51 protein-coding genes (1 of these 51 running past the window's edge) are annotated in these 57,491 nt (G+C 74.0%); 29 read left to right on the top strand and 22 right to left on the bottom strand.

The window, feature by feature from the left end; translation table 11 throughout:
- From GCL84_RS01870 to GCL84_RS01850, 5 genes are all read left to right on the top strand, one after another.
- Positions 1 to 1,484: the 3' portion of a TIGR03773 family transporter-associated surface protein gene (locus GCL84_RS01870; protein ID WP_156753561.1), read on the top strand. Its footprint begins 691 nt before the window's first position; the window shows 1,484 of its 2,175 coding nt (coding positions 692-2,175); its start codon lies beyond the left edge, outside the window; it ends in the stop codon at positions 1,482 to 1,484.
- Positions 1,485 to 1,520: 36 nt separating this feature from the next.
- Positions 1,521 to 2,978: a choice-of-anchor M domain-containing protein gene (locus GCL84_RS01865; RefSeq protein ID WP_156753560.1), complete on the top strand. Its 1,458-nt coding sequence runs from the start codon at positions 1,521 to 1,523 to the stop codon at positions 2,976 to 2,978.
- Between the two features lie 70 nt (positions 2,979 to 3,048).
- Complete coding sequence (locus tag GCL84_RS01860; RefSeq protein WP_156753559.1) at positions 3,049 to 4,047, top strand: WxL protein peptidoglycan domain-containing protein; 999 nt, start codon at positions 3,049 to 3,051, stop codon at positions 4,045 to 4,047.
- 131 nt (positions 4,048 to 4,178) lie between these two features.
- Positions 4,179 to 6,620: a molybdopterin oxidoreductase family protein gene (locus tag GCL84_RS01855; RefSeq protein WP_156753558.1), complete on the top strand. Its 2,442-nt coding sequence runs from the start codon at positions 4,179 to 4,181 to the stop codon at positions 6,618 to 6,620.
- Complete coding sequence (locus tag GCL84_RS01850) at positions 6,617 to 7,093, top strand: hypothetical protein (protein WP_156753557.1); 477 nt, start codon at positions 6,617 to 6,619, stop codon at positions 7,091 to 7,093. Before GCL84_RS01855 ends, GCL84_RS01850 begins: the two co-directional genes overlap by 4 nt.
- A 118-nt stretch (positions 7,094 to 7,211) precedes the next feature.
- Here the strand turns inward: GCL84_RS01850 and GCL84_RS01845 are convergent, their stop codons facing one another.
- From GCL84_RS01845 to GCL84_RS01835, 3 genes are all read right to left on the bottom strand, one after another.
- The gene (locus tag GCL84_RS01845) at positions 7,212 to 7,970 is read right to left on the bottom strand and encodes a DUF2382 domain-containing protein (protein WP_156753556.1); all 759 of its coding nucleotides are present in this window, start codon (positions 7,968 to 7,970) and stop codon (positions 7,212 to 7,214) included.
- A 257-nt stretch (positions 7,971 to 8,227) separates the two neighbouring features.
- Positions 8,228 to 9,010, bottom strand: coding sequence for a class I SAM-dependent methyltransferase (locus tag GCL84_RS01840; RefSeq protein ID WP_156753555.1), 783 nt, complete (start codon positions 9,008 to 9,010; stop codon positions 8,228 to 8,230).
- 68 nt (positions 9,011 to 9,078) lie between these two features.
- Entirely contained in the window at positions 9,079 to 9,738 is a 660-nt protein-coding gene (locus GCL84_RS01835) for a response regulator (RefSeq protein ID WP_156753554.1), read from the bottom strand.
- A gap of 149 nt (positions 9,739 to 9,887) precedes the next feature.
- Here GCL84_RS01835 and GCL84_RS01830 point away from each other — a divergent pair, with 149 nt between their 5' ends.
- Entirely contained in the window at positions 9,888 to 10,814 is a 927-nt protein-coding gene (locus GCL84_RS01830) for an ABC transporter ATP-binding protein (protein ID WP_156753553.1), read from the top strand.
- Positions 10,811 to 11,584, top strand: a complete 774-nt coding sequence (locus GCL84_RS01825; RefSeq protein WP_156753552.1) for an ABC transporter permease — start codon at positions 10,811 to 10,813, stop codon at positions 11,582 to 11,584. The genes GCL84_RS01830 and GCL84_RS01825 overlap by 4 nt, the downstream gene beginning before the upstream one ends.
- A 5-nt stretch (positions 11,585 to 11,589) precedes the next feature.
- Here the strand turns inward: GCL84_RS01825 and GCL84_RS01820 are convergent, their stop codons facing one another.
- On the bottom strand, positions 11,590 to 13,113 hold the full coding sequence (locus GCL84_RS01820; RefSeq protein WP_197522951.1) for a sensor histidine kinase: 1,524 nt from the start codon (positions 13,111 to 13,113) through the stop codon (positions 11,590 to 11,592).
- Between the two features lie 65 nt (positions 13,114 to 13,178).
- Positions 13,179 to 13,844, bottom strand: a complete 666-nt coding sequence (locus GCL84_RS01815) for a DNA alkylation repair protein (RefSeq protein ID WP_235925926.1) — start codon at positions 13,842 to 13,844, stop codon at positions 13,179 to 13,181.
- A gap of 83 nt (positions 13,845 to 13,927) precedes the next feature.
- Here GCL84_RS01815 and GCL84_RS01810 point away from each other — a divergent pair, with 83 nt between their 5' ends.
- Positions 13,928 to 14,356, top strand: coding sequence for a pyridoxamine 5'-phosphate oxidase family protein (locus tag GCL84_RS01810; protein WP_156753551.1), 429 nt, complete (start codon positions 13,928 to 13,930; stop codon positions 14,354 to 14,356).
- Between the two features lie 7 nt (positions 14,357 to 14,363).
- On the opposite strand, the gene GCL84_RS29730 is transcribed toward GCL84_RS01810, so the two are convergent.
- The 4 genes from GCL84_RS29730 to GCL84_RS01790 all read right to left on the bottom strand — a co-directional run bounded on the left by GCL84_RS29730 (position 14,364) and on the right by GCL84_RS01790 (position 18,983).
- Positions 14,364 to 15,239 carry an NUDIX hydrolase gene (locus GCL84_RS29730; protein ID WP_235925925.1) on the bottom strand — a complete coding sequence of 292 codons (876 nt, stop codon included), beginning with the start codon at positions 15,237 to 15,239 and terminating at the stop codon, positions 14,364 to 14,366.
- Between the two features lie 8 nt (positions 15,240 to 15,247).
- Positions 15,248 to 16,531, bottom strand: a complete 1,284-nt coding sequence (locus GCL84_RS01800; RefSeq protein WP_156753550.1) for an APC family permease — start codon at positions 16,529 to 16,531, stop codon at positions 15,248 to 15,250.
- A 91-nt stretch (positions 16,532 to 16,622) separates the two neighbouring features.
- Complete coding sequence (locus GCL84_RS01795; protein ID WP_156753549.1) at positions 16,623 to 17,228, bottom strand: sigma-70 family RNA polymerase sigma factor; 606 nt, start codon at positions 17,226 to 17,228, stop codon at positions 16,623 to 16,625.
- Positions 17,229 to 17,405: 177 nt separating this feature from the next.
- Positions 17,406 to 18,983 carry a serine/threonine-protein kinase gene (locus GCL84_RS01790; protein ID WP_156753548.1) on the bottom strand — a complete coding sequence of 526 codons (1,578 nt, stop codon included), beginning with the start codon at positions 18,981 to 18,983 and terminating at the stop codon, positions 17,406 to 17,408.
- Positions 18,984 to 19,065: 82 nt separating this feature from the next.
- Between GCL84_RS01790 and GCL84_RS01785 the strand changes: the two genes are divergently transcribed.
- Positions 19,066 to 19,983: a DMT family transporter gene (locus GCL84_RS01785; RefSeq protein WP_156753547.1), complete on the top strand. Its 918-nt coding sequence runs from the start codon at positions 19,066 to 19,068 to the stop codon at positions 19,981 to 19,983.
- An 81-nt stretch (positions 19,984 to 20,064) separates the two neighbouring features.
- Here the strand turns inward: GCL84_RS01785 and GCL84_RS01780 are convergent, their stop codons facing one another.
- The 10 genes from GCL84_RS01780 to GCL84_RS01735 form a co-directional block, all read right to left on the bottom strand.
- Complete coding sequence (locus GCL84_RS01780) at positions 20,065 to 21,120, bottom strand: hypothetical protein (protein ID WP_156753546.1); 1,056 nt, start codon at positions 21,118 to 21,120, stop codon at positions 20,065 to 20,067.
- 66 nt (positions 21,121 to 21,186) lie between these two features.
- On the bottom strand, positions 21,187 to 22,407 hold the full coding sequence (locus GCL84_RS01775; protein WP_235925924.1) for a PP2C family protein-serine/threonine phosphatase: 1,221 nt from the start codon (positions 22,405 to 22,407) through the stop codon (positions 21,187 to 21,189).
- A 77-nt stretch (positions 22,408 to 22,484) separates the two neighbouring features.
- A complete protein-coding gene (locus GCL84_RS01770; RefSeq protein ID WP_156753545.1) occupies positions 22,485 to 23,906 on the bottom strand; it encodes a WXG100 family type VII secretion target in 1,422 nt (473 codons plus the stop codon).
- Entirely contained in the window at positions 23,906 to 24,229 is a 324-nt protein-coding gene (locus GCL84_RS01765; protein ID WP_156753544.1) for a type VII secretion target, read from the bottom strand. Before GCL84_RS01765 ends, GCL84_RS01770 begins: the two co-directional genes overlap by 1 nt.
- Positions 24,226 to 24,630, bottom strand: coding sequence for a YbaB/EbfC family nucleoid-associated protein (locus tag GCL84_RS01760; RefSeq protein WP_156753543.1), 405 nt, complete (start codon positions 24,628 to 24,630; stop codon positions 24,226 to 24,228). The genes GCL84_RS01765 and GCL84_RS01760 overlap by 4 nt, the downstream gene beginning before the upstream one ends.
- Positions 24,620 to 25,348, bottom strand: a complete 729-nt coding sequence (locus GCL84_RS01755) for an ESX secretion-associated protein EspG (protein WP_156753542.1) — start codon at positions 25,346 to 25,348, stop codon at positions 24,620 to 24,622. Before GCL84_RS01755 ends, GCL84_RS01760 begins: the two co-directional genes overlap by 11 nt.
- Positions 25,345 to 25,689, bottom strand: coding sequence for a hypothetical protein (locus GCL84_RS01750; RefSeq protein WP_156753541.1), 345 nt, complete (start codon positions 25,687 to 25,689; stop codon positions 25,345 to 25,347). The genes GCL84_RS01755 and GCL84_RS01750 overlap by 4 nt, the downstream gene beginning before the upstream one ends.
- On the bottom strand, positions 25,676 to 26,803 hold the full coding sequence (locus tag GCL84_RS01745) for a hypothetical protein (RefSeq protein WP_235925923.1): 1,128 nt from the start codon (positions 26,801 to 26,803) through the stop codon (positions 25,676 to 25,678). Before GCL84_RS01745 ends, GCL84_RS01750 begins: the two co-directional genes overlap by 14 nt.
- An 80-nt stretch (positions 26,804 to 26,883) precedes the next feature.
- Positions 26,884 to 29,109, bottom strand: a complete 2,226-nt coding sequence (locus GCL84_RS01740) for a helix-turn-helix domain-containing protein (protein WP_156753539.1) — start codon at positions 29,107 to 29,109, stop codon at positions 26,884 to 26,886.
- A gap of 10 nt (positions 29,110 to 29,119) precedes the next feature.
- Entirely contained in the window at positions 29,120 to 30,223 is a 1,104-nt protein-coding gene (locus tag GCL84_RS01735; protein ID WP_156753538.1) for a LacI family DNA-binding transcriptional regulator, read from the bottom strand.
- 169 nt (positions 30,224 to 30,392) lie between these two features.
- Between GCL84_RS01735 and GCL84_RS01730 the strand changes: the two genes are divergently transcribed.
- The 17 genes from GCL84_RS01730 (at position 30,393) to GCL84_RS01650 (ending at position 48,870) form a co-directional block, all read left to right on the top strand.
- Complete coding sequence (locus GCL84_RS01730; RefSeq protein WP_156753537.1) at positions 30,393 to 31,904, top strand: sugar ABC transporter ATP-binding protein; 1,512 nt, start codon at positions 30,393 to 30,395, stop codon at positions 31,902 to 31,904.
- Complete coding sequence (locus GCL84_RS01725) at positions 31,901 to 32,917, top strand: ABC transporter permease (protein ID WP_156753536.1); 1,017 nt, start codon at positions 31,901 to 31,903, stop codon at positions 32,915 to 32,917. Before GCL84_RS01730 ends, GCL84_RS01725 begins: the two co-directional genes overlap by 4 nt.
- Positions 32,907 to 33,899, top strand: a complete 993-nt coding sequence (locus GCL84_RS01720) for an ABC transporter permease (protein WP_156753535.1) — start codon at positions 32,907 to 32,909, stop codon at positions 33,897 to 33,899. The genes GCL84_RS01725 and GCL84_RS01720 overlap by 11 nt, the downstream gene beginning before the upstream one ends.
- 37 nt (positions 33,900 to 33,936) lie before the next feature.
- The gene (gene rhaS / locus GCL84_RS01715) at positions 33,937 to 35,013 is read left to right on the top strand and encodes a rhamnose ABC transporter substrate-binding protein (RefSeq protein WP_156753534.1); all 1,077 of its coding nucleotides are present in this window, start codon (positions 33,937 to 33,939) and stop codon (positions 35,011 to 35,013) included.
- 28 nt (positions 35,014 to 35,041) lie between these two features.
- Complete coding sequence (locus GCL84_RS01710; RefSeq protein WP_156753533.1) at positions 35,042 to 35,389, top strand: L-rhamnose mutarotase; 348 nt, start codon at positions 35,042 to 35,044, stop codon at positions 35,387 to 35,389.
- A gap of 13 nt (positions 35,390 to 35,402) precedes the next feature.
- On the top strand, positions 35,403 to 36,560 hold the full coding sequence (gene rhaI / locus GCL84_RS01705) for an L-rhamnose isomerase (RefSeq protein ID WP_197522957.1): 1,158 nt from the start codon (positions 35,403 to 35,405) through the stop codon (positions 36,558 to 36,560).
- A 14-nt stretch (positions 36,561 to 36,574) separates the two neighbouring features.
- The gene (locus tag GCL84_RS01700) at positions 36,575 to 38,614 is read left to right on the top strand and encodes a bifunctional aldolase/short-chain dehydrogenase (protein ID WP_156753531.1); all 2,040 of its coding nucleotides are present in this window, start codon (positions 36,575 to 36,577) and stop codon (positions 38,612 to 38,614) included.
- Between the two features lie 8 nt (positions 38,615 to 38,622).
- Positions 38,623 to 40,071, top strand: coding sequence for an L-fucose/L-arabinose isomerase family protein (locus tag GCL84_RS01695; protein WP_156753530.1), 1,449 nt, complete (start codon positions 38,623 to 38,625; stop codon positions 40,069 to 40,071).
- Positions 40,068 to 41,525, top strand: a complete 1,458-nt coding sequence (locus tag GCL84_RS01690; protein WP_156753529.1) for a rhamnulokinase — start codon at positions 40,068 to 40,070, stop codon at positions 41,523 to 41,525. The genes GCL84_RS01695 and GCL84_RS01690 overlap by 4 nt, the downstream gene beginning before the upstream one ends.
- Entirely contained in the window at positions 41,522 to 42,259 is a 738-nt protein-coding gene (locus GCL84_RS01685) for a (Fe-S)-binding protein (RefSeq protein WP_197522950.1), read from the top strand. The genes GCL84_RS01690 and GCL84_RS01685 overlap by 4 nt, the downstream gene beginning before the upstream one ends.
- Positions 42,260 to 42,276: 17 nt before the next feature.
- Entirely contained in the window at positions 42,277 to 43,695 is a 1,419-nt protein-coding gene (locus GCL84_RS01680; RefSeq protein ID WP_156753593.1) for a lactate utilization protein B, read from the top strand.
- Entirely contained in the window at positions 43,692 to 44,288 is a 597-nt protein-coding gene (locus GCL84_RS01675; RefSeq protein ID WP_156753528.1) for a LutC/YkgG family protein, read from the top strand. The genes GCL84_RS01680 and GCL84_RS01675 overlap by 4 nt, the downstream gene beginning before the upstream one ends.
- Positions 44,289 to 44,364: 76 nt before the next feature.
- A complete protein-coding gene (locus GCL84_RS01670) occupies positions 44,365 to 45,348 on the top strand; it encodes a Gfo/Idh/MocA family protein (protein ID WP_156753527.1) in 984 nt (327 codons plus the stop codon).
- Positions 45,345 to 46,259 (top strand): Gfo/Idh/MocA family protein, encoded by a 915-nt coding sequence (locus GCL84_RS01665; RefSeq protein WP_156753526.1) that lies wholly within the window; start codon positions 45,345 to 45,347, stop codon positions 46,257 to 46,259. The genes GCL84_RS01670 and GCL84_RS01665 overlap by 4 nt, the downstream gene beginning before the upstream one ends.
- 8 nt (positions 46,260 to 46,267) lie before the next feature.
- Entirely contained in the window at positions 46,268 to 46,831 is a 564-nt protein-coding gene (locus GCL84_RS01660) for an NADPH-dependent FMN reductase (protein ID WP_156753525.1), read from the top strand.
- Positions 46,832 to 46,923: 92 nt separating this feature from the next.
- Positions 46,924 to 47,619, top strand: a complete 696-nt coding sequence (locus GCL84_RS01655) for a class I SAM-dependent methyltransferase (RefSeq protein ID WP_156753524.1) — start codon at positions 46,924 to 46,926, stop codon at positions 47,617 to 47,619.
- Positions 47,620 to 47,670: 51 nt separating this feature from the next.
- Positions 47,671 to 48,870, top strand: a complete 1,200-nt coding sequence (locus GCL84_RS01650; RefSeq protein WP_197522949.1) for a cytochrome P450 — start codon at positions 47,671 to 47,673, stop codon at positions 48,868 to 48,870.
- On the opposite strand, the gene GCL84_RS01645 is transcribed toward GCL84_RS01650, so the two are convergent.
- Complete coding sequence (locus GCL84_RS01645; RefSeq protein WP_156753523.1) at positions 48,860 to 49,387, bottom strand: GNAT family N-acetyltransferase; 528 nt, start codon at positions 49,385 to 49,387, stop codon at positions 48,860 to 48,862. The genes GCL84_RS01650 and GCL84_RS01645 overlap by 11 nt on opposite strands.
- Positions 49,387 to 50,166 carry a GntR family transcriptional regulator gene (locus tag GCL84_RS01640; protein WP_156753522.1) on the bottom strand — a complete coding sequence of 260 codons (780 nt, stop codon included), beginning with the start codon at positions 50,164 to 50,166 and terminating at the stop codon, positions 49,387 to 49,389. Before GCL84_RS01640 ends, GCL84_RS01645 begins: the two co-directional genes overlap by 1 nt.
- A 122-nt stretch (positions 50,167 to 50,288) precedes the next feature.
- On the opposite strand from GCL84_RS01640, the gene GCL84_RS01635 reads away from it, so the two are divergent.
- Positions 50,289 to 51,089, top strand: coding sequence for a Scr1 family TA system antitoxin-like transcriptional regulator (locus GCL84_RS01635; protein WP_156753521.1), 801 nt, complete (start codon positions 50,289 to 50,291; stop codon positions 51,087 to 51,089).
- Here the strand turns inward: GCL84_RS01635 and GCL84_RS01630 are convergent, their stop codons facing one another.
- Positions 51,090 to 52,325, bottom strand: coding sequence for a phthiocerol/phthiodiolone dimycocerosyl transferase family protein (locus GCL84_RS01630; protein WP_156753520.1), 1,236 nt, complete (start codon positions 52,323 to 52,325; stop codon positions 51,090 to 51,092).
- A gap of 235 nt (positions 52,326 to 52,560) precedes the next feature.
- Between GCL84_RS01630 and GCL84_RS01625 the strand changes: the two genes are divergently transcribed.
- Both GCL84_RS01625 and GCL84_RS01620 read left to right on the top strand, forming a co-directional pair.
- Positions 52,561 to 53,757, top strand: a complete 1,197-nt coding sequence (locus tag GCL84_RS01625; RefSeq protein ID WP_156753519.1) for a cytochrome P450 — start codon at positions 52,561 to 52,563, stop codon at positions 53,755 to 53,757.
- Positions 53,758 to 53,786: 29 nt separating this feature from the next.
- On the top strand, positions 53,787 to 57,491 hold a 3,705-nt coding region (locus GCL84_RS01620; RefSeq protein ID WP_156753518.1), incomplete at its 3' end, for an AMP-binding protein.

Genomic DNA, 57,491 nt, shown 5'->3' with positions numbered 1-57,491 from the left:
CGACAACGCTGTCCATCAGTGACACCGGGGCGCTGACCAGCACCGTCAGCGGCGGGCCGGAGCACCTCGACGGGGGAGCGCCGCGCGGCTGGGTGGAGTTCACCCGGCACAGCGCCGCGCGCGACGAGGTGGTCGGCCACGCGGCACTGGACGGCGGTTCCGCGACGCTGGCGCACCCGGTCGACGCGGAGGCGCTGGCCTTCACCGCGCGCTTCGTCCCGGCGGTCGGCGACCTGGTCGCGGCGTCGCGGTCCTCGGCGGTCGCCAACCCCGCCGCCCCGGCGGGTGTCGTGGTGACCGGGGTCCGCGACGGCTACGCGCCGGGCGAGCCCATCACCGCGACCGCCCTGGTCACCCCGGACCGGCCCGATCACACCGTCTCCTGGTGGACGCGCGTGGGCGGCGCCGACACCGCCCGGGGCGAGGGCCCGACCCTCTCCCTGGCCGCGACCAGCGAGCTGCACGGCGCCGCGCTGGGCTTCCACCTGCGCGATCCGCAGGGTGCGGTGGTGGCCTCCGCGCGACCGGTCACCCTGTCGATCACCGCGACCCAGCCGCCCACCACCCAGCCGACGCCATCACCGGTCCCGCCGGCCCCGGCCCCGTCGGCCCCGCCCGCACCGAATCCCACCGGCCCCACCGCCCCAGCCGCCGCGGCGCCGACCTGCGTGCCCACCGCGGTCACCCGGACGGTCGCGCCCGGCGAGGTCGAGGTCGTCACCGACGGCCACTTCGACTACGGCCCCGTGGTCGAGGGCGGCGCGCTCTCGGCCAGGGTCAAGGACGACCGGCAGGGCGCTCCCGCCTACCGCGACCCCGGCGGCTACGTCTTCCACCTCGACGACTCCGCCCGCGCGACCCCGCCCGCGGGCTCCGGGCTCGACTTCCTCGGTGGTGGTCCGGTGTGGACCGTGCCGCTCACGCAGCGCTCCGGCATCCCCTGGCTGGGGTGGAACACGCAGCACCCGTCCGTCCTGTCGGGAGTCAGCGGCGACATCACGATGACCCTGGAGAGCGTCGAGGGACCGGGGCGGCTCGCGGTCTACGGCCAGGACCCGTTCGGTGGCGTGGGCGAGCGGTACTTCGGGACCACCGAGGGGTTCCCCCGGTCGACCACGGTCCCCGTGGGCCAGTCCGGGGTGCACGTGCACGCCGTGTGGGCGTTCACCCAGCCCGGCAGCTACGCGGTGGCGTTCTCCTTCGGCGGCTCCGTCAACGGCCGCCAGACCAGCTCGACGAGCACGCTCGCCTTCCACGTCGGACCCGGGGACCCGCTCGCCGCCCGCCAGGGCCAAGAGATCACCGAGCAGGTCGGCCGCACCGCCGACGGCGGCGAGTGCGCCCTGCCCGCGGGGGGACTGGCCGCGACCGGGTTGGACGGCCCGGCCGTCGCGGGACTCGTGGTCGTCGCCGTCCTGCTGGTCCCGCTCGGCTTCCTGCTCACCAACCTGGCCGCCCTGTCGGCCGCCCGCCGTCGACGCTGACCGGCGTCAAGACCCCCAAGGAAAGGCAACACCGCTGTGACCGCGACCAAGATGAGATCCAAGGCCGCCCTGGCCACCCTGACCGCCCTCGGCCTGGCCCTCGGGCCGCTGGCAGGCGTCGCCACCGCGCAGGCGGCGGACCGGCAGGTCGTCTCCGAGGGCCACCTCGACCTGTTCTACGTCGACGTGCGGGACTCCGCCCACGTGCTCACCGCGCACACCGAGAGCGGCACCATCGCCCCCGCCGACCTGGTGGTGCAGGCCAAGCCGTCGGTGGCCGCCCGCACCGTCAGCGCGACCATCGCGACCCTGCCGGGCTGGAAGGCGCAGGGCGAGACCTACTACCTGCTGCCGCAGAACTCCCAGCCGGGCCAGGTCTTCGCGGGCTTCGGCCACAGCTCCACCGTGGCCGCGGGCACCTCGGTGACCTACAACCTCGACTCGGTGCAGGGGCCGGGCGCGTTCGCGCTCTGGCAGAACGGGGAGGAGGGCCCGGCCGTCTTCCTCGCCTCCGCCGACGGCGCGCCCAAGTCGTTCACCAGCGCGGCCGACCACGAGCACGCGAACTGGGGCTTCACCGAGCAGGGCGAGTACACGGTGACGGTCAGCGCCACCGCGACCCCGCCCGGGGCGGCCCCGGTGGCCATCCCGCCCGTGTCCTACTCGTTCCTCGTCGGCGAGGAGCTGCCGTCCGACCCGGGCACGCCCGCGACCGAGCTGTCGATCAGCGGCCTGTCGGGCCACTACCACGCGGGCGGCGTCGCGGCGCTGACCGCGGTGCAGACCCCGGAGACCGGTGAGGACCACTACCACTGGTTCACCCGCGCCGCGGGGCAGTCGGAGTGGGCGGTCGTCCCCGGCGCGCTGAGCGCCAAGTACGGGTTCGTGGTGCGCACCGCGGACAACGGCCGGGAGGTCAAGGCCGTCCTGTACGACCACGACCACGGCGTCATCGCCGAGTCCGCCCCGGCCGTCATCGCCGTCGACGACCACGGCAACGACCCGGTCAACGGCCCGACCATCAGCACGTCCCTGTCCGCGCAGGAGGGTGTGCTCGCGGTCAGCGTCGCCCCGGAGAACCGCGAGGTCGACCTGGGCGCGTTGCGGCTCAACGCCGCCGCTGACCGCTACACCGCGGCGGGCGCGCTCAAGCCGATCACGGTGACCGACACCCGCTCGGAGAACCCGGGCTGGACGGCCTCCGGCCGGGTGCGCGCGTTCACCACCGTCGACGGCCAGCAGATCGGCGGCAAGCACCTGGGCTGGATGCCCTCGGTGCTGTCCGCCTCGGCGAACCAGGCGGTCACGCCGGGTCCGCGGGTGGCCCCCGGCCTCACCGGCGGCAACGGCCTGTCGGCCTGGTCGCAGCTCGGCACGGCGCCCGCGGGCGCCGGTCGCGGCGCCGCCCAGCTCGGCGCGGACCTGGTGCTGGAGGCCCCGCTGGACACCGCCCCGGGCGCCTACCGGGCAATGGTCATCCTCACCGCCATCTGATCCAGGGCACCCAGGTGTGCGGGCCCGCCGTCGTGGCGGGCCCGCACCCGTCCCCGAGCTGGAGCACCCCTTGAGAACCCTGTCGGCCGCGTGCGCGGTGACCGCCGTCCTCGCACTCCTTCCCGCCACCCCCGCCGCCGCGCAACCGGCCCCCGAGCCCGACCGGCTGACCTGGTCGCTCGCCCCCTCGGGCGCCGACGGGCCGGACGGGCGCGCCCGGTTCGACTACGTCGTCGAACCCGGGATGCGCTACGACGACCACGTGGCCGTGCGCAACCTCGGCGAAGGTGAGCTGACGGTCGACCTCTACGCCGCGGACGCGGTCAACTCCGAGACCGGCGGCTTCGACCTGCTGGCCCGCGACGAGCGGTCCCCGTCCCTCGGCGCCTGGGTCGCGGTCGGCCTGCCCGAGGTCGTCGTCGCGCCGCGCTCCACGGTCGTCATCCCCTTCGCGCTCACCGTCCCGCCCGACGCCGAGCCCGGCGACCACGTCGGCGGGGTGGTCGCCGCCCTCACCACCGGCGACCAGGTGCGGGTCGAACGGCGGGTGGGCGCCCGCCTCTACGCCCGCGTCGCGGGTGTGGTGACCCCGAGCCTGCGCGTCGACCCGCCCTCGGCGTCCTACCGGGGCACCGCCAACCCGGCGGGGGCCGGCGAGGTCGATCTCACCTGGACGGTCGTCAACACCGGCAACATCCGCGTCGCCGTGCGCCCCTCGGCCCGCGTGCGCGGCCCCTTCGGCCTCGGCGAGGTCTCCTGGACCGGCGACGCTCTCCCCGAACTGCTCCCGGGCAACGCCGTCACGCTCACCCGCACCCTCACTGGCGTGTGGCCCCTGGGCCCGCTCACGGTCCAGGCCGGGGCCGAGCCCGTCGCGTCGGGTGACCAACCGCTGACGGGGTCGGTGGACGCGGCGCAGGGGGAGACCACGGTGTGGGCCGTGCCGTGGAGTGCGCTGGGCGCCGCGCTCCTGCTGGCGGGCATCCTGATCGCCCTGTGGCGCGTGCGCGTGGCGTTGTCGCGGCACAGGAAAGCGGCCGGAGCGGCAACCGCAGGGCAGAGCGTGTAGCAAACCTTTGCGGCGACCCGCACCAGACCCGGGTGGCGCGTGCCCAGGTGTGGCACTCGGGCTGATTGCCCGCTCGGCTGGTTTGTCCCGTGGGCGGCTGGGTATGGCGTGCCGGACACGGGAGGAGTCCGATGCCGAGCCGCGATGGGATCGCCGAGCCGTGGGGGACGAGGGCGCCGTACGGGCCGGGTGAGGTGTGGCCGGTGCGGGTGGACTCCCGGTTCGTGGACGGCGTCACCGCCGACGACGTGGACCGGTGGGTGCCCACGGCCTCGGTGCTGCACTCCAACGGGGACGGCATGGACCTCGCGGTCAAGGACGGGCGGGTGGTCGGCGTCCGGGGCCGGGCCGACGACCGGGTCAACCACGGCAGGCTGGACCCGAAGGACCTGTTCGGCTGGGACGCCACCTCCTCCCGCGACCGGCTGACGACCCCGCTGGTCCGCCGCGACGGCGAACTGGCGCCCGCGAGCTGGGAGGAGGCGATGTCCCTGGTCGTGGACCGCAGCAAGGAACTGCTGGACGAGCAGGGGCCCAGCGCGGTCGGCTTCTACACCAGCGGACAACTGTTCGCCGAGGAGTACTACACCCTGGCCGCGATCGCGCACGGCGCGATCGGCACCAGCCACCTCGACGGCAACACCCGGCTGTGCACGGCCACGGCGGCGGCCGCGCTCAAGGAGTCCTTCGGCTGCGACGGCCAGCCCGGCTCCTACGCCGACGTCGACCACGCCGACGTGATCGCCCTGTTCGGGCACAACGCCGCCGAGACGCAGGCCGTGCTCTGGAGCCGGGTGCTCGACCGGCTCGCGGGCCCGAACCCGCCGCGGCTGCTGTGCGTCGACCCCCGGAACACGCCGGTGGCCCGCGCCGCGACAGTCCACCTGGCACCGCTGCCGGGCACCAACGTGGCGCTGATGAACGCGATCCTGCACGAGGTGATCGCGAACGACCACCTCGACCACGACTACATCGACCGGTGCACGGTCGGGTTCGACGGGCTGGTCGAGCAGGTCCGCCAGTGGACACCCGAGCGGGCCGCGCAGGTCTGCGGAGTCGCCGCCGGGGACATCCGCGACGCCGCGGCACTCGTCGGCCGCGCGCGGCGCCTGATGTCCACCGTCCTGCAGGGCTTCTACCAGTCGAACCAGGCCACCGCCGCCGCCGTGCAGGTGAACAACCTGCACCTGGTGCGCGGGATGATCGGCAAGCCCGGCGCCGGGGTCCTGCAGATGAACGGGCAGCCCACCGCCCAGAACACCCGCGAGTGCGGCGCGGACGGCGACCTGACGGGGTTTCGCAACTGGGCCAACGACGCCCACGTCACCGAGCTGACCCGGCTGTGGAACATCGACGGCATCCCCCACTTCTCGCCGCCGACGCACCTGATGCAGATGCTGCGCTACGCCGAGAACGGCACCATGCGGATGCTGTGGGTCAGCGCGACCAACCCCGCGGTGTCGCTGCCCGAGCTGCGCCGCGTCCGGTCCATCCTGTCCCAGGAGCGGTTGTTCCTCGTCGTGCAGGACATCTACCGCACCGAGACCGCGGAGCTGGCCGACGTGGTGCTGCCCGCCGCCGCCTGGGGCGAGAAGACGGGCACGTTCACCAACACCGACCGCACGGTCCACTACTCCGGCAAGGCCGTGGACCCACCCGGCCAGGCCCGCCCCGATCTCGACATCCTCCTGGACTACGCCCGGCGGATGGACTTCCGCGACCGCGACGGCGCCCCGTTCCCGCCCTGGCACGACCCGGAGTCGGCGTTCCAGGCGTGGCAGCGGGCCAGCGCGGGCAGGCCCTGCGACCAGACCGGGCTGTCCTACGCCCTGCTGGCCGAGCGGGGCGGCGTGCAGTGGCCGTGCACCGAGGCGTCCCCGGACGGCACCGAACGCCTCTACGCCGACGGCGCCTTCCACGCCCACCCGGACGACTGCGAGAGCTACGGCCGCGACCTGGTCACCGGCGCCCCGGTGGAACCCTCGGCCTACCGGGCGATGAACCCCGAGGGCAAGGCGATGATCAAGGCGGCCGAGTTCGTCCCACCGCACGAGGCCCCCGACGAGGAGTTCCCCTTCGCGCTCATCACCGGGCGCACCCTCTACCACTTCCACACCCGCACGAAGACCGGTCGCAGCAAGCACCTGCGAGCCGCGGCGCGCGAGGTCTGGCTGGAGGTCTCGACCGCGGACGCCGAGGCCAACGGCATCGCCGAGGGCGACCTGGTGGAGGTCAGAACGCCCCGGGCGGCGGTGCGCGCCCACGTCCGGGTCTGCGACATCCGGCCGGGCGTGCTGTTCCTGCCCTTCCACTACGGGTACTGGGACGCCGACCCCGAACGCGCGCGCGACCGGGCGGCCAACGAGCTGACCCGCACCGACTGGGACCCCGTGTCCAAGCAACCCCTGTTCAAGACCGCCGCGGCCGCCCTCCGCAGGCTCGAGGCGGGCACCGGGCCCTCGGCGGCCCCGACCACCACCGCGTCGGCGCCGACGGACCCGAACGTGCCCCCCACCGCCGGCGGCCCGGGCGCGGCCGTGCTGGAAGACCTCGACCCGGGAGCCGCGCGATGAAGCTGGGCCTGGCCATCCGCGAACTGCACCGCTCAGAGTCCGCCCTCGCCCGCGACCTGGTGGCGGTCGCCGACCGCCACCAGGTGGAGCACGAGGTGCACCACGTCGCCAACGACCTGCTCCGGTGGTCGCACGGACACCTCCACGAGCTGGCGGCGGCCGGGACGTCGTTCGGGCTGCGACTGCGCGCCGACATCGGCACGAGTCGGCTGGCCCCGGCGCGCCGCTCGCTCAGCAGGCTCGCCGTGCACAGGTCCACACCTGGGATACTGCTGCTGGCCGACCTGCGCAGACTGCACCGCAAGGCCGCCGGTGTCTCGCTGGACTGGGAGCTGCTCGCCCAGGGCGCGCAGGTCGCGGGCGATGGCGACCTGCTCGCCCTGGCCCAGCGCTGCCACCCGCAGACGCTGCGCCAGCTCACGTGGGCCAACTCGATGCTGAAGGTGTTGTCCCCGCAGGTCCTCGCCTCCTGACCGGTCGCCACCGACCACCCAGGGCGCCACAGCCAGGCCGTGTGATGAGCTGGGCTGGACACGCGGGTGCCCCCAGCCCAAGTGGGCCGGGGGCACCCGCGTCAGCGCGCCGGTCCGCTCAGCGCTTGCGGTGCTCGCCGTCGACCTCGACCTGCTCCTTGCGGACCTTGTCGCGGACGGTCTTGTTCTCGGTGACCGTCTCGGTGCCGACCTGCACCTTCTCCACCGGCACGGTCTCCTTGCGCACGACGGGGCGCTCCTCGTGCAGGGTCACCTCCTGCTCGGCGTCGGTGAAGTCCGTGTGCTTGCCCGCCGTCGCGCGCTCATCGCCGGTGAGGGGCGTCCGCTCGACCCGCACCTCCTCGCGGCGGACCGGCACGGCGACCTGCTGCTCGTCGGTGACGACGTGCTTGCGCAGCCGGACCTTGCCCGTCTCCTCGGTGCGGGTGCCGACGTTGAGCCGCTCCTCCGAGCGGGTCATGCTGGCGGTGCCGTTGCCGCGGTCCGCGCGTCCCGGCTCGGACCGGCGGTCGGTGGCGACGCCGCGCTGGGTCTGCCCCCGGTTGGAGTCCAGGCCGTAGTAGCGGAAGAGCTCCATCTCCTCGGTCTCGGAGAGGTGCTGGTCGTGCCCGACGTTCGGCGCGTCCTTGATGACCGCCTTGTCGTGGGCGACGACCAGGGTGTCGCCGTCGGAGTGGGCGTTCTGCAGCGGGACGAAGCTCTCGTTCATCCCGAAGAGGCCGGTGTTGACGGTGGCCCAGGTGGGCTGCTCCGTCTGGTCGTCGTAGTAGACCTGACCGATCTTGCCGACCTTGGCGCCGGACCTGTCGTGCGCGGTCAGTCCGACGATGTCCTCAGCTCGCGCCGGAAGAGTCATTCCGAGCACCTCCTGTTGTGATGACTGTGCGGGTCAGGACGTGGAGACCGAACACCTGCCCGGTGCGACCCGCCATTCCCACTTCCCTTGCCCCATGGGCATACCCCGGCACCCCGCCGCACCAATAAACAACCACTCCACGGAGTGACGCGCTTGGTTTGATCACGGTGCTCGACTTCGGACAGTGCACAAGGGAGTGCTGCCCAGTCGTCAGGACGAGTGAGAGGTGACCTCGCGGCACTCACACTGCGGACCGGTCACAGCCGCCGGACGCGCAGCACGCAGGTCAGCATCGGGAGGGTGAACTCACCGTCCGAGGTCTCCGGCCTGTCCGCGAGGTAGGCGCGGACCCGGCTGAGCGCGGCTCCTCGCTCCTGCTCCGGCATGACCAGCATCCCCGCCCGTGTCGCCAGCGTCGCGACGAGGGAATCGGCGGTGCGGCGCTGCCCGTGCGGGAACCCGGCCTGCTCCGGGGAGCCGAACCGGGCCGCCGCGGCGCCGGTCTTGGGCAGGTGCGCCCCGGCCGTCTCGGCGCGCCAGCCGGTGGGCGTGTCACGCGGACCGATGGCCGCGCTCCCGCTGACCCGCGCCAGCCCGGCGACCCAGTCGACCTGGTCGTCCACGACGTTCCACAGGCCGGCCAGGACGCCGCCGGGCGCCAGGACCCTGGCGATCTCGGGTCCCGCGACGGCCATGTCGAACCAGTGCATGGCGTTGCCCGCCAGCACGGCGTCGACGGACGCGTCCGGCAGCGGTATCGCCTCGGCGCTGCCCGGCAGCGCGCGGACACCCGGCAGCGCGCTGCGCAGCTCCGCCAGCATCGCCGGGTCCGGCTCGACCGCGGTGACGTCGGCGTCCACCGCGAGCAGCGTGGCGGAGAGTTTCCCGGTGCCTGCGCCGAGGTCGAGCACCCGCGCGCCCGCCGCGGGCTCGAGGGCCCAGCGCACCGCCGCCTGGGCGTAGTCCGGGCGGTGCCTGGCGTACGCGGTCGCCGCCGCGCCGAACGACGAGGCGTGCCTGAGCTGCTTGTCCTGGTCCACGCGGCCACCTTATTCGGCAAGCATGGCCGACAGGTCTGCTCTTGGGCGGTCACGCGCGCCGAGGACGGTCAGCGGGTGCGGCTCACCAGGCCCGCCTTGTGGGCGGCGATCGCGGCTTGGACGCGGTTGCGGACCCCGAGCGTGCTCAGGATGGCGCTCACGTGAGCTTTCACCGTGCCCTCCACCAGGTGCAGGCGGGCGCCGATCTCCGCGTTGGACAGGCCCGTGCCCAGCAGGGCCAGGACGTCGCGTTCGCGGGGGGTCAGGTTGCGCACGGGGTTGTCGGCGGCGGGGGCGCCCGTCATGGCGCCCGAGCGGAGACCGGCGATCACCCGGGCGGCCACCTGGGAGGAGAGGTAGGCGCCGCCGTTGGCCACGGCGTGGATCCCCGCCGTGAGGTCGCGGGGGTCTCCGGATTTGAGGAGGAAGCCGTCGGCGCCCTCGTGCAGGGCCCGGGCGATGAACTCGTCCTCGCCGAAGGTGGTCAGCACGACCACGGCGGTGCCGGGGGCGTCGCGGTGGATGCGGGCCGCGGCGGCGAGGCCGTCCAGCCCGGGCATCTGGATGTCGAGCAGGGCCACGTCCGGGCGGTGGCGGTGGACCGCGTCGATGGCCTCGTGGCCGTTCGCGGCCTCGGCGACGACCTCGATCCCCGGGTCCCTGGCCAGGATCGCGCGCACGCCCGCCCGGATCACCGCCTCGTCGTCTGCCAGCAGGACCCTGATCACCGCTGGAGTGTAGCCAGGCGCACTGGCGAACGCGGCGCCACGCGACACCCCTGACGAAGGACGGGGGTCGTCGATGACGGACGACCACTGTGCGCGGGCGCGGTGGTTCCTACTGTCCTCACCGGGATCGAGACACCTGGAGGAAACACGTGATCACCCTGCGGGGACTGACGAAACGATATGGCGACACCACCGCTGTGGACGGCCTGACACTCGACGTCGAGAGCGGGCGGGTGACCGGTTTCCTCGGCCCGAACGGGGCGGGCAAGTCGACCACGATGCGGATGATCCTCGGCCTCGACCACCCGAGCGCCGGAACCGCCCACATCGACGGCAAGCCGTACGCGTCGCTGCGCCACCCGGTCCGCGAGGTCGGCGCGCTCCTCGACGCCAAGGCGCTGCACCCGGCCCGCACCGCCCGCAACCACCTGCTGGCCATGGCCCGCAGCAACGGCGTCCCGACCCGGCGGGTCGACGAGGTGCTGGCGGCGGTGGGCCTGGCCTCGGTGGCGCGCAAACGCGCCGGTGGTTTCTCCCTCGGCATGTTCCAGCGCCTGGGCATCGCGGGCGCCCTGCTCGGCGACCCCCGGGTGCTGATCTTCGACGAGCCGATCAACGGCCTCGACCTCGACGGCGTGCGCTGGGTGCGCGGGCTGGTCCGCTCGCTGGCCGCCGAGGGCCGCACGGTGTTGCTCTCCAGCCACCTGATGAGCGAGATGCAGTTGACCGCCGATCGACTGGTGGTCATCGGCCGCGGCAGGCTGCTGGCGGACAAGCCGATGGCCGACATGCTGGCGGAGAGCTCGCGGGCGGCGGTGCGGGCGCACCTGCCGCGCCCGGACGACCTGCGGCTGCTCACCGATCGGCTACGCGCCCGGCCCGGCGTCGAGGTCGCTCCCGCCGGTGACGGGGCGATCCACGTCCGGGGGGCGACGGTCGCCGAGGTCGGCGACCTCGCCCACGAGCTGGGCGTGCGCCTGCACGGGCTGCACGCCGCAGGCGCCTCGCTCGAGGAGGCCTACCTGGAACTGACCGCTGACAGCGTGGAGTACGGGACCAAGGAGGTGGGGGCATGACCCGGGACCGGGGAACGCGGGAACACCACGGCGGCGGCCTGCGCGGCGCGATCGCCGCGGAGTGGACCAAGCTCTGGACGGTCCGCACAACCTACGTCTGCGTCATCGCCGCCTTCGCGTTCATGGCGGTGTTCACCTTCTACTACGGCTCCATCGCCCGGATCAACGACCACCCGCTCCAACCGGTCGGCAACGCCCCGGTCGCGGCGCTGGTGCTCGTCCAGTACCCGTTGGCCGTTCTCGCCATGACCTCGGTGACCAGCGAGTACACGACCGGCAGCGCGCGCACCACGTTGCAGTGGGTGCCGCTGCGCCACCGGGCGCACCTGGCCAAGGCCGTGGTCGCGGCGGTGGTCGCACTCGTCCTCGGCTTCGCGCTCGGGGTGGTGGGCATGGCCGTGGCCTGGGTCGTGTTCGACGGGCACGCCACTTTCGCCGTCGCCGAGGCGGTCTACCAGGTGCTGGCCATGGGTGCTTATCTCGCGCTGGTCTCGGTCATCGCGATCGGTGTTTCCTTCGCCCTCCGCGCGGCGGCGGGTGTGCTGGCCGTGCTGTTCTTCTCGCTCACCGCCTCGCCCATCATGCTGGTCGGTCTCGGCGGCGAGGTGTTGTCGCGGATCAACGAGTTCCTGCCGCAGACCGCGGGCTCCGGGTTCATGCTGGGCGACGCCGAGCCCCACCCACCGCTCGTCGCGTTCCTGATCGTGGTGGCGTGGGCCGGGATCACGCACTTCGCCGGTTTGGCCGTCCTGCGCGAGCGCGACGCGTGAGCTGCTCAGCGCTGGTCCACGAGCGCGTCCTTGGCGACCAGCCTTCCCCCCGAGTAGCACAAGCGGAACACGTCGACCTTGGCCAGGAGGTTGCTGTTCGAGCGGTAGTGCTCGCAGGTGGCCCCGGTGGGCTTCGGCGTCGCACGCACCTCGTCGGACACGAAGCGGAACTCCCGCGCGGGCAACACACCCGCGAACTCCGCGCGGGGCTGGCCCACTCCCAGCCCCTCGTAGTCGGCGGGGTTCAACACGGAGGTGGACAGGTGGAAGTAGAGGAAGACAGCGGAGGGGACCGCCAACAGCACCACCGCGGCGGGTGCCGCGAACGCGGCGACCAGGCGGAGCCTGGCGCTGCGCCGCGCCGCCGCCATCTGCTGGGTGGACTCCGACTCGACGGCGACCTCGGACTGGTCCGCGACCCCCGGGCGGTCCGGCACCGAGGCCAGCACCTCGAACCCGCCCCCGTGCGGCCCGGTGCGCAGCGTCCCGCCCACCACCTCGACCCGCTCCCGCAGCCCGATCAGGCCCCGGTTGCCCGGCACGGGACCAGGAAGCGGACCGGCGGGCGGGGGTGAGTTCCGCACCCGGACTTCGGTCCACCCCTCGCTGTGGGTGACGCGGATCTGAACCGCGCTGCCGGGTGCGTGCTTGGTCGCGTTGGTCAGCGACTCCTGCACCACCCGGTACACCGCCCGGTCGACCAGCGGGGACAGGTCCGGCACCGCCCCCGTGCGCGCCAACTCGACCGCCACGCCCGACGCCGCGGTCCGGCGCACCAACTCCTCGACGGTCTCCGAGGTCGGCGCGGCCGACACCTCGCGCAGCGCGCCGATCGTCTCCCGGAGGTTGTCGACCGCGTCGGCGGCCGCCAGGCGCAGCGCGGTGAAGTCGGCCTGGTCCCGCTCGTCGAGTGCCGGGGACGTCTCCAGCGCGCCCGCGCGCAGGGCGATCAGGCTCAACTGGTGGCCGAGCGAGTCGTGCATGTCGGCGGCGATGCGGGTCCGCTCCCGCAGGCGGGCCTGCTCGGCGATCGAGCGCTGCCGCTGCTCGAGGATCGCCGCCCGCTCCCACCCGCCGCGCACCAACCGCACCTGCGCCCGGCGGAAACGGCCCGCCAGCCAGGGCAGGAGCAGTGCGACCGGCACCATGGACAGCGCGTAGAACCACCACACGGCGTCGACCCCGAGCACGGCGCACACACCCAGGTCGACGACCAGGCAGGCGCCGAACAGCACCAGCGCCGACCGCGCCGAGGCGGTGCGCCTGCCCAGCAGGTAGGTGGTCACGGCCAGAGCGGGCAGCGCGCCGTTCGCCGGGGTGTCGGGGTCGGCCAGCCCGAGGGCGCACAGGCCGTTGACCACGAACACCGCCGCCCCCGGCCACCGCCTGCTCGCGGGGATCGCGACGGCCAGCACGACGATCGGCGCCACCAGGTGCAGCAGCACGGCGGCGGGGGCGGAGCTCTGCAGGAAGGCGAGCGCGCAGCCCGCGGACAGCAGAGCCCACAACACCGCGTCCCGGAGCACCACGCGGCGATGGTAGCCAATGCCCCGGATGCCCTGCGCCGGTCGATGTCCGGGGTGCTCCAGGTTCGTCAGCCCGCCCGGCGGACCATCTCGGTGATCCAGGTGGGGGCGAAGGGGGAGGTGCAGTTCGGGGGAGTCGGGTAGTCCTTGAGGACTTGCAGGCGCTCGCCGATGTCGAGCGCCCGGGGGCGGTGGTCCGGGTGTTCGATGCCGATCTGGGCCAGGCAGTGGTTCATCGCCCACTGGAGGCGGTCCGGGGCGGTCTTCATCTCCGCCTCGATGGTGTCCAGCAGCGCCGCGAGGTCCAGGCCCTCGGGCTTCTTGGCCACCCGGTCGGTGGTCAGCGCCCAGGCGGCGCTCGCCACCACCGGGTCCGGGTCGGTGAACCAGGTCCGGCGCAGGTCTTCGGCGTGCGCGCTCTTCTTCACCACGTAGTTGACGAGCCAGTCGTGCACCTTGGGAGTGCCCGCCGCGCGCAGCATCGCGTCCAGTTCGTCGCGGTCGATCGCTTTGGGGCGGCAGACCAGGATCGCCAGGAGGCGTGCCGCGGTGTTAGTGGTCGCCCAGAGTTCGCGCGAGAGTTCCGGCTGGGTCTTGAGCCGCTTGGCCAGCGCGCGGAGTTCGCCGAGGTGCACGCCGTGGTCGTCGCCGTGCCGCTGGTTGACCTCGCGGGTCCTCGGGTCCTCGAGCGCGGCCAGTTCGGCCATCACCTCGGCCACCGTCGTCTCCGCCACCTGGTCTCCCGTCCCTCGCGTGCGGACAGCCTACGACCACTGGGACGGGCGCCGCGGACCGTCGAGGACTACGGTGGGTCGTGATGAGCACCGGCACCGATTCGCTGACCACCGAGGACCTCGAGTTCCTCCGGCGCCCCCTGCACGGGTTCCTGTCCGTGGCCGGGGGACCGGTCCCGCCGCAGCCCCGGCCGGTGTGGTTCGAGGCGACCGCCGAGGGTGTGATCCAGCTCTTCACGGGCCCGGGGACGCTCAAGGTGCGCCGCCTGCGCCGCGATCCCCGCGCCTCGATCGTCGTCGCCGCCCCGGTGGGCGAACGCGAGCGCTGGGTCTCGATCGCGGGCCGCACGACGGTGGAGCCAGACGGGGCGCACGACCTGTGCGCCCGCCTGGCCGCCCGCTACTGGGACCTCGACGACCCGGCCCGCGCCGCCGCGTTGGCCGAGATGCTGGCCGAGGACCAGGTCCGCCTGGTCATCCACCCGGAGACCGTGCGCCGCTTCGTCAACTGACCCCACCTCACAGCAGCTCGGCGAGCCGGACGACGTCGGGGAGCCAGTCGTTGCGCAGCGAGAGCAGCGAGATCGCCTCGTCCGGCGCGACCACGCGGACCTCAGTGACCTGCTCGCCGTCCGGCGGGTTCGTGGGCAGGCTGTCCACGACCACCGGCACGGCCACCCACAGCCAGGTCAGTTCCGGGTGCGGCAGGTGCGGGCGGTACGGCGCGGGGCGGTCGGTGACCCCGTTGTGCACGCCGAGCAAGCGCATGTGCCCGGTGACCCGCGCCCCCGCCTCCTCCAGCAGCTCCCGCTCCGCGCACTCCTGCCACGTCTCGTCGGGCTCCAGCGTGCCGCCCGGCAGGAACCACCGGTCCCGGTCGTCGCGGCAGACCACGACCTCGTCGTCGACGTGGCACACGCCGTGCACGTTGGTCACCGACCCCGGGGCGGGCGGCACGGTGGTGAACGTGGCGTCGATGCCGCCCCAGTCCCAGCGCTGCGGGGCGAACAGCGCGGGCAGCGCCGCGGCGAAGTCGGACTCCACGACCGGCTCGCGGTGGTGGTCGACGTCCTTCGGGCACACCCACAGCGGGTTGCCGCCGACCACCCGCGCGGTCAACGGGTGCCGGTGGCCGGGGCAGTGCGGCAGCGCCTCGCCGAACGCCTCCTCGACGGCGCGGTCCTGCAACTGGTTCGCCAGCAGGGCGACCGCTTCCGCGCGCGTGCCCGTCGTGGGGAAGCACCCGATGTGGGGTTGATCCCCACCGACCTTGACCCAGAGGCTGTCCTGCCGCGGTGCGCGCTCCACGTCGACCACCCGCCAGCGGGGGCCGCGGTCGCCGAAGCGGGCAAGGATCTGCTCGCCCGCGGCGCGGGCGTACTCGATGTCGTCCACGAGCCCCACTATGTCCGAGGCGACCACGGCCTGGTCCGAACCGCCCACACGGCGGCGCCGAGCGCGAGGACGGCGGCGCCCGCCAGGACGGAGGCCGTGGGCAGGGCGGCGGCCAGCACGAGGCAGCCGAGCAGGCCGACGGCGGGCACGACCCGCGGCGGGCGCCGTTCGGCTCGGGTCAGGGTCCAGGCGGCGGCGTTGGCGATGGCGTAGTAGACGAGGACGGCGAACGAGGAGAAGCCGATGGCGCCGCGCAGGTCGACGACGCTGACCAGGACCGCGACCGCGACCCCCACGGCGACCTCGGCGCGGTGCGGCACGTGGAACCGCGGGTGGACCGCGCTCAGGGCGCGCGGGAGGTGGCCGTCGCGGGCCATGGCCAGCGTCGTGCGGGAGACGCCGAGGACGAGCGCGAGCAGGGAGCCCAGCGCGGCCACCACCGCGCCGACCCGCACGACCGGGACCAGCCAGTCCCACGAGCCCGCGGCGGCCGCGGCGGCGAGCGGGTCGGTCGCGGCGGCCAGCCGGTCGGGGCCGAGGGCGGCGAGCGCGGCGACCGCGACGAGGGCGTAGACGACCAGGGTGATCCCCAGGGCGACCGGGATGGCCCGGGGGATCGTCCTGCTGGGGTCGCGGACCTCCTCGCCGAGGGTGGCGACGCGGGCGTACCCGGCGAAGGCGAAGAACAGCAACCCGGCCGATTGCAGGACCCCGCCCAGGTCGCCGCCGGGGAACGGGGTCAGGTTGCCCGCGCTCGCGGCGCCGCCGGTCAGCGCGGCGAGCACCGCGAGCGTGAGCACGACCAGCGTGACCGCCACGATGACCTTGGTCAGCCACACCGACTTCTGGACGCCGAGGTAGTTCACCGCGGTCAGCGCGAGCACGACCGTCACGGCCAGCGCCGTGCGGGCGGGCCGGTCGGCCTGCGGCAGCGCGTAGGCGGCGACCGTCAGGGCCATCGCCGCGCACGACGCGGTCTTGCCGACCACGAAGCCCCAGCCCGCGAGGTGGCCCCAGAAGGGGCCCAGCCGTTCGCGGCCGTAGACGTAGGTCCCGCCGGACTCCGGGTACCGCGCGGCCAACCGGGCGGAGGAGGTCGCGTTGCAGTAGGCCACGACCGCCGCGACCGCCAACCCGATCAGCAGCCCGGCCCCGGCCGCGCGGGCGGCGGGCGCGAAGGCGGCGAACACCCCGGCCCCGATCATCGAGCCCAAGCCGATCACCACGGCGCCCCCGGCGCCCAGTCGCCGTGCGAGCGGCGCGGCCGCGCCGCCGTCTGGTGCTGAGGTCACGGGTGGTCCTCCCGGAGAGCCGGGGCCCGACCGCGCGTGCGGGCCCAGGTCATCCTGGCAGCCGTGGTCCGCGGTGCGGGGAGGACGTCGCTCAGCTCACCGCGCGGAGGCACGCGCGCATCCGGATGAGGCCGTCGCGCATCCGGGTCTTGACGGTGCCCAGCGGGGCCCCGAGGCTGGTGGCGACCTCGAGGTAGGTCATGCCCTGGTAGTAGGCCATGGTCACCGCCTGGCGCTGCACCTCGGGCAGCCCGCTCAGGCAGGCCTGCACCTGGGCGTACTCCTCGTGGTTCTCGGCCTGCTCGGCGACGTCGTCGAAGGGGGTGGCGCGGGCGGCCTCGAAGGTGGCCTTGCCCGCCCGGTCGACCGCGGCCTGCTCGGTGCGGACCCGGTCGATCGCACGGCGGCGGGTGATGGTCAGCGCCCAGGCCATGGCCGTGCCCTTGTCCGCGGTGTAGCGGGCGGCGGTGCGCCACAGCTCGACCATGACCTCCTGGGTGACCTCCTCCGCGTGCGCCCTGTTCCTGAGCACGCGCAGCGCGGTGGTCAGGACGGGCGCCGCCAGCCGCTCGTAGAGCTGGGCGAAGGCGCCCTGGTCGCCTGCGCCCGCCGCCGTCATCAGCTCCTCGACCGTCGGCTCGGCCTGCCGGGCGGTGGTCGGGCGCAGGGCGGTCGGCGGTGGGGCGGCCTTGGTCATCGCTTGGTGGGCGGCGGCGGCGCCGTCCCGCGAACGTGGTCCTGATCCACTGGATCCTCCGTCGTGTCGCCTGAAATCGAGGAACTCAGAGCACACTGACGGCGGGGACTGGGCCATCGCGCCCAAAAGAGGCAGTGGAGACGCTACCCCGCTCCACCCGTTCAGGCACGCCGGCGGTCAGCCGTCGCGGGGGAAGAGCTTGACCACCTCGCCATCGAGGGTGGCGAGGAGGTAGCCACCGCCGTACTCGTCGGCCACGTAGAGGCGCACCGAGGGGGCTTTGTCGATGAGGCCGGTGTCGATGATGATGTAGCGGCTGGTGGGGGTGGGGACGCCCAGTTCGGTGGTCGCCCGTTGCCAGAGCGCCGGGAGCGCGTCCCAGTCGACGTCGTCGAGGTCGAGGACGCCGCGGTCGGGGTCCACGCGGTCCGGGCCCTCGCGGGTGGCGACGCCGTCGCGGTAGCTGAAGTCGTCGAAGGCGCCCGCGGGTGCGGCGACCGGGGCGGTGGCCCGCGCGTGCTGGGGGTGGATGGTCAGCCTGGACACCGTGGTGCCGCCCATCACCTCCGCCAGGGCGCTGACCACCTGGCGCGCGCCCGCCGGGGAGAGCGGGTCCTGCGGCGCGGGGGTGCTGGTCGTGGTCCCGGGTGGCGGGGTGGTGGGCACGTCGGCGCCGGGCAAGGCGGCGGGTCGGGTGTTCGGCGGGTCCGCGCGGGTGTTCGAGGGGTCGTCGTCCGAGCGCAGCGTGTTGACGAGCAGCAGGGCGAGTGCGGCGACCAGGGCCAGCGCGGTCGCCGAGAACACCGCGGCGCCGACTCGCTTGCGGGTGGGTGTGGGGGCCGTGTGCGCGGTCGTGGGCCGCTGGTGCCACTGCCCGGTGTGCGCGGGGAAGGCGGGCCCGGCCGGGGTGGGCGGGCCGTGCTCGGCGGCGGCGAGCATCCGGTCCAGGACCTCGCCGGTCGGCCGGGCCGCCGGGTCGTGCACGAGGACCGCGCTGAGGACGGGGCCGAGCGCGCCCGCCCGGCGCGGCGGCGGCACGGGCTCGGACATGACCGCGGCGAGGGTGGCCATCGTGGTGGCGCGGCGCAGGGGGTGGTGGCCCTCGACGCCGACGTAGAGCAGCATCGCGAGCGACCAGAGGTCCGAGGCGGCCTTCGTCTCGTCACCGCGCAACCGCTCCGGGGCGATGTACTCGGGGGAGCCGATCACCTCGCCGGTCCTGGTCAACTGGGTGGAGCCGTGCAGGGCGGCGATGCCGAAGTCGGTGAGCACGGCGCCGCCGTCCGGCCGCAGCAGCACGTTGCCCGGCTTGACGTCGCGGTGCAGCACCCCGGCGGCGTGCGCCGCGCGCAGCGCCCCGAGCACGTCGCGCCCGATCCTGGCCGCCTCCGCCGGGGCGAGCGGGCCCGCGCGCAGCCGCTCGTCCAGGGAGGCGCCCCGGACCAGCTCCATGACGATCCACGGGTACGGCGAGTCGTCGGTCTCGATGATCTGGTAGATCGACACGACGTTCGGGTGCTGCAACCGGGCGAGCGCGCGGGACTCCCGCAGCGCCCGCTCCCGCTGCTGCCCGGCCAGCACCGGGTCGTCCTGGTGCGGCCCGGCGTCGGCGGGGCGCACCTCCTTGATGGCCACCTCGCGCCGCAACCCCACGTCCAGGGCCCGCCACACCGTTCCCATACCGCCGCTGCCCAGCGGTCCCAGCAGCTCGAACCGGCCGCCCACCACACGCCCGGTCTGCTCTCGCTCCGACACGCGCACACGCTAGCAACCGCCCATCCCCGCGAGGGGCCCGCCGGTGTGGCGAATCAGCACCCTCATTGACAGGGTGGTGGTCATGCGCTCGCTCTCCCGGGAACGCGCCACCAAGTGGCCAGCGGTGGGTGTTGTCGGGTTCCCGGTGTTGTTCGTGGCGGTGTGGAGCAGTGGGTTCATCGTCGGCGCGATCGGGACCCGGGAGGCGGCCCCCGCGGCGCTGGGGTTCTGGCGATTCCTGTTGGCCGCCTTGGTAATGGGAGCGGTGGTGCTGGTCAGCCGCGCGCCGTTGCCCCGCGGGCGGGTGGTGTGGTGGCACTTGTTCGTGACGGGGGCGCTGTTGCAGACGGTGCAGTTCGCGGGTGTCTTCATCGCGATGGGGTTGGGGTTGGCCGCTGGGCTGACCTCTCTGGTCACCGACGCGACGCCGCTGGTGGTGGCGGTGGCGGCGGTGCCGCTGTTCGGGGAGCGGTTGACCGGGTGGCAGGTGGTGGGGTTGGCCTTGGGGACCGGGGGAGTGGTCGCGGCGGTGGGGGCTGACCTCGAGGGGAGTGTGACGGCCGGCGGGGTGGTCGCGGCGGTGGTCGGGTTGGTGGGGTCGGCGGGCGGGACGCTCTACCAGAAGCGGTTCGGGGCGGACATGGACATGCGGTCTGGGATGTTGGTCCAACTGGTGGCAGCGGTGGTGACCATCGCGCCGCTGGCGGCTCTCACCGGCGGGTTCGGGATTCCGTGGACGGTGGGCGCGGTGGGCGCGGTGGTGTGGTCGGCGCTCGTGGGGTCGATCGCGGCGTTCGTGCTGCTGTTCGTGTTGCTGCGGCACCGGCCTGGGGCGGGGGCCACCAGCTACCTGTTCCTGGTCCCGCCGGTCACGGCGCTGGCGGGGGTTCCCCTGCTGGGGCAGCCCGTCTCGCTGGGGGCGGTCGCCGGTTTCGCGTTGGCGGCGGCGGGGGTGGCGTTGGTGACCCGGGCCGCGTCCAGCCCCCGGCGGTTGCCTTGACCCGCGCCCAGGGCGCCGGTCCGCACCACGGGACCGGTGCAGCCGGTCAACCGCACCAACTCCCGCACGAGTTCCACCGGTCTACTCGACCGCTGCCTTCTCGACGTGGTTCGCCCGGTCGCGTTGGCGGTTGCCGTAGGCGGCGGTGCGGACAGCCTCGTCGCTGTGCAGCCGGGAGCCGAGGGCGCCCGTGATGGTGGCGATGGAGGCCGAGAGCCAGGCCAGGGCGAGGTAGTCGGTGAAGCCCGCGGGGTGGCCGATCTCCTCGGCCAGCACCGCGGGGTCGATCAGGAGCAGGGCGGAGACCAGGACCACGGCGAACAGCGCGGCGTAGAGGGTGCCGACCCCGATGAGCAGGGTCACCGTCGTGACCACGTTGTACGTCCTCGCCCGGTCTCGGCCGACGACGTCGTCCGGGCGGTCCCAGAGGTGGTGGCTGCCGATGAGCCAGACGACCATCGCCGTGATGGACACGACCGTCGCCGCGGCCAGGCGGTAGCCCGGGAGCTTGTCGCCCATCTGCCAGATCGTGGAGATGACCAGGGAGTACGCGGCGGTGGCCGCCGCGGCGACCAGGACGCCGGAGAGCTGGACGGCCAGGCGCCAGGGTCTGGTGGCGCGCACCATCCCGGCGATCATCCGCACCGGTCCCATCGGGCCCGCGGCCAGGATGCGCGTCTCGACACCCGGCTCGTCGACCTCGACCCGGCGCAGCGCCCTCGCCAGCGGCACCGGCACCCCGACCAGCTCCCCGACCACGGCGGCCGCCACGTCGGCCATCCTGGGCGTCAGCCGCCACGGCCCCAGCGCGGGCAGGTAGACCACCGCGAGCCCGTTCTCCCGGCTCGCCTCGGCCGCGATCGGCGCGGTGCCCATCCGCCGCGGCAGGTCGGTGACGCAGACCCACAGGTCGCACTGCCCGTCGGCGACGTGCCCCTGCACCGCCCGGACCACGTCGCGCACACTGCCGTGCTCGTCGGCGGCGAAGCGGTCCGCGATCACGACCACCTCCCACCGCACGTCCGCGTCGACCCTGGCGGCCAGCAACCCCGGCAGCCGCTGCCCCAGGGGCAACGCCACCTCCGCGACCAGGCCCGGGTCGGCCAGCACTCCCACCACGACTGTCTTCGCAACCATGGTGGTGGGCTTCCCGCGCACCCACCGGCCAACACCTGGGCTCGCTGCCCCGAATGGCCCAACACCCTAGGTCGCGGGGCCGTCCCGGCCGATGACCAGCAGCGCCACGTCGTCCCCGTGCGGGTGCGCGCCGAGCATGGTGTCCATGAGGTGGGCGCAGACGGCCGACGGGGTGTCGGAGCCGACGTTGGCGACGAGCTTGGCCAGTCCGGTGTCGACGTCGCTGTCGCGGCGTTCGACCAGGCCGTCGGTGTAGAGGGCGAGGATCGCGCCCTCGGGGAGGTCGACGGCCAGCTCCTGCCTGGGGTGCGGCGCGATCAGGCCGAGGCCGATGGGCAGGTCGGTGGGCAGCTCCAGGCAGGCGGGCGGGCTGCCGGGGACGGCCAGCACGGGGGGCAGGTGGCCCGCGCAGGCCAGGGTGACGCGCGCCCGCGCGACGTCCAGGACCGCGTAGATGACCGTCGCCATCGCGGTGGGCTCGAAGTGGGCGGCCTTGCGGGCCAGCCTGGTCAGCACCTCGGCGGGCTGGTCGTAGTCGAGCGCGTACGCGCGCAGTGCGCTGCGCAGCCTGCCCATCACCACCGCGGAGCGCAGGCCGTGGCCCGCGACGTCGCCGATGGCGATGCCGACGCGGTCGCCGGGGAGGGTGAACACGTCGTACCAGTCGCCGCCGACCGCGCTGCCCGCGCCGGGGGCGTAGCGGGCGGCGAAGGTGAAGCCGGGGACCGGCGGGAAGCTGGTGGGCAGCAGGCTCTGCTGGAGCAGGGCGGCGGCGGCGGTGTGCGCGTGCGAGACCTCGGCGAGCACGACCAGGGCCACCCGGTTGCCGACGGCGGCCAGCAGGTCGATCTCGGCCGGGGTGAACCGCCGCCGCCCGCGCACCCCGACGTGCAGCACGCCGACCAGCTCGTCGCGCGCCAGCAGCGGCACACCGAGCATCGCCCGCAGGCCGGAGCGCCACAGCAGCGGGTTGACCACGGTGGAGGCGTCGACGCGGTCGAGCACGACCGGTTCGCGCCGGTCGGCGACCTGCCCGGCGAAGCCGAGGCCGACCGGCACCGTGACGCCCTGGTTGACCTCCTCCTCGAGGCCCACCGCCGCCCGCACCCGCAGCGCGTCCTGCCCCGGCTCGCGCAGCAGCACGCTGGCGGTGTCGACCCGCAGCCCCACGCTCACCTGGGTGAGGACCGCGCGCAGGTATTCCTCCAGGTCGGTGTGGTCACGTGCCAGCTCCATGACCGCGCCAAGCACGTCCACGCCCTGGTCGAGCTCCGCTTCATCCGGCACCCCGGCACCGTACCGCCGTTCGCGTGCGCGGCGCTCGTGACCTGTCCCCCGCCCGGGCCGGGCGGGGGACGGATTCGCTACTCCGGGGCCTTGGTGATGACCTGCGGCGCGACGTCCAGGTCCTCCTCGTGCCCCTCCACCAGGGTGTACTTGCGCTGGTGCTCCTTGTCTGCCTCGCCCGGCCCGCCCCCCGCGCCCATGGCGCCACCCAGCGGGACACCGCCGGCAGCGCCGCCCCCGGTGGCGCGGGCCTGCTGCTGCCCGCCCTCCGACCGGGCCGTGCCCGTGTCGCGGCCCGCGCCGACGCGGGCGGAGGGGGAGTGGCTGCCGCCGACCCCGCCGCCGCCGAACGGCACCCCGCCCGCCGGTGTGGCGGCGGTGGGCACCCCGCCCCCGCCCGCGGCGCGGGTCGCCTCCGGGAAGGCGGAGCCCGCGGGCAGTGGGCTCGCGCCCGCGGTCCGGGTGGACACCTCCGGCGCGGCGGTCGCGCCCGGCACGGACGCCGCCGAGAGGGACGAGCCGGACGGCACGGACCCGCCGCCCTGTGTCGCCGTCCCCGCCGGGGCGGACACGCCCCCGGTCGAGAACGCGCCGCCGGAGGCCGACGCCGGGCTCGACGCCGGGGCCTCGCCCTGGTCGCTGCCCTGGTCGCTGCCCTGGTCGCTCCCCTTCGCCCAGTCGCTCACCCCGTCCACGGCGGCCGCGGTCCCGCCGCCCTTCTGGTCGCCCCCGGCGGACCCCTCAGCCGCCGCGGCGTCCACGCTCTGCCCGCTGATGCCCGACAGCGCCTGCTGGATCAGCTCCACCACGGCCATGCCGCCGCGCACCAGCTTCATGAGGTTGTCCCCGCTGGCCACCAGCGCCGCGAGCTTCGCGGCGATGCGCAGCGCGTACTGCACCGCGATCCCCACGCACGGCGGGATGGCCTCCACGACGCTCTGGCCGAAGGTCTCCGCTGCCCGTGCGATGGCCTGGGTCAGGATCGGGACGATCTGCGCGACCGCCTCGGCGATCAGCTCGGTGACCTCGGCGATGGCCTGCGCCACCACCTGTCCCGCGCCGATGATCGCGCTGCCCACGCCGGTGCTGGCCTGGCCCAGGCCGGCGATGCCCGTCGCGTGCTGCTCGGCGGCCTCCCGGTACTGGGTCCCGGCCGCGCCCGACCAGTCCGCGGTCTCCCGGCCCGCCGCCCGCCGGTACTCCTCGGCCACGCCGCCGATGTCCTGCCCGGCGTCGCCGAAGTCCCGCGACCCCGACGCGACCGACGACCCGTTGCCGCCCTGGAGCTGGGTGAGGCCCTCGCCGAGGAACGACACCATCGGCACGAACCAGCCCAGGCCCGCCGCGGCGAGCCCGCCCAGCGGGTTGAGCGCCGACTCCAGCAGACCCATCGGCGCGCCCGGCACGCCCAGGCCCGGGGCCACCCACCCCTTGGCGCGCACGGCGTTGTCGGTCGCCTCGAGCTCGGCGACCAGTTGGGCGGTGTTCCTGTCGCTCATCAGCGGTACTCCTGGGTCAGCGTGGCCGCGTTGCCCTCGTCGGTGTTCTGGTAGCCCGCGGCGGTGCGGGTGATGCCCGTGCCCAGTTCGGCGACCGAGGTCGACGCGTCGGTCACGGTGTTCGCGACCTGCGTCATCGCGCCCTGCAGGCCGGTGGCGAGGAACTGGGCGAACAGGCCGAGGGCGAGGTCGGCGAGGCCGCTGGGGAGCTGCCCGCCGATCGACGAGAGCCGGTCGGCGACCTCGTCGACGCCGCGGGCGTGCCCGCGGAGCTGGTCCGCGTGGACATCGAACTGCCCGAACTGCCCGAATTGTTCAGTCATCGCGTGATCTCCGGGGGGTTGGCGAAGTAGTCGTCGTCGGAGTCGGCGCCGCCGCGCGGACGCGCGCCCGCGGGCAGGTGCCGCTTGATCACCTCCAGGGCGGGGCCCTCGCCGAAGCACTCGGTCGAGATCCCGGCGACCTGCCTGCTGACCGCGTGCCGCGCCTTGCGCGTGGTCTCCAGGATCAGCCGCGCCAGCTCATCGGACTCCAGGGTGCGGGCCGAGGGGGCCAGGGTGAGGTCCTCCAGCACGCCGCTGGCCCCGACCCGCACCCGCACCTCGCCGCGGCGGGAGGACGCCGTCGCGCCGACCTCCCGCAGGCGCTCACCGGCCTCCTTGGCGCGCGCGGCCACCTCGGTCAGCTTCTTGTCGTACTGCGCGAGCCACTGCTCAGCGTCCATCGTGTTCCCTTCTCACGGCCATGGCCATCGTGGTGAGCTCCTGGCTCAAGTCCTGCCTGCGCAACGGGTTGACGCTGGTCCACCCGTCCTCCGCGCGGTCCACCCGCACCCGTCCGCGCGGACCGTCCAACCAGGACAGGTCGGTCGGGGTCCTGCGGGCCCCCCGGGTCGCCCCGGCCTGCCCGGCGCCGGTCAGCTCGGGCAGCACCACGCCGAGCTCGTCGAGCGCGGCGCGGTCGGAGCGGTCCGGCGGGATCGTGATGGGCATGGTCACCGCCGCCTCGACCTCGGGCACCAGCCGCATCAGCTCGTCGACCAGCGCGCTCTGCGCGACCCGCCGGACCCGCACCCCGGTCGCCGGGTCGCCGGACAGCGGCTGGCTGCACACCAGCGTCCACGACCGGTAGACCAGGGCCACCACGCCGACCGCCCCGTCCGGCCTGGTCAGCACCAGGTCGATCGCGCCCCGGTGCTCGGCCAGCGCGGTGACCACCTCGGCCGCGACGCCGAGCGGCCCGCGCTCGCCCGCCAGCCCGCGCGAGCGCAGGGTCACCCCCGCCGCGGCCAGCAGCACGTCGCGCTCCCCGGCGATCCGGCCGAACTCCGGCACCCGCAGCGGGTACGGGAACCGCCTGCCCGCGTGCGTGGCGAGCAGGTCCAGCTCGACCAGCCCGAAGTCGACCCCGGACCGGGCCGCGGGCGGCGCCGCCGCGGTCATGTCCGCGTCTCCTGGCCGTTGAACCGCCAGGCGATCTCCCGGTCGCCGTCCTGGTACCGGCTGACCGTGTCGCGCAGCGCCCGGTGGTAGCCCGCCAGCTCGCCGTCGGCCGCGCTGACCTCGCCGGTGAGCCCGGCGGGCCCGGCCGCCTCGCGCAGCCGGGCCGCCAGGTGCAGCGCGGGCGGCGCGGTGCCCAGCAGCGGCCGCCGCTCGGCCAGCCGCGCCGCCGAGGACACCAGGCCGCCGGTCTCGTCGCCGATGCCGACCAGGGACCGCACCTGGCTGACGAGGTGGTCGGTCAGCACCTCGACGCCGGGCTCGTCCGGCTCACTCGAAAGCATGGTCGTCCTCCCTGTCCGGCGCGCCGCCGATCACCGCGGCGCTGGCCCGCTCGTCGATGGTGAAGATCCCGGTGTCCACGTTCGGCAGGCGGCTGCGGTGGTCCCTGCCCTCCTGCTCGCCCATGGGCCGCGCGCCCATCGGCGCCCCCATGAGGCCGCCGGGCCCAGCCCCGCGCGCGGCGGCCAGGTTCGACAGCGCCGCGCGCTCGGCGGCCAGCACGCTGCCCACGGGCCCCGGGCCGCCCCCGACCAGGCGACCCGCGTCCAGGCCCGCGCCCCCGGCCGCCCCGGGCGCGCTGCCGCCCACCAGCCGGGACCACGGCACACCGCCCGCCCCGCCCCGGCCCGCCGTCGACCCGGGGCCGCCGGGGGTCGAGGCGGCCGCGGCGGCGGTGGTCGTGCCGCCGCCCGAGCCGTCGACCTCGTACGACCTGGGCCCGCCCGCGCTGGGCATGCCGGGGACGACCTGGTGGCTGCTGGCGTGCAGGCTCGACTCGTAGGTGCGCATCACCCCGACCGCCTGGGCCTTGGCCACCCCCGCCACGGCGTCGGCGGTGAAGAACCGCGCGCCGCCGATCAGCACCGCCGCCACCGGGTTGATCGGCCCGGCGCCGACCGCGCTGGTGGCCAGCGTCATCGGGTCGGGCGTCGGCGGCGGCATGGTGTTGCGGGCGACGGCGAGCGCGTCGCCCGCCTCGGCCGCCGCCTTCTGCACCGTGCCCGCCCTGGCCCCCGCGTTCCACACCCGGTCGGACAGCTCCGCGAGCCGGTCCGCGGCCTGCCCGGACGACGGGCTCCGCCAGTTCGCGCGCAGGGCCTCGGCCTCGCGGCGCAGCGCGTCGGCGAAGCCGGTCAGCTCGGTGCTGTGCCGCCCCCACTCGGCGGCCACCGTGCCGACGTCGCCGACGTCGGCGTCCTGCCAGAGCATCCCGTGCAACTGCTCGTGGCTGTAGGCGTTCCAGTTGGTGCCGCCGGGCGGGGTGGGCGTCACGAAGAACTCGGCCCACACGCTGTCCAGCGCGTCGGTCAGGGTCTGGGCCAGGTTCGCCAGCGGCCCGTCCGGACTCAGTACGGCGGTGACCGCGCCCGCCAGGCCCTCGACAGTGTCAAACACGTCGGCGACACTGCCGGGGAGCGGGCCACCGGAACAGGCCATGGACCGGCCATCTATGTCCGCTGGGGGAAACTCCCAGGTCAGCCGCGCATCAGGTGGGTTTGCAGGCGGACGTGCCGGAACTGGTGGACCGCGCCGACCTGGCGCAGCACACCCCGGCGGCACGCGTCGTCGAGGAAGGCGGCGACCGACCACGGCAGCCGCCCGGTGAGCGGCAGCCACACCCGGGCGAACACCACCCACTGGCCCCACGCGGAGATGCTGAGGCCGACCACGAGCCCGATCACCGGGCCGAGCACGAGGTCCAGCGGCAGCGAGACCAGCTCCAGCCTGCCCAGCGCCAGGGTGATGATCAGCAGCCGGGCGAGGCCGAGGACCAGCCCCAGGCCGAGGAACTCGACCAGCACGATCGTGCGGCTGGCGCGTAGCAGGTCGGCCGGGCCCACGGCCGACCGGATGTCGACCGAGGCCTCCAGCCCGGCCATCAGCCCCCAGCCCAGGCCCGCCAGCGCGCCCAGCCCGGCGCCGGTCGCGAACCCGCCCGCGAAGCCGAAGCCGGGCAGGCCCATCGGCTCGAGCCCGGCCGCCGCGGCCAGCCCCAGCACCACGCCCAGGCCCGCGCCGCCGATCACCCCGACCAGCAGCCTGCGGCCGAACCGCGCCCGCAACTGCCGCCCCCCGCCCCGGGCGCGCAACTGGACGCGCGCGGGCTCGAACGCCCCGCCGCCCAGCCGGATGCCCGCGCCGTGCGCCAGGCCCGCGGCCGACCCGATCGCGAGCCCCAGCCCCGGCGCGGTGAGCAGCGCGATCCGGCCGTCGCCACCCAGGACCAGGTCGAGCAGCCCGACCAGCACCCCGCCGAGCAGGCCGACGACCAGCCCGGCCAGCGCCCCGACGACCGCCATCCGCGAGCGCCCGCGCAGCTCGCCGCCGAGCTGCCACCAGGCCAGGTCGTGGGCGCCGAGCCGGTCGAGGTGCTGGGCGAGGTAGCCGAGCCAGCCGCGCGCCCGCTCCGGGTCCCACCGGCTGTCCGGGTCCCGGTAGACGCTGGGGATGAAGCTGCCGAGCAGGTGCTCCTCGATCGCGTGCTGGCTGTCGAACCGGTCGGGGTCGAGCAGCACGGCCGGGTCGCCCCCCGCGGGGCCGCTGTAGGTGGTGCGGGCGAGCCCGACCATCAGCGGGGTGGTGAGGACCGCGCGGAGGTTGCCGCAGGCCGGGCGCCCGGGGTGCGCGCGCAGCTCGGCCAGCACCGGGTCCCAGGCGGTCGCGCCGCCGTCCTTGCGCGCGGTGCGCGGCAGGTAGTCGGCCAGGTCGGTGACGGTGAGGTCGGTCAGCCGGACCGCGGCGGCGGCGGTCAGGGCGGCGGCCCCGGCCACGGCCGCGTACTCGCCGGGCCTGCTGGTCAGCAGCAGCGGCAGGGTCGTGGCGTTGAGGGCGTCGAGCGCGGGCCGGTGCAGCCCGGCGGCGAGCTCGTCGAACCCGTCGAGCACCGGCAGGACCCGCCCGGCCTCGACCAGCGCGGCCGCCAGCGTCGTCCCGCCGCCGCCGGCCGCGGCCAGCCCGGGGTGGTCGCGCAGGAGCTGACCGGCGAGCCAGTCCCGGAAGGCGGTGGTCGTCGGGTCCCAGGACCCGAGGCCGAACACGACCGGCACGGTGGCGCCGCGCTCGCGGTCGCGCATGACGTCGAGCACGAACCGGGCCGCCAGCACCGACTTGCCCGACCCGCCCCGGCCCAGCACCACCAGCCGCCCCGACGGGACCCGCCGGTAGACCTCGGCGATGTCGGCCAGGCCGCCCGCCAGGTCCAGCGCGGTGGCCGAGGCACCCGGTGCGGCGCGGCAGATGTTCGCCCAGTGGTCCATCACGCCCTCGGGCGCGACCTGCCAGCGGACCGGCAGCGGGAACGGGTCCTGGACCCGCCGCAGCTCCTCCTCCCTGCCCAGCCGGGCCCCGACCGCGTGCGCGAGGTCGTCGGCGGCCTCGGCGAGCCTGCGCTCGAACGCCGACTCCGGCACGACGGTGACGACCGGCGGCGGCTCTGGCTGTGGTTCCGCTTCTGGCTCCGGCTCTGGTTCGACCGGTAAGCGCCCGTCGGCGACGGCCAGCACCCTGGCCCGCTCCCGGGGCTCCAGGCGCAACGCGTCGGCGAGCAGCCGGACCGTGTCGAGCTGCGGGTTCGCCCGGTCGCCGCTCTCCAGCCTGCGGATGGTCCGCACCGACAGGCCGGTGCGCTCGGCGAGGTCGTCCTGGGTCAGCTGTGCCTGTCGCCGCAACTGCCGCAGCAGCGCGCTGAACTGGCTCGTCACCCTAGGTACCCTAGCCGGCGCTCCCGGCGCCCATCGGCGGGTTGGTGATTCCCCGTCGAGGAGGACCCTGGCTCGAGGTCCGCACGACCAGCTCCGGGGTGAACAGGACCTGTTCGTGCACGTGGCCGGTCTCCCGGGTCTCCCGCAGCAGGAGTTCGGCCGCGGTGGCGCCCAGCTTGCGGCGGGGCTGGCGGACCGAGGTGAGGGGGACCGCTGCCGCGGCGGCGAACTCGATGTCGTCGTAGCCGACGATGGCGAGGTCTTCGGGGACCCGGATGCCGGTGGAGACGCAGTGCTGGAGCAGTCCCAGGGCCAACAGGTCGTTGGCGCAGAAGACCGCTGTCGGACGGGTGGCGGTGGGCAGCCCGGCCAGGCGCTGGCCCGCTTGGCGTCCTTCGTGGACGGTCAGGGCGGCGGTCTCGACGTGCAGCAGGGCCGCGGGGTCGCGACCGGTGGCGGCCAGCGCGCGCTCGGCGCCGTGCTTGCGGTCGCGGACCTGGCCCAGCGACAGCGGGCCGCCGACCAGGCCGATGCGGTCGTGGCCGTTCTCGATGAGGTGCAGCAGGGCCAGTTCGCCGCCCAGGACGTCGTCGACGGCGACCGAGCAGTGGGTGTCGCCGCCCCGGGTGCGGTCGACGATGACGACCGGGGTGCCGCGCTGGGGCAGCTCGTCGAGGATCGCGGCGTGCGGGTCGGCCGGGGTGATCAGGATGCCCTGCACCCGGTGCTGCTCCAGGCGGGTCAGGTAGGACAGCTCGCGCTCGGCCCGGTTGTCGCTGTTGCACAGGAAGACCGACAGGTCGGCGGCCTCGGCGGCCTCCTCGATGCCCTGCGCGACGTCGGTGAAGAACGGGTTGGCCCCGTCGAGCAGCACGTAGGCCAGGGTGCTGCTGCGCCCGGCGCGCAGGTGGCGGGCCGACTCGTTGCGGACGAACCCGAGGTCGGCCATGGCCGCCTCCACCCGCAGCCGCGTCCGGGCGCTCACCACCTGCGGGCGGTTGAGCACGTTGGACACCGTCCCCAGCGACACCCCGGCGGCGGCCGCCACGTCCTTGACCCCGACCTGCCGGTGCCCGCCCGCCTGCTCCTGGTCAGACACCGGCGCACCCCCCATTTGAAACGTTCATCCACAGCCGGGTCGAGTGTAGACCGCTGATGACTCCTTGATCGTGGAGAATCCGTTTTCACCTGCGCTGAACCGAGTCTTGACGGTTGTGAGTGCGGTCATATACGTTCCACGAGCTTGATTGAAACCTTTCATTTTTGGATCTCGGAGGTACGCGATGGCGCGGCCGGACGGCGTTCCGCTGCTCGAGGTCTCGGACGTGACGAAGTCCTTCGGCGCCGTCGCGGCGGTCCGCGGCGTGTCCTTCCCCCTGCACGCGGGCGAGGCGCACGCGCTGGTGGGGGAGAACGGCGCGGGCAAGTCGACGATCGTGAAGATGCTGGCCGGGGTGCACCGCCCGGACCGGGGCGCGCTGCTCGTCGACGGGGACCCGGTCGCCTTCGGGTCGCCGGGCGAGGCCAAGGCCGCCGGGATCGCGGTGATCTACCAGGAGCCGACGCTGTTCCCGGATCTGTCGGTCGCGGAGAACATCGCCATGGGCAGGCACCCCGTCGGCCGCTTCGGCATGGTCGACCGGGCCGCGGTGCGCCGCGAGGCCGCCGCCCTGTTCGAGCGGCTCGGCGTGCGGATCGACCCGGCCCGGCCCGCCCGCGGCCTGTCGATCGCCGACCAGCAGATCGTGGAGATCGCCAAGGCGCTCGCGGGCCGGGCCAGGGTGCTGGTCATGGACGAGCCGACCGCCGCGCTGACCGGGGTGGAGGTCGAGCGGCTGTTCGCGGTGGTCCGGGCGCTGTGCGCGGACGGGGCCGCGGTGCTGTTCATCTCGCACCGGTTCGAGGAGATCACCGCGCTGTGCCAGCGGGTGACGATCATGCGCGACGGCGCGCACGTGTCCACCGACCCGGTGGCCGGGCTGACCGTGCCGGAGATGGTGCGCCGCATGGTCGGCCGCGAGCTGGACGCGCTGTTCCCCAAACAGGACGTCGACCCGGGCGAGGTCGTCCTGCGGGTCGCCGGGCTCAGCCGCGCGGGGGCCTTCGCCGAGGTCACCTTCGACGTGCGCGCCGGGGAGATCGTCGCGCTGGCGGGCCTGGTCGGCTCCGGGCGCTCCGAGGTCGTGCAGGCGGTGTTCGGCGTGGACAAGCGCGACAGCGGCTCCGTCCACGTCAACGGGAAAGCGGTCAGGCCGGCCTCGCCCCGCGCGGCGATGGCCGCGGGCATGGCCCTGGTCCCCGAGGACCGCAGGCAGCAGGGCTTGGTGATGGACCTGTCCATCCAGCGCAACGCGACCCTGCCGCGCTCGGGCGCCCTGGCGGGCCTCGGCTTCCTCTTCGGCGGCGCCGAGCGGCGGGAGGCCCGGCGCTGGACCGAGCGGTTGCAGACCAAGTACGGCGACCTCGGCGACCCGGTGGGCACGTTGTCCGGCGGCAATCAGCAGAAGGTCGTGCTGGCGAAGTGGCTGGCCACCGAGCCCGCCGTGCTCATCGTCGACGAGCCCACCCGCGGCATCGATGTCGGGACCAAGGCGGAGGTGCACCGGCTGATGTCGGAGCTGGCGGCGGACGGGGTGGCGGTGGTGATGGTGTCCTCCGAGCTCCCCGAGGTGCTGGGCATGGCCGACCGGGTGCTGGTGATGCGCGAGGGCCGGGTCGTGGCCGAGCTGGCGCGCGCCGAGGCCACCGAGGAGTCGGTCATGTTCGCCGCGATGGGACAGGGGGCGGTCGCGTGAGCGCGCTCAAGGCCCCGCCCGCCGCGGCGTGGTGGTCGTCGGTGGTGCGGGCCCGGGAGGCGGGCATCGTCCTGGCCCTGGTCGCCCTCGTCGCCTACACCGCGGTCTCCAACCCGCGCTTCCTGTCCGGGCAGAGCGTCCGCGACATCCTGCTCGGCACGTCGATCCTGGCCGTGCTGGCGGTCGGCCAGGCCGTCGTGGTCATCACCCGCAACATCGACCTGTCGGTCGGCTCGGTGCTCGGCCTGAGCGCGTTCACCGTCGGGTCGGTGGTGCAGGACAACCCCGGGCTGCCGGTGGTGGTCGCCCTGCTCGCCGGGGTCGGGATCGGCGTCGTCTGCGGCACGCTCAACGCCCTGCTGGTCCGGTACGGGCAGGTCCCCGCGCTGGTGGTCACCCTCGGCACGCTCTACGCGTTCCGGGGCGTGACCTACCTGACCGCGGGCGGCCAGCAGATCACCGCCGACGAGCTGCCGCGCGCCTTCCTCGGCTTCGCCGACGCCAGCGTGCTCGGCGTGCCGTGGCTGGTGGTCATCGCGGTGGCGGTGACCGTCGCCGTGGGCGTCCTGCTGCGCAACTACCGCCTCGGCCGGGAGCTCTACGCGATGGGCTCCAGCCCGGAGGCCGCCGCGCTCGTCGGCATCAAGGTCGGGCGCAACACCCTGGTGGCCTTCGCGATCAGCGGCGCGGCGGCGGGCCTGGCCGGGGTGCTGTTCGCGGTCCGGTTCGGCACCATCGACGCCGCCGCGGGCACCGGCTACGAGCTGAACGTGGTCGCCGCCGCGGTCGTCGGCGGGGTCGCGGTGTTCGGTGGCAGCGGCACCGTCTGGGGCGCGGCGCTGGGCGCGCTGCTGCTCACGGTCATCGGCAGCTCGCTGACCGTCCTCGACATCGACCAGTTCTGGCAGCAGGCCATCGTCGGCGCGCTGATCCTGCTGGCCATCGCGATCGACCGGCTGGTCGCCCTGCGCACCGCGCGGGCGCTGAGGAAGGGCGGGCCCCATGTCCAGTGACCGGCTTCGGCGGATCTCCTGGTGGGACGTCGCCATCATCGCCATCACGCTGGTGGTGCTGCTCGTGGCCGCGGGCGCGGTGGACAACTTCGGCTCCAGCCGCAACTTCGGCTTCCTGGTGCTCGACCTGCTGCCGATCGCGCTGATCGCGCTGCCGATGACCTTCGTGGTGATCACCGGCGAGATCGACCTGTCGGTGGCCAGCACGCTGGGCCTGACCTCGGCGGTGCTGGGGTCGCTGTGGAACCAGGGCCTGCCGATGGAGACGATCGTCCCGCTGTGCGTGCTGCTGGGCGCGGTGCTCGGCGCGGTCAACGGCCTGTTCGTCACCGTGTTCAAGCTGCCGTCGCTGGCGGTCACGATCGGCACCCTGGCGCTGTTCCGCGGCCTGGCGTTCGTCGTGCTCGGCGACAGCGCGGTCGCCGACTTCCCGGCGGCGTTCACCTCCTGGGTCACCGGCGGCGTCGGCGGCGGCCCGATCCCGAACGCGCTGGTCCTGCTGGTCGTCCTCGCGGCGGTCGCGGGCCTGGTGTTGCACGCGACCCCGGTCGGCCGGGCGGTGTTCGCCACCGGGGCCAACGAGCAGGCCGCCCGGTTCTCCGGCATCCGCGTCGACAAGCTCAAGTTCTGGCTGTTCGTCTCCAGCGGCGCGGTCGCGGGCCTGGCCGGTGTGCTGTGGACGCTGCGCTACTCCAGCGCCCGCGCCGACAACGGCGTCGGCCTGGAACTGGCGGTCGTGGCCGCGGTCCTGCTCGGCGGGGTGTCGATCTTCGGCGGCAAGGGCGCGCTGCCCGGCGTGCTCGCGGGCGTGGTCCTGCTGGCCACGTTGCAGAACGCGCTGCGGCTGGAGGACGTGACCAACGAGTCGCTCAACATCGTCACCGGCGTGCTGCTCATCGTCTCCGTGCTGCTGCCCAACCTCGGCCGCTCGCTGCGCGCCACCCTGCGCCGACGGCGGCTGCGCGCCGCCCGGCACACCTGACCCCCGGCACTTCCCCTTGTCCAGAAAGGCGACAACGATGTCCCGCACTCTTTCGTCCCGCGCCGTGGTGGTGGCCGCGGCCGCCACCATGGCCGTGGTCCTCACCGCCTGCGGCGGCACCACCAAGGGCTCCGACACCGGCCCGGCCGCGCCGGGCGGCTCCGCCGCCGCCGCGGACCCGGACGCCCCGTTGCAGGAGGGCGTCAAGATGGCGTTCCTGCCCAAGCAGCTCAACAACCCCTACAGCGACATCGAGGTCGGCGGCGGCGAGGCCGCGCTCAAGGAGCTCAAGGGCGAGTACAAGCTGGTCGGCCCCAACGACGCCAGCGCCTCATCGCAGGTCAGCTACATCAACACGCTGATCCAGCAGCAGCAGGACGTCATCGCCGTGGCCGCCAACGACCCGAACGCGGTCTGCCCGTCGCTCAACCAGGCGCGCGCCGCCGGGATCAAGGTCGTCTCGTTCGACTCCGACTCCGCCAAGGAGTGCCGCGACGCGTTCGTCAACCAGGCCACCACCGAGGGCATCGGCCAGGCCCTGGTCGAGCTGGCCAAGGAGGCCGCGGGCGGCTCCGGCGAGATCGCGATCCTGTCGGCGACCCCGAACGCCACCAACCAGAACGCCTGGATCGAGGTGGTCAAGTCCGAGCTGGCCAAGCCGGAGAACTCCGGGCTGAAGCTGGTGAAGACCGCCTACGGCAACGACGACGACCAGAAGTCGTTCCAGGAGACCCAGGGCCTGCTCCAGTCGTTCCCGAACCTCAAGGCGATCGTCTCCCCGACCACCGTCGGCATCGCCGCCGCGGCCCGCTACATCAGCTCGTCGAACTACCAGGGCAAGGTGGCCGTCACCGGCCTGGGCACCCCCAACGCCATGCGCGAGTACGTCAAGAACGGCACCGCGGCCAAGTTCGCGCTGTGGAACCCGGCCGACATCGGCTACCTCGCCGCCTACGCGGGCGTCGCGCTCAAGTCCGGTCAGATCACCGGCCAGCAGGGCGAGAAGTTCACCGCGGGCAAGCTCGGCGAGTACACCATCGGCGCGGACGGCGAGATCGTCCTCGGCCCGCCCACGGTCTTCGACGCGTCCAACATCGACCAGTTCGACTTCTGACCGACCAGTCCGACCTCGGAGGGTCCCGGTGCCGCGCTACTGCTTCTGCCTGCAGGTCAAACCCGAGCGCGTGGCCGAGTACGTCGAGCGGCACCGGGCGGTGTGGCCGGAGATGCTCGCCGCCCTGCGCGAGACCGGCTGGCACGACTACGCCCTGTTCCTGCGGGCCGACGGCCTGCTGGTGGGCCACGTCCGCGCCGAGTCCCTCGCGGCCGCCCAGGCCGCGATGGCCGAGACCGAGGTCAACGCCCGCTGGCAGGCGGAGATGGCCGAGTTCTTCGCCGACCTGGACGGCAGGCCGCCGGACGAGGGCTTCCTCCTGCTGGAACCGGTCTTCGACCTCGATGAGCAACTCACCGAGCTACCCGAAAGGTGACGCCGTGCCCGACATGGCAGCCGTGAAGCAAGCCCTCGCCGCGCAGCGGATCGAGACCCCGTCCTGGGCGTTCGGCAACTCCGGCACCCGGTTCAAGGTGTTCGCCCAGGCCGGGGTGCCCCGCACGCCGCAGGAGAAGATCGCCGACGCGGCGGCCGTGCACCGGTTCACCGGCGCGGCGCCCAGCGTCGCGCTGCACATCCCGTGGGACAAGGTGGACGACTACGCGGCGCTGACCGAGCACGCGCGGGACCTCGGCGTCAGCGTCGGGGCCATCAACACCAACGTCTTCCAGGACGACGACTACAAGCTGGGCTCGGTCACCAACCCGGACGCGGGTATCCGCCGCAAGGCCACCGACCACCTGCTCGAGGCGGTGGCGGTGATGGACGCCACCGGCTCCCGCGACCTCAAGCTGTGGTTCTCCGACGGGATCAACTACCCCGGCCAGGACGACCTGCGCGACCGGCAGGACCGGCTGGCCGCCGCGCTGCGCGAGGTCTACGACCGGCTCGGCGACGACCAGCGCATCCTGTTGGAGTACAAGCTGTTCGAGCCCGCGTTCTACGCCACCGACATCCCCGACTGGGGCACGTCGTTCGCGCACTGCCTCGAGCTGGGTCCGAAGGCGACGGTGTGCATCGACACCGGCCACCACGCCCCGGGCACCAACATCGAGTTCATCGTGGCCTTCCTGCTGCGCCAGGGGAAGCTGGGCGCGTTCGACTTCAACTCCCGCTTCTACGCCGACGACGACCTGATGGCGGGCGCGGCCGACCCGTTCCAGCTCTTCCGGATCATGTGCGAGATCGTCCGGGCGGACGCGCTCGACCCCGCCGCGGGCATCAACTTCATGCTCGACCAGTGCCACAACATCGAGGCCAAGATCCCCGCGGTGATCCGGTCGGTGATGAACGTGCAGGAGGCCACCGCCAAGGCCCTGCTGGTCGACCGGGACGCCCTCGCCGCGGCCCAGCGCGCGGGCGAGGTCCTCGACGCGAACGCCGTGCTGATGGACGCCTACAACACCGACGTGCGCCCGCTGCTGCGCGAGGTGCGCGAGGACCAGGGCCTCGACCCGGACCCGATCGCCGCCTACAAGCGCAGCGGCCACCACGAGGCGGTCGTCGCCGAGCGGGTCGGCGGCGAGCAGGCCGGGTGGGGCGCGTGAACGAGGAGAACGACATGAGCGAGCTTTCCCCGGCGGCCGACCTGGTCGCCCGCAGCAACGCCCTGGGCGCGGACCCGCGCAACACGAACTTCGCGGGCGGCAACACCTCGGCCAAGGGCACGGCGGTCGACCCGGTGACCGGGACGCCGACGGAGCTGCTGTGGGTCAAGGGGTCCGGCGGCGACCTGGGCACGCTCACCGAGTCCGGGCTGGCCGTGCTGCGGCTGGACCGGCTGCGCGCGCTCGTCGAGGTCTACCCGGGCGTGGAGCGCGAGGACGAGATGGTCGCCGCGTTCGACTACTGCCTGCACGGGCGCGGCGGCGCGGCCCCGTCGATCGACACCGCCATGCACGGCCTGGTCGACGCCGCGCACGTCGACCACCTGCACCCCGACTCCGGCATCGCCCTGGCCACCGCCGCCGACGGGGAGGCGCTGACCGAGGAGTGCTTCGGCGATCGCGTGGCCTGGGTCGACTGGCGGCGCCCCGGCTTCCAGCTCGGCCTCGACATCGCCGCGGTCAAGGCGGCGAACCCGCGGGCCATCGGCGTCATCCTGGGCGGGCACGGCATCACCGCGTGGGGGCGCACGTCGGCCGAGTGCGCGGCGAACTCGCTGGAGATCATCCGCACGGCCGAGCGGTTCCTGGCCGAGCGCGGGTCCGCCGAGCCCTTCGGCCCGGTCGTGCCCGACAACGAGCCCCTGCCCGAGGCGTGGCGGCGGGAGCGGGCGGCGGCGCTGGCCCCGGTGATCCGCGGACTTGCCTCGACCGACAAGCGGCAGATCGGCCACTTCACCGACAGCGACGTGGTGCTGGACTTCTGCGCCCGCGCCAGGCTGGCGGAGCTGGCCGCCCTGGGCACCTCCTGCCCCGACCACTTCCTGCGCACCAAGGTCCGCCCGCTCGTGGTCGACCTGCCCGCCACCGCCCCCGTCGAGGACGTCGTCGCCCGGCTGCGCGAGCTGCACGAGGAGTACCGGGCCGAGTACCGCGCCTACTACGACCGCCACGCCACCCCGGACAGCCCGCCGCTGCGCGGGGCCGATCCGGCGATCGTGCTGGTCCCCGGTGTCGGGATGTTCAGCTTCGGCAAGGACAAGCAGACCGCGCGGGTGGCGGGGGAGTTCTACGTCAACGCCATCAACGTCATGCGCGGCGCGGAGTCGGTGTCGCGGTACGCGCCGATCAGCGAGGCGGAGAAGTTCCGCATCGAGTACTGGGAGCTCGAAGAGGCCAAGCTGCGGCGGATGCCCGCGCCCGCGCCGCTGACCGGGCGGGTCGCCCTGGTGACCGGGGCCGGGTCCGGGATCGGCAAGGCCATCGCCGAGCGGCTGGCGGCCGAGGGCGCGTGCGTGGTCGTCGCCGACCTCGACGCCGCGGCCGCCGAGTCGGTCGCGGCGGGGATCGGCGGGCCGGACCGGGCCGTCGCGGCGATCGCCGACGTCACCGACGCCTCGGCCGTGGCGGCGGCGGTGGACGCGGCGGCGCTGGCCTTCGGCGGGGTCGACCTGGTGGTCAACAACGCCGGGCTGTCCATCTCGAAGTCGCTGCTGGACACCACCGAGCGCGACTGGGACGTGCAGCACGACGTGATGGCCAAGGGCTCGTTCCTGGTGTCGCAGGCCGCCGCCCGGGCGATGATCGCCCAGGGCCTCGGCGGCGACGTCGTCTACATCTCGTCGAAGAACTCGGTGTTCGCCGGGCCCAACAACCTCGCCTACGGCGCGGCCAAGGCCGACCAGGCCCACCAGGTCCGGCTGCTGGCCGCCGAGCTGGGCGAGCACGGAATCCGGGTCAACGGCGTCAACCCCGACGGGGTCGTGCGCGGCTCCGGGATCTTCGCCGGGGGCTGGGGCGCCAAGCGCGCCGCGGTCTACGGCGTGCCGGAGGAGGAGCTGGGCGCCTTCTACGCCCAGCGGACCCTGCTCAAGCGCGAGGTGCTGCCCGAGCACGTCGCCGCGGCCGTCTTCGCGCTGGCCGGGGGCGATCTGACCCACACCACCGGCCTGCACATCCCGGTCGACGCGGGCGTCGCCGCGGCCTTCATCCGCTGAGGAGCACCATGACCGGCACCCTCGACCAGCCCGCCGTCGCGGGCCTGGACCGCGTCACCCCGCGCAGGACCCGGGTCGGGCTGGTCGCGGGCGGGCTCGGCGCGTACTGGCCGCAGTTCCCCGACCTGCTGCCGCGGCTGCGGCGCTCGGCCGAGGTCGTGGCGCGGCGGCTGGGCGCGCTGGACTGCGAGGTCGTCGACGTCGGGTTCGTCTCCGACGAGCGCGAGGGCGCGGCGGCGGCCGAGCGGCTCCGGGTCGCCGACTGCGACCTGATCGTGGGCTTCCTGACCACGTACATGACCGCCACGATGCTGGTCCCGGTCGCCCAGCGCACCGGGGCGCCGGTGCTGCTGGTCAACCTCCAGCCCACCGAGGCGATGGACCACGCCACCTTCGACACCGGGGCGTGGCTGGCCTACTGCGGGGCCTGCCCGCTGCCGGAGATGGCCAACGCCTTCCGCCGGGTCGGCGTCGAGTTCCGGTCCGTGTCGGGCCACCTCGCCGACGAGCGGGCGTGGACGCGCATCGAGCGGTGGGTCAAGGCCGCGGGGGTGCGGGCGGCGCTGCGGCACGGCAGACATGGTCTGCTCGGGCACCTCTACCCGGGGATGATGGACGTCGCCACCGACCCCACCCTGGTCACCGCCCAGCTCGGCGGGCACGTCGAGGTGCTGGAGATCGACGACGTGCGGGTGCGGGCCGAGGCGGTGACCGACGCCGAGACCACCGCCCGGGTCGAGCTGGCGCGGGAGGTGTTCACCCTGGCGGACTCGGTGGCCGCCGACGACCTGCGGTGGGCGGCGCGGGTCTCGGTGGCCCTGGACCGGCTGGTCGAGGACTTCGCGCTGGACTCGCTGGCCTACTACCACCGCGGCCTCGACGGCGAGACCCACGAGCGGGTCGGGGCCGGGCTGATCCTGGGCAGCTCGCTGCTGACCGCGCGCGGGATCCCCGCCTGCGGCGAGTACGAGCTGCGCACGTCGCTGGCGATGCTGGTCATGGACCGGCTCGGCGCGGGCGGGTCGTTCACCGAGTTGCAGGCGCTCAACTTCCGCGACGGCGTGGTCGAGATGGGCCACGACGGGCCCGCCCACCTGGCCATCAGCTCGGGCAAGCCGCTGCTGCGCGGGCTCGACGTGCTGCACGGCAAGCGCGGCTGGGGCGTGTCGGTCGAGTTCGACGTCGCGCACGGGCCGGTCACGCTGCTCGGCCTGGGCCAGCTCCGGGACGGGACGTTCACGCTGGTCGCCTCGGAGGGCGAGGTCGTCGGCGGGCCGCTGCTGCGGATCGGCAACACCACGTCCCGGGTCGACTTCGGCCGCGACCCGGCCGAGTGGACCGACGAGTGGTCGGCGACCGGTGTCGCGCACCACTGGGCGCTGGGGACCGGGCACCGGGTGGCCGAGCTGGCGGCGGTGGCCGACCTGCTCGGGCTGGACCTGGCGGTGGTGCGGTGAACGCGCGCGTCGCCGCCGTCGACCTCGGGGCCACCAGCGGGCGGGTGCTGGTAGGGCTGGTCGGGCCGGACCACCTCAGCGCCGAGGAGGTCCACCGGTTCGCCAACGAGCCGGTGCGGCTCGGGCCGACCCTGCACTGGGACGTGCTGGGCCTCTACCGGGAGACCCTGGCCGGGCTGCGCGCCGCGCTGTCCGGCGGGCGGCTGGACGGGGTGGGGATCGACTCGTGGGCGGTCGACTACGGCCTGCTCGACGCCTCCGGCGCGCTGCTGGGCAATCCCGTGCACTACCGCGACAGCCGCACCGACGGGGTGCCCGCCCGGGTCCACGAGCTGGTGACGCCGGAGGAGCTGTATTCGTCCACTGGTGTGCAACAACTACCGTTCACCACGCTCTACCAGCTCGCCGCGGAGGCGGGCAGCGCCAGGCTCGAGGCCGCCGAGACGCTGCTGCTGATCCCGGACCTGCTGGCCTACTGGCTCACCGGCAGCATCGGTGCCGAGCGCACGAACGCCTCCACCACCGGGCTCTACTCCGCCGCCCGCCACGAGTGGGACCTCGACCTGGCCGCCCGCGCCGGGGTGCCGGGCAGGCTGCTGCCCCCGCTGCGCTCGGCGGGGGAGGTCATCGGCCGCACGACCGCCGACCTGGGCGCGGAGGTCCCCGTGGTGGCGGTCGGCTCGCACGACACCGCCTCGGCGGTCGTCGGCGTCCCCGCCGCCCGGGGCTCCCGCTTCGCCTACATCTCCTCGGGCACCTGGTCGCTGGTCGGGGTGGAGCTGGAGTCGCCGCTGACCACCGGGGCAGCGCTGGCGGCCGGGTTCGGCAACGAGGGCGGGATCGAGGGCACCACCCGGCTGCTGCGCAACGTCATGGGCCTGTGGGTGCTGTCCGAGTGCCTGCGCGGCTGGCAGACGGTCACCCTGGCCGAGGCCCTGGCCGCTGCCGCCGCCGCACCCGCCTTCGGGCCGGTGGTCGACATCGACGCGCCGGGGTTCCTGCCGCCGGGGGACATGCCCGCCCGGATCGAGCGGGCGTGCCTGGCCAGCGGGCAGGCGCCGCCGCGCACCACCGGGGAGGTCGTGCGGTGCGTGCTGGAGAGCCTGGCGATGGCCTACCGGCGCGCGGTCCGGCAGGTGGGGGAGCTGACCGGGACGCCGGTCGAGGTCGTCCACGTGGTGGGCGGGGGAGCGCGCAACGAGCTGCTGTGCGACCTGACCGCGGCCGCCTGCGGGGTGCCGGTGCTGGCCGGGCCGGTCGAGGCCGCGGCGCTGGGCAACGTCGTCGTGCAGGCCAGGGCGCTGGGCGTGGACCTGCCGGACCGGTGGGCGATGCGCTCGCTGATCGCCTCGACCCACCCGCCGCGCGAGCACCGGCCTGCCGGTCGGGCCGGGGAGTGGGACGCTCTGGAGGCCCGGCTGGCCTCGGCCGGGGTGTGGGAGGAGCGCGGGTGAAGGTCGCACTGATGGTCACGTGCGTCAACGACGTCCTGTTCCCGGGCACCGGGGCGGCCGTGGTGCGGCTGCTGGAGCGGCTCGGCGTCGAGGTCGACTTCCCGGGGGCGCAGACGTGCTGCGCGCAGCCGATGGTCAACACCGGCTACCTCGACGAGGCCGTCCCCGCCGTCCGCGCCTTCGTCGACGCCTTCGCGGGCTACGACGCCGTGGTCACCCCATCGGGCTCGTGCGCGGGCTCGGTGCGCCACCAGCACGCCATCGTCGCCCGCCGCAGCGGCGACCCCGGCCTGGCCGCCGCCGTCGCGCGGACCTCGCCGCGCACCCACGAGCTGACCGAGTTCCTGGTCGACGTGCTCGGGGTCGAGGACGTCGGCGCGTACTTCCCGCACACGGTGGCCTACCACCCCACCTGCCACTCGCTGCGGATGCTGGGGGTCGGCGACCGCCCGACGCGGCTGCTGCGGGCCGTGCGCGGGCTGCGGCTGGTCGACCTGCCCGCCGCCGACCAGTGCTGTGGCTTCGGCGGGACGTTCGCGCTCAAGAACGCCGACACCTCGATCGCGATGGGGGCCGACAAGGCCAGGCACGTCCGGTCCACCGGGGCCGAGGTGTTGGTGGCGGGGGACAACTCGTGCCTGATGCACATCGGCGGGGTGCTGTCGCGGCAGCGGGCGGGCACCCGGGTCGCGCACCTGGCCGAGGTCCTGGCGAGCACGGAGGAGCAGCGGTGAGCGGCACGTTCCTGGGGATGCCCCCGTTCCCCGTCGCCGCCCGCGCCGCCCTGGCCGACACCCAGTTGCGGCACAACCTCGCCCACGCCACCGGGACCATCCGCGCCAAGCGGGCGGACGTGGTGGCCGAGGTGGACAACTGGGAGGAGCTGCGGGTCGCCGGGGCCGCGATCAAGGACAACGCGCTGCGCTCGCTGGACGCGACGCTGCTGCGGCTGGAGAAGTCGTTGCAGGACAACGGGGTCACCGTGCACTGGGCGCGCGACGCCGCCGAGGCTTGCTCGATCGTGGCCGCCGTGGCGCTGAGCCACGGGGTCGACGAGGTGGTCAAGGTCAAGTCCATGGCCACGCAGGAGATCGGGCTCAACGAGGCGCTGGCCGAGCACGGCGTCGCGGCCTGGGAGACCGACCTCGCCGAGCTCATCGTGCAGCTCGGCGACGACCTGCCCAGCCACATCCTGGTGCCCGCCATCCACCGCAACCGCGCCGAGATCCGCGAGGTCTTCCGCGACCGCATGGCGGGCGCGGGCAAGGCCGCGCCGGACGGGCTGAGCGACGAGCCCGCCGACCTGGCCGCCGCGGCGCGGGCGCACCTGCGGGAGAAGTTCCTGCGCGCCAAGGTCGCGGTGTCGGGGGCGAACTTCGCCGTCGCCGAGACCGGGACGCTGGTCGTGGTCGAGTCCGAGGGCAACGGGCGGATGTGCCTGACGCTGCCCGAGGTGCTGGTGAGCGTGGTCGGCATCGAGAAGGTCGTGCCCACCTGGACCGACCTGGACGTGTTCTTCCAGCTCCTGCCCCGCTCGAGCACCGGCGAGCGGATGAACCCCTACACCTCGACCTGGTCCGGGGTCGCCCCCGGCGACGGGCCGCGGGAGATGCACGTCGTGCTGCTCGACAACGGCCGCACCCGCGTGCTCGCCGACGAGGTGGGGCGCCAGACCCTGCGCTGCATCCGCTGCTCAGCCTGCCTCAACGTGTGCCCGGTCTACGAGCGCACCGGCGGCCACGCCTACGGGTCGGTCTACCCCGGCCCCATCGGCGCCATCCTCAACCCGCTGATGAAGGGCGTCGGCGACGACGCCCAGACCGACTCGCTGCCCTACGCCTCGACGCTGTGCGGGGCGTGCTTCGAGGTCTGCCCCGTGCGCATCGACATCCCGGAGGTGCTGGTCCACCTGCGCTCGCGGGTGGTCGACGCGCACCGCCCCGGCCCGCCCTCGGCGGAGGCGCTGGCCATGCGCGCCGCGGGCTGGGTGTTCGGCCGCGCGCGCAGGCTGGGCGCCGTCGAGCGGGCCGCCGGGCTGCTGTCCCGGGCGCTGCGCGGCAGGCGGTCGCTGCGCTGGCTGCCCTGGCCGGGCTCGCTGTGGACCGGCGCGCGCGACCTGCCCGTCCCACCCCGCCGCGCCTTCCGCCGCCTGCGATCGGAGCGCCGGTGACCGCCCGCGACGAGATCCTCGCCGCCGTCCGCCGCGCCCTGGCCGACGCCGAGCCGACCCACGCGCAGGTCTCGCGCGCCTACCGCGACACCCCGCCCCCGCCCGACCCCGTCGCCCTGTTCGTCGAACGCGCCGCCGAATACCGCGCCCACGTCGTTCGGTGCGCGGAGGCCGACGTGCCCGCGATCGTCGCCGCCGCGGTCGGGCCGACCGCCCGCGTCCTGCTCCCACCGGGGTTCCCGTACCCCGTCGCGGGCCAGGTCGACACCGGGGAGACCGCCACCCGACTGGACGACTTCGACGCCGTCGTCACCACCGCCGCCCTGGCCATCGCCACCACCGGCACCCTGGTCCTCGACCACGGCCCCGGCCAGGGCCGCCGCGCCCTGACGCTCGTCCCCGACACCCACCTCTGCCTGGTCCGCGCCGACCAGGTCGTCGCCGACGTCCCCGCCGCCGTGGCGGCCCTCGACCCCGCCCGCCCGCAGACCTGGATCAGCGGCCCCAGCGCCACCAGCGACATCGAGCTGACCCGCGTCGAGGGCGTCCACGGCCCGCGCACCCTGCACATCCTGGTGATCGACCCCGCCTGACTACCCACGTTGGTGATGGTCTCACCGGCTGTGGTGCAACAGACTTCCCTTGGCGTCGGCGATGAGGGGAAGGGCCATGGGACAGGTCGAAGTGGCACTGATCGGCGCGGGGCTGATCGCGCGTCTGCACTTGGACGCGTGGGTGCTCGCCGGGGCGTCGGTCCGGGTGTACTCCGACGACGGTCGGGCCGAGGAGCTCGCGGCCGAGTTCGGGGTGCGGGCGGTGGGGTCGCTGGGCGCGGCGCTGGACGGCGTGGACGCCGTGGACATCTGCACGCCGACCGGCAGCCACCACCAGATCGCCATGGCCGCCATCGCCGCGGGGGTGGCGGTGGTGTGCGAGAAGCCGTTGTCCGCCAGCACCGCGGAGGCGGAGGAGATCGTCGACGCCGCGGAACGGGCCGGGGTGCCGCTCTACCCGGCCCACGACTTGCGGTTCTCCCCGCCGTTCGCGCGGCTGCACCGGCTGGTGGCCAGTGGTGGGCTGGGACGGGGGGCGGTCGCGCGGTTCACCGTCACCGGCTTCCACCCGCGGCCCTGGATCGGGCAGGTGTCCGCCCGCGCCGGAGGGATCCTGACCGACCAGATGCTGCACGGGGTCGACCTCGCGCACTGGATCTTCGGGGACGTCGTGCGGGTGCACGCCTACTACCAGGGCGACATCGCCACCCCCGCGCCCGCGGGGACGGTGGGGGTCGGCACCGCCGTGCTCACCCACGCCAGCGGGGCCATCAGCCAGATCGTGAGCCGGTGGACGGCCAAGCAGCTCCCGCCCATCCGCGTGGCGTTCCGGGTCTCGGGCACGGGCGGGACCGTGGACTACGACTCCGAGTGGCCGCAGGAGGTGCGGGCGACCGGCGGCGCGGCCGAGAAGTTCCAGTACCACGGGGAATCGCCGTTCGTCGCCGAGATGCGGGAGTTCGCCCAGGCGTTCGCGGGCGGCCCCGAACCGCGGCTGGGCGCGCGCGACGCGCTGGCCGCTGTCCGGCTCACCCAGGCCGCGGCGGAGTCCGCGTGGTCCGGGCGTGCCGTGGAACTTCCGGTCAAGGGGGCAGCGTGAAGATCGCGGTGTTGTCGTTCGACGAGGACTACGTCCGGCTGTTGGCGGAGATGCCGGGTGTCGAGGTCGTTGTCGCGGGCCCGGACGACCGGGTTCGGGCCGCGGCCGACCGGCTCGGTGTGGCGCATGTGGACAGTTGGGACGAGGTGTTCGCGCTGCGGCCCCGGGCGGTGGTGGTCACCAGCGAGGTCGCCCGCAGGCGGGACCTGGTCGAGCGGGCCGCCGGGGTCGGGGCGCAGGTGCTGTGCGAGCACCCGCTCGCCGTCGGGGAAGCGGACGCCCAGGCGATGGTGGACGCCTGTGCCGCCGCCGGGGTGCGGCTGACCGTCGCCTCGCCCGCTTGCTTCAGTCCCGCGTTCGCCGTTGTGCGCCAGGGGATCGCCGATAGTGGCGTGGGTGAGCTGCTGACCGTCCACGGGGCGTTCAACAGTCCGGGCCGATCTCGGGGCGGGGCGTTGGACGACCACGCGCCGTACGTGCTCGACCTGGTGGACGCCGTGCTCGGCGGGGAAGTGGCCGATCAGGTGTACGCCCAGGCCAACAGCATCGTCAGCGGACAACCGGGGACCGAGAGCGCCGCGTTCGTCAGCGTGCGCTATCCGAGCGGTGTCGTCGCGGCCATTGATTGCAGTTGGGGGCCATCGGTGAACCAGCGCGCCGGGGACACGCCTGAGATGACCTTCGTCGGCGACCAGGGGAGTGTGGAGTTCACCGCCAACCCGCGGCTGCTCGGCGGGTTCGACCGGTGGGAGGCGAAGACGGACCCGCGCTCGGTCATGCTCACCGAGTTCGTGGCCGCCGTCGCCGAGGGCCGCGCGGTCGGTCCGGACGGCGCGGCCGGGGTGCGGGCGCTGCGGGTCGTGCGGGCGGCGCGCGAGTCGGCGCGGACCGGCCGCCCGGTCGACCTGTGAGGCGGCCGGTGACCAGAATCGGGATCGTCGTGGGCACCACCCGCCCCGGCCGCCTCGGCCCCCAGGTGGCGCGGTGGGTCGAGAAGACGGCCAGGGAGCGCGCGGACGCCGAGTTCGAGCTCGTCGACATCGCCGACTACGACCTGCCCCTGTTCGACGAGCCCAGGGTGCCGAGGCTGGGCGTGTACGACCACGCCCACACCCGGGCGTGGAGCGCCAAGATCGCCGAGTTGGACGGGTTCGTGTTCGTCACCCCCGAGTACAACTGGTCGATCCCGGCCGCGCTCAAGAACGCCATCGACTTCGTCTACACGGAGTGGAACCACAAGGCGGCGGGGTTCGTCGGCTACGGCAGCAACGTCAACGGCGCCCGCGCCGTCGAGCACCTGCGGCAGATCTGCGGGGCGGTCCAGCTCGCGACCGCCTACACCCAGGTCAACCTGTCGCTGTGGACCGACTGCCAGGACTTCACGACCTTCACCCCCGCCGAGGCCCACGACGCCGTGCTCCGCCGGATGCTCGGCGAGGTGGTCGCGCTGACCACCGCGCTCGCCCCGCTGCGGGGAGCCTGAACCCTTACCAGGTTGGGGGGTGCTCAGCACCCGCGCGCTCCAGCATCCTGGATCTGCGAACAGCCACACCGCCGAGGACAGGGACGGACCCGATGACCGAGAACGCGTACCAGCAATTCGACGCGACGAACGTGGACTACGAGCGGGCGTACCGGGAGATCGCCCTGGTCGAGGGCGTCGTCATGGAGCGGATGCCCTGGGACATCGGCGGTCCGCAGCCGATCCTGGTCGAGCTGGAGGCCGCGGGCCGCCTCTCCGGCGACGTCCTCGACGTCGGCGCGGGCCTCGGCGACAACGCGATCTTCATCGCCAAGCAGGGCTACCGCGCCACCGGTGTGGACATCTCCGCCACCGCCGTGGAGAAGCAGCGCGCCCGCGCCGCCGAGCAGGGGGTCGCGGTGACCTTCGCCGTCGCCGACGCGACCCGCCTCGACGGCCTGGAGGGCCAGTTCGACACGGTGACCAGCAGCCTGGTGTTCCACTGCTTCACCCCGGCGCGCCAGCGCGAGTACGCCGACGCCATCTCCCGGGTGCTGCGCCCCGGCGGACGGCTGCTGCAGTGGTGCTCGCGCGGCGACGCGGCGGGCCCGGAGCCGATCACCGAGCAGTCCATCCGCACCGCGTTCAGCGGCCCGGAGTGGTCGATCACCGAGCTGACCGCCCGCCACCTGGCCACCAGGGCCATCGAGCAGGACGCGCACCGCGTGGACTACAAGGGCGGCAAGCTCGACACCGACGAGACCGGCGCCCTGGTGCCGATCTGGCTGCTGGAGGCCAAGCGCGTCTGACCGGCGCGGCCCCTGTCCGTCCACCGTGGACCAGCACGCGAGGTTGCCGAGATGACCGAGACGCCGATGGCGCCCCAGCACCTGCCCGCCGCCCGCCCGGCCGGTTGCCCGTTCGACCCCCCGGCCGGGCTGGCGGAGCTGCGCGGGCGGTCCGCGCTGACCCGCACGCGGTTCCCCGACGGCCACCACGGCTGGCTGGCCACCGGGTACTCCGTGGTGCGGGCGGTGCTCGCCGACCCGCGTTTCAGTCATCGCAACGACCGGCGGCACTGGCCCCTGGCCGACATCGGCCAGGGGCTGCCGCCGATCCCCGGCGACATGCTGCACATAGACCGCCCGGAGCACACCCGCTACCGCAGGCTGCTGGCGAGCCGCTTCACCATGCGCCGCATGCGCCGCTTCACCGGCGTCATCACCGAGATCGTCGCCGCCAGGCTCGACGCCATGCAGCGCCAGGGCGGCCCGGTGGAGCTGCTGGAGGTCTTCGCCCGCCCGATCCCCATGCTGTCGGTCTGCGAACTGCTCGGCGTGCCCCCCGAGGACCGCGACCGCTTCACCCCGCACGTCCGCCCCGACCGGGACGGCGCGGAGCAACTGCCCACCACCTTCGTCGACATGGGCTTCACCGCCATGCAGGACTACTTCCGCACCCTGGCCGCCACCCGCCGCACCACCCCCGCCGACGACCTCCTCAGCGACCTGGCCACCTCCGGCGACTTCCCCGACGACGAACTCGCGGGCCTGGCCGCCATCATGCTCCTCGCCGGCGTCGAGTCGACCACGAGCATGCTGTCCCTGGGCGCCTTCGCGCTGCTCACCCACCCCGACCAGCTCGCGGCCCTGCGCGCTTCCCCCGAGCTTGCCGACCGCGCCGTGGAGGAGTTGATGCGGTACTTGAGCGTCGTCCACACCGGAGCGCGGGCTGCTCTCGTGGATGTTGAGCTGGCGGGGCAGGTGGTGAAGGCGGGCGAGACCGTGGCGATCTCGTTGCAGTCGGCCAACCGGGACCCGGCTCGCTTTGACACGCCGGACGAGCTCGACATCCGCCGGGTTCCTGGGGGGCATCTGGGGTTTGGGTCGGGTATTCACCCGTGCTTGGGGAAGGAGTTGGCCCGGATCGAGATGCGGGTCGCCTTCCCGGCGCTGTTCGCCCGTTTCCCGACGCTGCGGCTCGTGGACCCGGAGAGCGTCGAGATGCGCGACCCGTCGGACAACGTCTATGGGGTGCAGAAGCTACACGTCACGTGGTGACGGCTGGAAGAGGCGCGACGAAGCACAGGGCGGGGATGCTCTCGCCTGCTCCAAAGTGGTGCTGTGCCTCGCCGACGCGGGTCCACCCCAAGCGCTCGTAGAGACGGATCGCAGCGCGATCCTTGGTCATGACGTCGAGAACCAAGCGGAGGTCGTGCTCGCCGGCGTGGTTCATGGCCGCGCGTACGAGGCGTTCACCGACCTGCTCGCCACGGGTGCGCGGATCGACGAAGAGCCGGCCGAGAACGGCGACCGCATTGCCATCGTGCTCGGGGTGGTTCGCCCACAAGGCCGCGGCATCGTCACCCGGACCTGGCCGGGACACGCCGACATGGCCGACGACGTTCGTGCCCGAGGTGGCCACGAAGGCGATCAGCAGGGCGTCGGAGACAAGCCAGGCACGCGGGTCGTCCACTCCCTCGACGGGGTAGCCGTCCTCATCGTGCACGCGGACCAACACCTCCGCCGCAGCCGGGAGGTCGGCCTCGTTCCTCGGGCGGACGGTGACGGCGGTCATCAGGCTTGCACCGGGATGGTGTAGTCGAGGCCGTTGGTGTCCGCCCGCATCGTGAACACGGTGACCTCGAACGGAGTGCCTTCGTGGTCCATCCCGGTGTGGACCACCTCGATCACGGGGACACCGTCTGGGATGTCGAGTCGCTCCTTCTCGTCGTGGCGGGGCATCCGTGCGCTGATCTCCTCCCGGATCGTCGCGATCGGGTAGCCCTGGTCCGCGAACCGGGCGTACAGGCTGCCCTTGCCGAGGTTGGCGGAATCAGCCAGTGGTGTTGCCCCCGCGACTGCGACGGGGATGAACGTGACACCCCGTTGCACGGGCTCGTCATCCGCGAAGTACCAGTTCTCCCGGCGGATGACGGGGTCCGCCGCTGCCAGGCCCAGGCGCTCCGCGACGAAGCCGGGCGCCGGAACAGTCGTGATTGATGTGCAGTCGACTCGCGCTGTCCGCCCCTGCTTGGCAACCTCGGCGCGATAGGGGGAAAGGCCCGTCTCCTCGCGAACGCGTTGTGAGTAGCGTTCACTGCCAAAGCGCATCAGCTTCCGCGTCTCGCGAACGTAAACACCCTTCCCGTGGCGAGCGAAGACCAAGCCTTCGTCGGTCAGCAGCCGGACAGCTTCCCGCGCGGTGTTGCGAGCCACGTCGAAATCCTCGGCAAGCGTGCGTTCGGAGGGGAGGAGCGCGCCTGCGGCCAGCTCGCCCGACTCGATCCGCGCTCGCAGTGCCGCCGCGACACGGCGGCTGGCAGGCACCTGGTCTGGGTGCGAACTTTTGGTCACGAAGTCCTCCTGGTCAGAGCGTCCATCTTACTGGCTCAAGACAGTGGTTGACACCAACGAGGCCTCGTGTTTCACTGGCTTAAGCCAGTGCGTGCGCATTCACAACAGAACGGGTGGGGATAGTGGCGGCGTCGATCAAATCCGGGGATTATCGGCCGCGCACCGTGCGGGGCATGATCCTTGCCCGGAGTCTGGACGCGCAGCGCAGGCGTCTGGGGATCAGTACTCGGGATCTGGCCAGGGCGGTGCAGATGTCGCCCGCGATGGCCAATCGGGTCATGACAGGTCGGCGCGTTCCGACGTCGGTTGAGATCGGCGGGCTGTGCGCGGTTCTTGAGGTCCCTGCCCTTCGGCGTCCGATCCTGTACGACCTGGCTCGTCATGCCGATGAGACGAACTGGTTGTTGGGTTCCGGCGATGCGCCGGAGGTCGTCGGGGAGATCTCGGTCCTGGCGACGCGGTCGGTGGCCTTCGACCCGGTGTTGGTGCCGGAGTCGGTGCGGACAGCGGGGTACGCCGAGGCTGTGACCGGTGTGCCGGTGATCGGACAGAGGACGTCGCCGTCGTCGGGGGTCGCGCGGGTGCTGGTGGTCAGCGAGCGGAGCTTGGTTCACGACGGCGTTGCGGCCCCGGTGATGTCGGCTCAACTGCGTGCCCTGCTGGACTGCGCTGACGAGTGGGTGGTGGTGCGCGCTGAACTGGCCCCGCCGCAGGCGTTCACGGTGTTCTGGTTCGAGCACTTTCCTCCGGTGGTGCACGCGCGGTTGCACGGGGCGGATCTGGTGTTGGAAGAACCCGCGATGGTTTCCGGATACCAAGACTTGTGTGCCAGACTTCTGGACTCAGCCGAGTCTGGTGAGGACAGTCGGGGGGTAGTCCGAGATCGCCTGGCTGGGCTCGGCCAGCTCGGTGGTGTGCGCTGATCAGCCCTGCTGTGTCAGCCCTACCAGGAGTTCGCGGAGGTCGTCGATGCGCTGGGCCTGCTCGGCGGTCTTTTCCGGGAAGGCCAGGTCGATGCCCAGGCGGCCACCGAAGGTGCTGGCGACGTAGCCGCGGGCGGCGTCGAAGTGGGCGGGGGACTCCCGGATGTGGGAGGCGGACTGGAAATTGGTCAGGGCCAGGGCGGCGGGGGTTCGCATGGGGGGTATCCGGCCCCAGTTGGTCAGGCTGACCACCACGTGGCGGGGGTGGGGCGTCTCCTGGGGGACCTCGCCGGGGGTTTGCCGGTTCACCAGGTCGACCATGTCCAGGAGGCTGCGTTGGATGGAGCCGTCGGCCAGGCCTGTGCGGAGTTGGTCGGCGACCACCCGGGCGATGGCCACGGGGGTGGGGGTGGTTCCGGCGGGGACCATGAACCTGCCGCCGCCCACGACGTTGGTGCCCTCGGTGGGGGTGATGTGGGGGGTGACGCGGTTGCGCAGGTTGACGGTGAATCTCAGGACCAGGTCGGTCAGGGGGATGTCGCGGCTCTGGGCCTCGACCAGGAGGATGGCGGCGGACAGGAGGCCGTTGAGGGTCACCTCGTGGCGGCGGCCGAACTCGGCCAGGGCGGTCGTCTGGGCCTCGGTCAGGCGGAGTTGGGCCACGTGCCGGACGAGCACGCGCAGGTCGGGGGAGGGCTCGACGGTGGCGCCGGGGGTCTTGGCGACGGGGGTGTTGACCTGGAAGCCGCGTTCGCCGAGCAAGGCCTCCAGGGGCCTCGGGTACGGGTGGCGGGGCAGGTCGAACGGCACGCCCTCGACCGTGTCGGTGTAGCAGGACCACAGCCGCGAGAACACCGCCAGGGAGTGGTCGGCGTCGGCGACGCAGTGGTGGTTGACCAGGGTCACGCTGGCCCTGTCGCCGTCGCGCACGACGTTGAGGCCGCTCAGGGCCCTGTCCTGGCCCAGGCGCACGCCCGCCAGCGCGTGGGCGGGGTCGCCGTCGTGGACCTGGACCTCGGGCGGGGTGTCGGAGGCCACGACGACCAGGCCGTGCTCGTCGGTTCCCAGGCGGGACGCGAGCTGCGGGTGGGCGCGGCAGACCGCCGCGTACGCCGTTCGCAGGGCGTCGAGGTCCAGGCTGCCCGAGGCGCGCACGGTGTAGCCGACGTAGATCTCCTTGTCCGCGTAGACCTTCTCGGTCGGGGTGAGCGCCCGCCAGATCCCGGCTGTCGTCATCGGTTTCCCTCCAGGTGGCCCGCCTGGACCAGGCTAGGAGGGCCCCGCGCGCGAGACATCCCCCAGGCTGGTAGGGCTGGTGGTGGGGGGCGGTTCGGCATTACCAGGTTGAGGGATGCCGGGTGGTCGCGGCCCGCCTAGCTTTGGCTCCACGAGGATGAGACTCCCTGTGCGCGGCGCATTCCCCATTCGGGATTCGGCTGCCGGTCCGCGGTTCGTCTTGAGTGGAGGGTTCATGAGCGAGGCAATTTCCTTCGAGGAGCCGTGGGCGCGCACCCACCAGTTCGACCCGCCCGCGGTCTTCGACGCGCTGCGCGCCGAGCGGCCGCTGTCGAGGATGGTCTACCCCGACGGGCACGTCGGGTGGATCGTCAGCAGCCACGAGCTGGTGCGCAAGGTCCTCGGCGACCCGCGGTTCAGCCACAGCACGGAGATCGGCCACTTCCCGGTGACCCACCAGGGCCAGTTGGTGCCCACGCACCCGTCGATCCCGGGGATGTTCATCCACATGGACCCGCCGGACCACACCCGGTACCGGCGGCTGCTGACCGGCGAGTTCACCGTCCGCCGGGCGGGCCAGCTCAAGCCCAGGGTCGAGCAGGTGGCCGCCGAGCAGGTCGCCGCGATGCGCGAGCACGGCGCGCCCGCCGACCTGGTGCAGACCTTCGCCCGGCCGCTGGTGCTGCGGCTGCTGGCCGAGCTGGTCGGGCTGCCCTACGAGGAGCGCGACCAGTTCGAGCACGCGCCGACGCTGCTGCACGACCCGGACGCCAACCCCGAGGACGTCGCCGCCGCCTACGCCAGGGCCAGTGCGCTGTTCGTCGAGGTGATCGAGCGCAAGCGCGGGCAGCCGGGTGACGACCTGATCAGCCGGGTCCTCGCCAGCGACGAGCAGTTGAGCACCGACGAGCTGTGCAACGTCGTGCTGCTGCTGCTGTTCGCGGGCTTCGAGACCACCGAGAGCGCGCTCACGGTCGGCGTCTTCGCGCTGCTGCACCACACCGAGCAGTTGGCCGACCTGCGCGCGAACCCGTCGAAGCTCGACGCCGCGGTCGAGGAGCTGCTGCGCTACCTGAGCGTGAACCAGTACCACATGTACCGCACCGCCCTGGAGGACGTCGAGCTGCACGGCGAGGTCGTCAAGAAGGGCGACAGCGTCACCGTCTCGGTGCCCGCGGCCAACCGCGACCCGGCCAGGTTCGGCTGCCCGGCGGCGCTGGACATCGACCGCGACACCTCGGGCCACGTGGCCTTCGGCTTCGGCATCCACCAGTGCCTGGGGCAGAACCTGGCCCGCGTCGAGCTGCGCGCGGGCCTGGCGGCGCTGCTGGGGGCCTTCCCCGACCTCGCGCTGGCCGTGCCGTTCGAGGAGGTCCCGCTGCGGCTCAAGGGCTCCGTCTTCGCGGTGAAGAACCTGCCTGTCTCCTGGTGAGCCCTCTCCCCGAAAGGAACCGCGGCAAAGTGCGCACCGACCTCATCAAGCCACTGCCCGTCGCACTCCTGGAGAACGCGGCCCGCCTGCCCGGCAAGGTGGCCTTCGAGGACGACCGGCGCGCGGTCACCCACGACGACCTCGAGGCGCGCACGCGCAGGCTGGCCGGGCACCTGGCCGCCCTGGGCGTGCGGCGCGGGGACCGGGTGGCGATCTGCCTCGGCAACAGCGTGTCCACTGTGGAGAGCTATCTCGCGATCGTCCGGGCGGGCGCTGTCGGTGTGCCGCTCAACCCCGCCTCGGCGCCCGCCGAACTGGACTACCTGCTGTCCGACAGCGGCGCCGTCGCGGTCATCACCGACGCGGCCAACGCCGAGCTGCTGCCCGCCCTGGCGCCCGGCGCGGTGCTCCTGGTGACCGGCGATGCCCCCGCCGCCCACCACCGCTTCGACGAGCTGGCCCGCACCGAGCCCGCCGAGCCCGCCCGCGACGACCTCGGCCTGGACGAGGTGGCGTGGATGTTCTACACGTCCGGGACCACCGGGCGGCCCAAGGGCGTGCTGTCGACGCAGCGCAACTGCCTGTGGTCCGTCGCGTCCTGCTACGTGCCGATCCCGGGCCTGACCGACCGGGACCGCGTGCTGTGGCCGCTGCCGCTGTTCCACAGCCTGTCGCACATCGCGTGCGTCCTGTCGGTCACCGTCGTCGGCGCCACCGCCCGGATCATGGACGGCAGCTCCGCCGACGACGTGGTCCGGGTCCTGCGCGCTCAGCGGTCGACCTTCCTCGCCGGGGTCCCGACGATCTATGAGCACCTCGTCGCCGCCGCCGGGGCGGGCGGGCTCGAGCTGCCCGCGCTGCGGATCGGCCTGGTCGGCGGGGCGGTCACCGGGCCCGGCCTGCACCGGGCCTTCGAGCGGGCCTTCGGCGTGCCGCTGGTCGACGCCTACGGCAGCACCGAGACCTGCGGCGCCATCACGATGAACCCGCCGGGCGGCGCCCGGGTCGAGGGGTCCTGCGGCCTGCCGGTGCCCGGCGTGGGGGTCCGCGTCGTCGACCCGGGGACCGGGGTGGACGTGCCCGCGGGCGCCGAGGGCGAGGTGTGGGTCAGCGGGCCGAACGTCATGGTCGGCTACCACGGCAGCCCGGAGGCGACGGCCGCGGCGGTGCGGGACGGCTGGTTGCGCACCGGAGACCTGGCCAGCCGCGACGAGGCGGGCTACTTCACCATCCGCGGCCGGATCAAGGAACTGGTCATCCGCGGCGGGGAGAACATCCACCCGGGCGAGGTCGAGGCGGTTCTGCGCACCGCCGATGGCGTCGCCGACGTCGCCGTGGCGGGCGTCGCGCACCCCCTGCTGGGGGAGGTGCCGGTCGCGTACGTGGTCCCCGGCCCGGTCGGGTTCGACCCCGCCGCGCTGATCGACCTGTGCCGCGAACGCCTTGCCGCCTTCAAGGTGCCCGAGCAGGTCCACGAGATCGCCGCCGTCCCCCGGACCCCGTCGGGCAAGGTGAAGCGGCGGCTGCTGGCCGACCAGCCGGGCAGGCTCCGGTACACCGCGAGCGGGCGCCACGACGCGCTGCTGACCCTCGACTGGGTGCCGGTGGCGGCCGAGCCCGGTCCCGTGGCGGGGAGCTGGGCGGTGGTCGGCCCCGACGCCGGGCTGGTCGCCGCGCTGACGGCGGCGGGCGCCGACGTGCGCCAGTACGCGGACCTGGCGGCGGTGGACGCGGTCGCCGACGTGACGGTCCTCCTCCAGCGGGTCGACGCCCGGCTGCTGGCCGAGCACCTGCGCGCGGCGCGGTCCCGGCTGGTGGTCCGCACCCGCGGCGCGGTCGCCGCTGTCGAGGGGGAAACCCAGGACCTCGCCGAGGTGCCTGCCTGGGGCGTGGTCCGCTCCTTCCAGGAGAGCTGCCCGGTCACGGTCGTCGACACCGACGCGGAGCTGTCCCTGGACACGGTGCTGGCCGTGCTCGCCTCTGGTGAGCCGCAGGTCGCGGTGCGCTCGGGCGGGCTGCTGGCCCCCCGGCTGACCCCCCTGCCCTTCGTGGACGAGCCCGTGGCGCCCTGGGCGGGCACAGTGGTGGCCACCGATGTGGAGATCGCCCATCGGTTCGCCGAGGACCACCAGGTCGTCGTCACCAGCGTCGACGAGCTGGCCACGCGCTTGGACGAACTGGCCGGCCGGCCGTTCGTCGTGGTGTCCGGGGTCGCGGGCGTGCTGGGGTCGGCGGACGACCCGGACGCGGCCGTCACGGCTGTCCTGGCCGAGGCCGTTGTGCGCAACCACGGGCTGCCCGGCACCTTCCTCGCGCTGGGCGAGGACCTGCCCCCCGCGCTCGACATCGCCGCAGGCCGTCCCGCGCTGGTGGCCCTGTCCCCGGGCACCGCCCTGGGCCCGCTCGCCGGGACGTCGTCGGCGCGGAGCGAGCCCGACCCGGCCGTCACGGCGGCCCTGCGCGGCGAGCTGTCGGCCCTGGACGAGCGCGCCCAACTGGCGCTGCTGGAAGACCTGGTCCGCACCCAGGTCGCCGAGCTGCTGCACCGGTCGGTCCCGGCCGATCGCGCGTTCCGCGACCTGGGCCTCACCTCGCTGGCGATCGTCCGACTGCGCGACCGGCTGACCGGGGGCACCGGGCTGCGCCTGCCCACCAGCGCGGTCTTCGACCACCCCACCCCGGCCGCGCTGGCCGCCCACCTGCGGACCGAGGTCCTGGGGATCACCGAGCGGGTCGCCGAGCCCGCGCCGGGCGCCGACGCGGGCGAGCCGATCGCCATCGTGGGCCTCGCGTGCAGGCTGCCGGGCGGGGTGGCCGGACCCGAGGACCTGTGGCGGCTGGTGGCCGAGGGCCGGGACGCGGTGTCGGACTTCCCCGCCGACCGGGGCTGGGACCTCGACCGGCTCTTCGCCGCCGGGGGCGGCGCGGGCACCTCGTCCGCCGACCAGGGCGGCTTCCTGCGCGGGGCCGGGGAGTTCGACGCCGGGTTCTTCGGGATCTCGCCGCGTGAGGCGCTGGCGATGGACCCGCAGCAGCGGGTGCTGCTGGAGACGTCCTGGGAGGCGCTGGAGCACGCCGGGATCGACCCGACCTCGCTCAAGGGCGCCGACGTCGGGGTCTTCACCGGGCTGATGGGCCAGGGCTACGGGTCGGGCGGGGTGCCCGCCGAGCTGGAGGGCTTCGCGAGCACGGGCGCGGCGTCGAGCGTGGCGTCGGGCCGGGTGTCCTACGTGTTCGGCTTCGAGGGCCCGGCGGTCACGGTGGACACGGCGTGCTCGTCGTCGTTGGTCGCGGTGCACCTGGCGGCGCAGGCGCTGCGGCAGGGCGAGTGCTCGATGGCCCTGGCAGGCGGCGCCACGGTGATGGCGGACCCCGGTTCCTTCGTGGAGTTCTCCCGCCAGGGCGCGCTGGCCGCCGACGGGCGGTGCAAGGCGTACTCCGCGTCGGCGGACGGCACCGGGTGGGCCGAGGGCGCCGGTGTGGTGGTGTTGGAGCGGCTGTCGGTGGCGCGTGAGCGCGGGCACCGGGTGCTGGCGGTGGTGCGCGGCAGCGCGGTGAACCAGGACGGGGCCTCCAACGGGCTGACCGCGCCCAGTGGCGCGTCGCAACAGCGGGTGATCCGCCGCGCGTTGGCAGGCGCGGGCCTGACTGCGTCCGATGTGGACGCTGTGGAGGGGCACGGCACGGGCACGGCGCTGGGCGACCCGATCGAGGCGCAGGCGTTGCTGGCCACC

This window comes from Actinokineospora pegani (assembly GCF_009745975.1).
In the GTDB taxonomy this organism is placed as follows: Bacteria; Actinomycetota; Actinomycetes; order Mycobacteriales; family Pseudonocardiaceae; genus Actinokineospora; species Actinokineospora pegani.
This window is presented reverse-complemented; position numbering and strand designations above follow the sequence as displayed.

Bases quoted from the DNA above. Each gene is read 5' to 3' on its own strand.
- rhaI (WP_197522957.1), top strand. From the start codon at position 35,403: ATGGCAGCCGTGAAGCAAGCCCTCGCCGCGCAGCGGATCGAGACCCCG.
- GCL84_RS01670 (WP_156753527.1), top strand. From the start codon at position 44,365: ATGGGACAGGTCGAAGTGGCACTGATCGGCGCGGGGCTGATCGCGCGT.
- GCL84_RS01645 (WP_156753523.1), bottom strand. From the start codon at position 49,387: ATGACCGCCGTCACCGTCCGCCCGAGGAACGAGGCCGACCTCCCGGCT.
- GCL84_RS01795 (WP_156753549.1), bottom strand. From the start codon at position 17,228: ATGACCAAGGCCGCCCCACCGCCGACCGCCCTGCGCCCGACCACCGCC.
- GCL84_RS01625 (WP_156753519.1), top strand. From the start codon at position 52,561: ATGAGCGAGGCAATTTCCTTCGAGGAGCCGTGGGCGCGCACCCACCAG.
- GCL84_RS01680 (WP_156753593.1), top strand. From the start codon at position 42,277: ATGCCCCCGTTCCCCGTCGCCGCCCGCGCCGCCCTGGCCGACACCCAG.
- GCL84_RS01845 (WP_156753556.1), bottom strand. From the start codon at position 7,970: ATGACTCTTCCGGCGCGAGCTGAGGACATCGTCGGACTGACCGCGCAC.
- GCL84_RS01650 (WP_197522949.1), top strand. From the start codon at position 47,671: ATGACCGAGACGCCGATGGCGCCCCAGCACCTGCCCGCCGCCCGCCCG.
- GCL84_RS01780 (WP_156753546.1), bottom strand. From the start codon at position 21,120: ATGGTTGCGAAGACAGTCGTGGTGGGAGTGCTGGCCGACCCGGGCCTG.
- GCL84_RS01810 (WP_156753551.1), top strand. From the start codon at position 13,928: ATGAGCACCGGCACCGATTCGCTGACCACCGAGGACCTCGAGTTCCTC.
- GCL84_RS01700 (WP_156753531.1), top strand. From the start codon at position 36,575: ATGAGCGAGCTTTCCCCGGCGGCCGACCTGGTCGCCCGCAGCAACGCC.
- GCL84_RS01825 (WP_156753552.1), top strand. From the start codon at position 10,811: ATGACCCGGGACCGGGGAACGCGGGAACACCACGGCGGCGGCCTGCGC.
- GCL84_RS01850 (WP_156753557.1), top strand. From the start codon at position 6,617: ATGAAGCTGGGCCTGGCCATCCGCGAACTGCACCGCTCAGAGTCCGCC.
- GCL84_RS01655 (WP_156753524.1), top strand. From the start codon at position 46,924: ATGACCGAGAACGCGTACCAGCAATTCGACGCGACGAACGTGGACTAC.
- GCL84_RS01630 (WP_156753520.1), bottom strand. From the start codon at position 52,325: ATGACGACAGCCGGGATCTGGCGGGCGCTCACCCCGACCGAGAAGGTC.
- GCL84_RS01735 (WP_156753538.1), bottom strand. From the start codon at position 30,223: ATGGGGGGTGCGCCGGTGTCTGACCAGGAGCAGGCGGGCGGGCACCGG.
- rhaS (WP_156753534.1), top strand. From the start codon at position 33,937: ATGTCCCGCACTCTTTCGTCCCGCGCCGTGGTGGTGGCCGCGGCCGCC.
- GCL84_RS01720 (WP_156753535.1), top strand. From the start codon at position 32,907: ATGTCCAGTGACCGGCTTCGGCGGATCTCCTGGTGGGACGTCGCCATC.
- GCL84_RS01760 (WP_156753543.1), bottom strand. From the start codon at position 24,630: ATGGACGCTGAGCAGTGGCTCGCGCAGTACGACAAGAAGCTGACCGAG.
- GCL84_RS01855 (WP_156753558.1), top strand. From the start codon at position 4,179: ATGCCGAGCCGCGATGGGATCGCCGAGCCGTGGGGGACGAGGGCGCCG.
- GCL84_RS01750 (WP_156753541.1), bottom strand. From the start codon at position 25,689: ATGCTTTCGAGTGAGCCGGACGAGCCCGGCGTCGAGGTGCTGACCGAC.
- GCL84_RS01785 (WP_156753547.1), top strand. From the start codon at position 19,066: ATGCGCTCGCTCTCCCGGGAACGCGCCACCAAGTGGCCAGCGGTGGGT.
- GCL84_RS01765 (WP_156753544.1), bottom strand. From the start codon at position 24,229: ATGACTGAACAATTCGGGCAGTTCGGGCAGTTCGATGTCCACGCGGAC.
- GCL84_RS01770 (WP_156753545.1), bottom strand. From the start codon at position 23,906: ATGAGCGACAGGAACACCGCCCAACTGGTCGCCGAGCTCGAGGCGACC.
- GCL84_RS01695 (WP_156753530.1), top strand. From the start codon at position 38,623: ATGACCGGCACCCTCGACCAGCCCGCCGTCGCGGGCCTGGACCGCGTC.
- GCL84_RS01730 (WP_156753537.1), top strand. From the start codon at position 30,393: ATGGCGCGGCCGGACGGCGTTCCGCTGCTCGAGGTCTCGGACGTGACG.
- GCL84_RS01755 (WP_156753542.1), bottom strand. From the start codon at position 25,348: ATGACCGCGGCGGCGCCGCCCGCGGCCCGGTCCGGGGTCGACTTCGGG.